Origin of the sequence: Mycobacterium sp. SMC-13, from assembly GCF_045311035.1 — a bacterium.
Lineage (GTDB): Bacteria > Actinomycetota > Actinomycetes > Mycobacteriales > Mycobacteriaceae > Mycobacterium.
Window position 1 is genome coordinate 112743 of the sequence record NZ_JBJIAI010000013.1, and the last position, 55314, is coordinate 168056.

At 67.5% G+C, this 55314-nt stretch carries 59 protein-coding genes and 1 riboswitch (2 of these 60 running past the window's edge); of the genes, 27 read left to right on the forward strand and 32 right to left on the reverse strand.

Annotation, left to right across the window (positions count from 1 at the left end):
• Positions 1-34: the start of a MadS family sensor histidine kinase gene (locus ACJH6I_RS19695; RefSeq protein WP_318986825.1), read on the reverse strand. 1349 nt of this gene lie to the left of the window's left edge; only the first 34 of its 1383 coding nucleotides appear in the window; its start codon is at positions 32-34; the stop codon falls past the left edge of the window.
• Complete coding sequence (locus ACJH6I_RS19700) at positions 31-1227, reverse strand: iron-containing alcohol dehydrogenase (protein WP_212814678.1); 1197 nt, start codon at positions 1225-1227, stop codon at positions 31-33. Before ACJH6I_RS19700 ends, ACJH6I_RS19695 begins: the two co-directional genes overlap by 4 nt.
• A gap of 135 nt (positions 1228-1362) precedes the next feature.
• Here ACJH6I_RS19700 and ACJH6I_RS19705 point away from each other — a divergent pair, with 135 nt between their 5' ends.
• Positions 1363-1803: a DUF2784 domain-containing protein gene (locus tag ACJH6I_RS19705; RefSeq protein WP_406784413.1), complete on the forward strand. Its 441-nt coding sequence runs from the start codon at positions 1363-1365 to the stop codon at positions 1801-1803.
• A 128-nt stretch (positions 1804-1931) separates the two neighbouring features.
• Here ACJH6I_RS19705 and ACJH6I_RS19710 read toward each other — a convergent pair whose 3' ends face one another.
• From ACJH6I_RS19710 to ACJH6I_RS19735, 6 genes are read right to left on the reverse strand one after another with little or no spacing between them, the layout of a single operon-like run.
• On the reverse strand, positions 1932-2804 hold the full coding sequence (locus ACJH6I_RS19710) for a sulfurtransferase (protein WP_212806739.1): 873 nt from the start codon (positions 2802-2804) through the stop codon (positions 1932-1934).
• Entirely contained in the window at positions 2798-3724 is a 927-nt protein-coding gene (locus ACJH6I_RS19715) for an ABC transporter substrate-binding protein (RefSeq protein ID WP_318986826.1), read from the reverse strand. Before ACJH6I_RS19715 ends, ACJH6I_RS19710 begins: the two co-directional genes overlap by 7 nt.
• Positions 3721-4278, reverse strand: coding sequence for a hypothetical protein (locus ACJH6I_RS19720; protein WP_212806737.1), 558 nt, complete (start codon positions 4276-4278; stop codon positions 3721-3723). The genes ACJH6I_RS19715 and ACJH6I_RS19720 overlap by 4 nt, the downstream gene beginning before the upstream one ends.
• The gene (locus tag ACJH6I_RS19725) at positions 4265-5038 is read right to left on the reverse strand and encodes an energy-coupling factor transporter transmembrane protein EcfT (RefSeq protein ID WP_212806736.1); all 774 of its coding nucleotides are present in this window, start codon (positions 5036-5038) and stop codon (positions 4265-4267) included. The genes ACJH6I_RS19720 and ACJH6I_RS19725 overlap by 14 nt, the downstream gene beginning before the upstream one ends.
• The gene (locus tag ACJH6I_RS19730; protein ID WP_244872799.1) at positions 5035-6552 is read right to left on the reverse strand and encodes an ABC transporter ATP-binding protein; all 1518 of its coding nucleotides are present in this window, start codon (positions 6550-6552) and stop codon (positions 5035-5037) included. Before ACJH6I_RS19730 ends, ACJH6I_RS19725 begins: the two co-directional genes overlap by 4 nt.
• On the reverse strand, positions 6549-7160 hold the full coding sequence (locus tag ACJH6I_RS19735; protein WP_212806735.1) for an ECF transporter S component: 612 nt from the start codon (positions 7158-7160) through the stop codon (positions 6549-6551). Before ACJH6I_RS19735 ends, ACJH6I_RS19730 begins: the two co-directional genes overlap by 4 nt.
• A 194-nt stretch (positions 7161-7354) precedes the next feature.
• Here ACJH6I_RS19735 and ACJH6I_RS19740 point away from each other — a divergent pair, with 194 nt between their 5' ends.
• Positions 7355-7957 (forward strand): GntR family transcriptional regulator, encoded by a 603-nt coding sequence (locus ACJH6I_RS19740; RefSeq protein ID WP_212806734.1) that lies wholly within the window; start codon positions 7355-7357, stop codon positions 7955-7957.
• Positions 7958-8111: 154 nt separating this feature from the next.
• Entirely contained in the window at positions 8112-9353 is a 1242-nt protein-coding gene (locus ACJH6I_RS19745; protein ID WP_318986827.1) for a GNAT family N-acetyltransferase, read from the forward strand.
• 3 nt (positions 9354-9356) lie between these two features.
• On the opposite strand, the gene ACJH6I_RS19750 is transcribed toward ACJH6I_RS19745, so the two are convergent.
• Entirely contained in the window at positions 9357-9761 is a 405-nt protein-coding gene (locus ACJH6I_RS19750; protein ID WP_318986828.1) for a BlaI/MecI/CopY family transcriptional regulator, read from the reverse strand.
• A gap of 110 nt (positions 9762-9871) precedes the next feature.
• Between ACJH6I_RS19750 and ACJH6I_RS19755 the strand changes: the two genes are divergently transcribed.
• From ACJH6I_RS19755 to ACJH6I_RS19765, 3 genes are all read left to right on the forward strand, one after another.
• On the forward strand, positions 9872-13171 hold the full coding sequence (locus ACJH6I_RS19755; RefSeq protein ID WP_318986829.1) for an error-prone DNA polymerase: 3300 nt from the start codon (positions 9872-9874) through the stop codon (positions 13169-13171).
• A 193-nt stretch (positions 13172-13364) separates the two neighbouring features.
• The gene (locus ACJH6I_RS19760) at positions 13365-14918 is read left to right on the forward strand and encodes a succinic semialdehyde dehydrogenase (protein ID WP_318986830.1); all 1554 of its coding nucleotides are present in this window, start codon (positions 13365-13367) and stop codon (positions 14916-14918) included.
• Positions 14919-14972: 54 nt separating this feature from the next.
• Positions 14973-15614, forward strand: coding sequence for a nitroreductase family protein (locus ACJH6I_RS19765; RefSeq protein ID WP_212806729.1), 642 nt, complete (start codon positions 14973-14975; stop codon positions 15612-15614).
• Positions 15615-15632: 18 nt separating this feature from the next.
• Here ACJH6I_RS19765 and ACJH6I_RS19770 read toward each other — a convergent pair whose 3' ends face one another.
• Complete coding sequence (locus tag ACJH6I_RS19770) at positions 15633-16094, reverse strand: tRNA (cytidine(34)-2'-O)-methyltransferase (RefSeq protein WP_406784415.1); 462 nt, start codon at positions 16092-16094, stop codon at positions 15633-15635.
• A 48-nt stretch (positions 16095-16142) separates the two neighbouring features.
• Positions 16143-16766 (reverse strand): TetR/AcrR family transcriptional regulator, encoded by a 624-nt coding sequence (locus tag ACJH6I_RS19775; protein WP_318986832.1) that lies wholly within the window; start codon positions 16764-16766, stop codon positions 16143-16145.
• An 82-nt stretch (positions 16767-16848) separates the two neighbouring features.
• Between ACJH6I_RS19775 and ACJH6I_RS19780 the strand changes: the two genes are divergently transcribed.
• The 5 genes from ACJH6I_RS19780 (at position 16849) to ACJH6I_RS19800 (ending at position 21501) form a co-directional block, all read left to right on the forward strand.
• Positions 16849-17214: a DUF4345 domain-containing protein gene (locus tag ACJH6I_RS19780; RefSeq protein ID WP_318986833.1), complete on the forward strand. Its 366-nt coding sequence runs from the start codon at positions 16849-16851 to the stop codon at positions 17212-17214.
• Positions 17215-17448: 234 nt separating this feature from the next.
• Complete coding sequence (locus ACJH6I_RS19785) at positions 17449-20148, forward strand: ATP-binding protein (RefSeq protein ID WP_318986834.1); 2700 nt, start codon at positions 17449-17451, stop codon at positions 20146-20148.
• The gene (locus ACJH6I_RS19790; protein ID WP_061001428.1) at positions 20148-20546 is read left to right on the forward strand and encodes a roadblock/LC7 domain-containing protein; all 399 of its coding nucleotides are present in this window, start codon (positions 20148-20150) and stop codon (positions 20544-20546) included. The genes ACJH6I_RS19785 and ACJH6I_RS19790 overlap by 1 nt, the downstream gene beginning before the upstream one ends.
• A 9-nt stretch (positions 20547-20555) precedes the next feature.
• Complete coding sequence (locus tag ACJH6I_RS19795) at positions 20556-20942, forward strand: DUF742 domain-containing protein (RefSeq protein ID WP_318986835.1); 387 nt, start codon at positions 20556-20558, stop codon at positions 20940-20942.
• Positions 20923-21501, forward strand: a complete 579-nt coding sequence (locus tag ACJH6I_RS19800; protein ID WP_318986836.1) for an ATP/GTP-binding protein — start codon at positions 20923-20925, stop codon at positions 21499-21501. The genes ACJH6I_RS19795 and ACJH6I_RS19800 overlap by 20 nt, the downstream gene beginning before the upstream one ends.
• Here ACJH6I_RS19800 and ACJH6I_RS19805 read toward each other — a convergent pair.
• Positions 21498-22298: a DUF1906 domain-containing protein gene (locus tag ACJH6I_RS19805; RefSeq protein ID WP_318986837.1), complete on the reverse strand. Its 801-nt coding sequence runs from the start codon at positions 22296-22298 to the stop codon at positions 21498-21500. The genes ACJH6I_RS19800 and ACJH6I_RS19805 overlap by 4 nt on opposite strands.
• A 20-nt stretch (positions 22299-22318) precedes the next feature.
• On the opposite strand from ACJH6I_RS19805, the gene ACJH6I_RS19810 reads away from it, so the two are divergent.
• On the forward strand, positions 22319-22888 hold the full coding sequence (locus tag ACJH6I_RS19810) for a pentapeptide repeat-containing protein (protein WP_318986838.1): 570 nt from the start codon (positions 22319-22321) through the stop codon (positions 22886-22888).
• A 3-nt stretch (positions 22889-22891) separates the two neighbouring features.
• On the opposite strand, the gene ACJH6I_RS19815 is transcribed toward ACJH6I_RS19810, so the two are convergent.
• Together ACJH6I_RS19815 and ACJH6I_RS19820 are read right to left on the reverse strand one after the other, a co-directional pair.
• Complete coding sequence (locus tag ACJH6I_RS19815; protein ID WP_318986839.1) at positions 22892-25609, reverse strand: FHA domain-containing protein; 2718 nt, start codon at positions 25607-25609, stop codon at positions 22892-22894.
• 49 nt (positions 25610-25658) lie between these two features.
• Positions 25659-26858, reverse strand: a complete 1200-nt coding sequence (locus tag ACJH6I_RS19820) for an NADH:flavin oxidoreductase (RefSeq protein ID WP_318986840.1) — start codon at positions 26856-26858, stop codon at positions 25659-25661.
• Positions 26859-26929: 71 nt separating this feature from the next.
• Here ACJH6I_RS19820 and ACJH6I_RS19825 point away from each other — a divergent pair, with 71 nt between their 5' ends.
• From ACJH6I_RS19825 to ACJH6I_RS19835, 3 genes are all read left to right on the forward strand, one after another.
• Complete coding sequence (locus ACJH6I_RS19825) at positions 26930-27781, forward strand: bifunctional methylenetetrahydrofolate dehydrogenase/methenyltetrahydrofolate cyclohydrolase (RefSeq protein WP_029105851.1); 852 nt, start codon at positions 26930-26932, stop codon at positions 27779-27781.
• On the forward strand, positions 27778-28071 hold the full coding sequence (locus ACJH6I_RS19830) for a DUF3017 domain-containing protein (RefSeq protein ID WP_020104182.1): 294 nt from the start codon (positions 27778-27780) through the stop codon (positions 28069-28071). The genes ACJH6I_RS19825 and ACJH6I_RS19830 overlap by 4 nt, the downstream gene beginning before the upstream one ends.
• 103 nt (positions 28072-28174) lie before the next feature.
• Complete coding sequence (locus tag ACJH6I_RS19835; RefSeq protein WP_318986841.1) at positions 28175-28549, forward strand: DoxX family protein; 375 nt, start codon at positions 28175-28177, stop codon at positions 28547-28549.
• 61 nt (positions 28550-28610) lie between these two features.
• Here ACJH6I_RS19835 and ACJH6I_RS19840 read toward each other — a convergent pair whose 3' ends face one another.
• The 6 genes from ACJH6I_RS19840 to ACJH6I_RS19865 form a co-directional block, all read right to left on the reverse strand.
• Entirely contained in the window at positions 28611-29021 is a 411-nt protein-coding gene (locus ACJH6I_RS19840; RefSeq protein WP_318986842.1) for a hypothetical protein, read from the reverse strand.
• A gap of 9 nt (positions 29022-29030) precedes the next feature.
• Positions 29031-29720 (reverse strand): hypothetical protein, encoded by a 690-nt coding sequence (locus ACJH6I_RS19845; protein WP_318986843.1) that lies wholly within the window; start codon positions 29718-29720, stop codon positions 29031-29033.
• Positions 29717-29845 (reverse strand): hypothetical protein, encoded by a 129-nt coding sequence (locus tag ACJH6I_RS19850; protein WP_256370088.1) that lies wholly within the window; start codon positions 29843-29845, stop codon positions 29717-29719. Before ACJH6I_RS19850 ends, ACJH6I_RS19845 begins: the two co-directional genes overlap by 4 nt.
• Positions 29846-29882: 37 nt before the next feature.
• Complete coding sequence (locus ACJH6I_RS19855) at positions 29883-30674, reverse strand: CbbQ/NirQ/NorQ/GpvN family protein (protein ID WP_318986844.1); 792 nt, start codon at positions 30672-30674, stop codon at positions 29883-29885.
• Positions 30671-32194, reverse strand: a complete 1524-nt coding sequence (locus ACJH6I_RS19860) for a MorD protein (RefSeq protein WP_318986845.1) — start codon at positions 32192-32194, stop codon at positions 30671-30673. The genes ACJH6I_RS19855 and ACJH6I_RS19860 overlap by 4 nt, the downstream gene beginning before the upstream one ends.
• 129 nt (positions 32195-32323) lie before the next feature.
• On the reverse strand, positions 32324-32932 hold the full coding sequence (locus ACJH6I_RS19865; protein ID WP_318986846.1) for a TetR/AcrR family transcriptional regulator: 609 nt from the start codon (positions 32930-32932) through the stop codon (positions 32324-32326).
• A gap of 121 nt (positions 32933-33053) precedes the next feature.
• Here ACJH6I_RS19865 and ACJH6I_RS19870 point away from each other — a divergent pair, with 121 nt between their 5' ends.
• Entirely contained in the window at positions 33054-33689 is a 636-nt protein-coding gene (locus tag ACJH6I_RS19870; protein ID WP_318986847.1) for a TetR family transcriptional regulator, read from the forward strand.
• A 2-nt stretch (positions 33690-33691) separates the two neighbouring features.
• Positions 33692-35221, forward strand: a complete 1530-nt coding sequence (locus ACJH6I_RS19875; protein ID WP_318986848.1) for an FAD-dependent monooxygenase — start codon at positions 33692-33694, stop codon at positions 35219-35221.
• On the opposite strand, the gene ACJH6I_RS19880 is transcribed toward ACJH6I_RS19875, so the two are convergent.
• On the reverse strand, positions 35211-35630 hold the full coding sequence (locus tag ACJH6I_RS19880; protein WP_318986849.1) for a nuclear transport factor 2 family protein: 420 nt from the start codon (positions 35628-35630) through the stop codon (positions 35211-35213). The genes ACJH6I_RS19875 and ACJH6I_RS19880 overlap by 11 nt on opposite strands.
• Positions 35631-35712: 82 nt before the next feature.
• On the opposite strand from ACJH6I_RS19880, the gene ACJH6I_RS19885 reads away from it, so the two are divergent.
• Positions 35713-36222 (forward strand): helix-turn-helix domain-containing protein, encoded by a 510-nt coding sequence (locus tag ACJH6I_RS19885; protein WP_318986850.1) that lies wholly within the window; start codon positions 35713-35715, stop codon positions 36220-36222.
• Here ACJH6I_RS19885 and ACJH6I_RS19890 read toward each other — a convergent pair.
• From ACJH6I_RS19890 to ACJH6I_RS19900, 3 genes are read right to left on the reverse strand one after another with little or no spacing between them, the layout of a single operon-like run.
• Positions 36219-36935: a class I SAM-dependent methyltransferase gene (locus tag ACJH6I_RS19890; RefSeq protein WP_318986851.1), complete on the reverse strand. Its 717-nt coding sequence runs from the start codon at positions 36933-36935 to the stop codon at positions 36219-36221. The genes ACJH6I_RS19885 and ACJH6I_RS19890 overlap by 4 nt on opposite strands.
• Entirely contained in the window at positions 36932-38071 is a 1140-nt protein-coding gene (locus ACJH6I_RS19895; RefSeq protein WP_318986852.1) for a homoserine O-acetyltransferase, read from the reverse strand. The genes ACJH6I_RS19890 and ACJH6I_RS19895 overlap by 4 nt, the downstream gene beginning before the upstream one ends.
• Positions 38068-39405: a bifunctional o-acetylhomoserine/o-acetylserine sulfhydrylase gene (locus tag ACJH6I_RS19900; protein ID WP_318986853.1), complete on the reverse strand. Its 1338-nt coding sequence runs from the start codon at positions 39403-39405 to the stop codon at positions 38068-38070. The genes ACJH6I_RS19895 and ACJH6I_RS19900 overlap by 4 nt, the downstream gene beginning before the upstream one ends.
• 120 nt (positions 39406-39525) lie before the next feature.
• Positions 39526-39646: riboswitch (SAM riboswitch) on the reverse strand.
• Between the two features lie 260 nt (positions 39647-39906).
• Between ACJH6I_RS19900 and ACJH6I_RS19905 the strand changes: the two genes are divergently transcribed.
• Positions 39907-42144 carry an NADP-dependent isocitrate dehydrogenase gene (locus tag ACJH6I_RS19905; protein ID WP_318986854.1) on the forward strand — a complete coding sequence of 746 codons (2238 nt, stop codon included), beginning with the start codon at positions 39907-39909 and terminating at the stop codon, positions 42142-42144.
• A gap of 66 nt (positions 42145-42210) precedes the next feature.
• Here the strand turns inward: ACJH6I_RS19905 and ACJH6I_RS19910 are convergent, their stop codons facing one another.
• Positions 42211-43407 (reverse strand): IS30 family transposase, encoded by a 1197-nt coding sequence (locus ACJH6I_RS19910; protein WP_212806682.1) that lies wholly within the window; start codon positions 43405-43407, stop codon positions 42211-42213.
• Between the two features lie 120 nt (positions 43408-43527).
• Here ACJH6I_RS19910 and ACJH6I_RS19915 point away from each other — a divergent pair, with 120 nt between their 5' ends.
• The gene (locus ACJH6I_RS19915) at positions 43528-44331 is read left to right on the forward strand and encodes an exodeoxyribonuclease III (RefSeq protein WP_318987308.1); all 804 of its coding nucleotides are present in this window, start codon (positions 43528-43530) and stop codon (positions 44329-44331) included.
• Positions 44332-44554: 223 nt separating this feature from the next.
• Here the strand turns inward: ACJH6I_RS19915 and fdxA are convergent, their stop codons facing one another.
• The gene (gene fdxA, locus ACJH6I_RS19920) at positions 44555-44896 is read right to left on the reverse strand and encodes a ferredoxin (protein ID WP_318987309.1); all 342 of its coding nucleotides are present in this window, start codon (positions 44894-44896) and stop codon (positions 44555-44557) included.
• Positions 44897-44977: 81 nt separating this feature from the next.
• Positions 44978-45610, reverse strand: coding sequence for a TIGR03086 family metal-binding protein (locus tag ACJH6I_RS19925; protein WP_318987310.1), 633 nt, complete (start codon positions 45608-45610; stop codon positions 44978-44980).
• 51 nt (positions 45611-45661) lie between these two features.
• Here ACJH6I_RS19925 and ACJH6I_RS19930 point away from each other — a divergent pair, with 51 nt between their 5' ends.
• A complete protein-coding gene (locus tag ACJH6I_RS19930) occupies positions 45662-46084 on the forward strand; it encodes a MarR family transcriptional regulator (protein WP_318987311.1) in 423 nt (140 codons plus the stop codon).
• Positions 46085-46105: 21 nt separating this feature from the next.
• Here ACJH6I_RS19930 and ACJH6I_RS19935 read toward each other — a convergent pair whose 3' ends face one another.
• The gene (locus ACJH6I_RS19935; RefSeq protein ID WP_318987334.1) at positions 46106-47113 is read right to left on the reverse strand and encodes an SIS domain-containing protein; all 1008 of its coding nucleotides are present in this window, start codon (positions 47111-47113) and stop codon (positions 46106-46108) included.
• A gap of 155 nt (positions 47114-47268) precedes the next feature.
• On the opposite strand from ACJH6I_RS19935, the gene trpS reads away from it, so the two are divergent.
• The 4 genes from trpS to ACJH6I_RS19955 all read left to right on the forward strand — a co-directional run bounded on the left by trpS (position 47269) and on the right by ACJH6I_RS19955 (position 51052).
• Positions 47269-48297: a tryptophan--tRNA ligase gene (gene trpS, locus ACJH6I_RS19940; protein WP_212806704.1), complete on the forward strand. Its 1029-nt coding sequence runs from the start codon at positions 47269-47271 to the stop codon at positions 48295-48297.
• Positions 48298-48372: 75 nt separating this feature from the next.
• Positions 48373-49401 (forward strand): inner membrane protein YhjD, encoded by a 1029-nt coding sequence (yhjD, locus tag ACJH6I_RS19945; protein ID WP_318987312.1) that lies wholly within the window; start codon positions 48373-48375, stop codon positions 49399-49401.
• A 51-nt stretch (positions 49402-49452) separates the two neighbouring features.
• A complete protein-coding gene (locus tag ACJH6I_RS19950) occupies positions 49453-49893 on the forward strand; it encodes a MarR family winged helix-turn-helix transcriptional regulator (protein WP_212806702.1) in 441 nt (146 codons plus the stop codon).
• A gap of 67 nt (positions 49894-49960) precedes the next feature.
• Positions 49961-51052: an NmrA family NAD(P)-binding protein gene (locus ACJH6I_RS19955; RefSeq protein WP_318987313.1), complete on the forward strand. Its 1092-nt coding sequence runs from the start codon at positions 49961-49963 to the stop codon at positions 51050-51052.
• Between the two features lie 20 nt (positions 51053-51072).
• Here the strand turns inward: ACJH6I_RS19955 and ACJH6I_RS19960 are convergent, their stop codons facing one another.
• The 3 genes from ACJH6I_RS19960 to ACJH6I_RS19970 are packed head-to-tail and all read right to left on the reverse strand — an operon-like array spanning position 51073 to position 52275.
• Positions 51073-51318 carry a hypothetical protein gene (locus tag ACJH6I_RS19960; protein ID WP_318987314.1) on the reverse strand — a complete coding sequence of 82 codons (246 nt, stop codon included), beginning with the start codon at positions 51316-51318 and terminating at the stop codon, positions 51073-51075.
• Position 51319: 1 nt separating this feature from the next.
• Positions 51320-51817: a DoxX family membrane protein gene (locus tag ACJH6I_RS19965; protein ID WP_318987315.1), complete on the reverse strand. Its 498-nt coding sequence runs from the start codon at positions 51815-51817 to the stop codon at positions 51320-51322.
• Entirely contained in the window at positions 51817-52275 is a 459-nt protein-coding gene (locus ACJH6I_RS19970; protein WP_318987316.1) for a DM13 domain-containing protein, read from the reverse strand. Before ACJH6I_RS19970 ends, ACJH6I_RS19965 begins: the two co-directional genes overlap by 1 nt.
• Positions 52276-52428: 153 nt before the next feature.
• On the opposite strand from ACJH6I_RS19970, the gene ACJH6I_RS19975 reads away from it, so the two are divergent.
• Positions 52429-53151, forward strand: coding sequence for a response regulator transcription factor (locus ACJH6I_RS19975; protein ID WP_318987317.1), 723 nt, complete (start codon positions 52429-52431; stop codon positions 53149-53151).
• The gene (locus tag ACJH6I_RS19980) at positions 53148-54275 is read left to right on the forward strand and encodes a HAMP domain-containing sensor histidine kinase (protein ID WP_318987318.1); all 1128 of its coding nucleotides are present in this window, start codon (positions 53148-53150) and stop codon (positions 54273-54275) included. The genes ACJH6I_RS19975 and ACJH6I_RS19980 overlap by 4 nt, the downstream gene beginning before the upstream one ends.
• A 3-nt stretch (positions 54276-54278) precedes the next feature.
• Here ACJH6I_RS19980 and ACJH6I_RS19985 read toward each other — a convergent pair whose 3' ends face one another.
• Positions 54279-55314, reverse strand: partial view of a helix-turn-helix domain-containing protein gene (locus ACJH6I_RS19985; protein ID WP_318987319.1) — the 3' portion only. It continues 224 nt past the right edge of the window; the window shows 1036 of its 1260 coding nt (coding positions 225-1260); its start codon lies off the right edge, out of view; it ends in the stop codon at positions 54279-54281.

A 55314-nucleotide genomic window follows, 5' to 3' on the forward strand; every position in this document is an offset into this window, starting at 1 on the left:
GCGGCACCACCGGGTTGCCGGGCAAGGTCGTCATAGTGCGGCCCGGAACAGCGCGCGCAGCTGTGCATCGTCGATGGGGCGGGGGTTGGTGCTCAGGCACGCGTCTTGAAGGGCGTTGTGGGCCAACACCGGTACGTCGGAGTCGCGTACCCCCAACTCGGCGAGCCCGCGCGGCACGCCGACCTGTCTGGCCAGCTCTTGGAGCCGATCGGCGAGTGCCAGTGCGGATTCCAGTTCTGGCGCACGCCTGTCGGCGATGCCGAGGCAGGTGGCGATGGTGGCGAAGGGAGCCGGGTCGGCCTCGGCGTTGAACCGCACCACGTGGGGGAGCAGTACGCCGTTGATGACGCCGTGCGGCAAGTCGAGGAGCCCGCCGACCTGATGGCTCATGGCATGCGCGGCCCCCAGGATGGCATTGGTGAACGCGAGACCCGCTTCCAATGCGGCTTGGGCCATCAGCACCCGCGCCGGCATGTCGTGTGGCCGCTCGATGGTGGTGACCAGGTTCTCGGTGACCATCACGACCGACCGCAGCGCGTGGTGGTCGGTCAGCTGGTTGTGCCCGAGCGACACGAACGCCTCGATGCCGTGCGTCAGCGCATCCAGACCTGTTGCCGCATTGAGCCATTCGGGCATGGTGGTGAGGAGCCGGGGGTCGATGACGGTGATGTCGGGGACCAGGGCGCGGCCCAGGATGGTGATCTTGGTGTTGTGGGTCGTGTCGGTGACGATGCAGAACTGAGAGACGTCGGCGCCGGTACCCGACGTGGACGGCAGCACCACGAGGGGCGGGATCGGCGCCGTCGCCTTGTCGACTCCGGCGTAGTCGAGGATGTGGCCGCCGTTGGCCGCCAGGATCGCGATGCCTTTGGCCGCGTCGATCACCGAGCCGCCGCCCAACGCGATGAGCACATCGCAGCCGTGCGATCGGTAGAACTCGTGGCCGGCCGTCACCTCGTGGTCCTTGGGGTTCGGGGTCAGCGCGCTCCACACGTGCGCCTCGACGCACTGGGCGCGCAGGTGCCCCACCAGCTCGGCCACCCAGCCGGCCTCGATCAGCCCGGGGTCGGTGACCAGCATGGGCCGCAGCCCGCCCAGGCGGACGGCGGCGTGCGCAGCCTCCGCCATCGAGTCGATACCGAACACGATCTCAGGGGCATGAAACTTCAACAGCCGCGTCGGCACGGCCGTCGCTGCCGTCGTCGCCGCGAGCTGCGCGGGCGCCATCACATCGAGTCTCACCAGACCCATTCCTCATCCTGTGATCCAGGTAACACGCCCAGCCTACGGTGTGCCGCCGCTCAGACCAATGTGCACGTGGGTAGGTCGGCACCTACCCGATCGGGTAGGTGCGCCGACGGTTTGCCGGTTTCCGCGGCGGGTATCCACGTCCCAGCAGCTACGCCAGTCGAAGAGGCCACGAAGATGCCGTACTCCGCGATCGCAGTAGCGGCGGTTGCCGCACACTTCGCCTTCCTCGGCTATCTCATCGGAGGCGGGTTCCTGGCGTGGCGGTGGCCGGCGACGATCTGGTTGCACGCCCTCATCGTCGGCTGGACCGTCATCATCCTCACCGGTGTCGTCGAATGTCCGCTGACCACGATCGAGCGGTGGGCCCGCGACGGCGCCGGCATGTCACCGTTGCCCCGCGCGGGTTTCATCGACCACCACGTCGCCGGGGTGCTGTATCCACACGGCTGGGGAGCCGCGGCTGAAATCGTGGTGTTCGCAGCTATTTTGGCGTCGTGGCTCGGGCTGTGGCGCCGGCACGATCGAACGCCGAGGCGTTCCCATGGTGGTTGATGGCCGGTGGTCGTTGTGGTGTTCGCCAGGCGGGCACAGGTGGGGAAGCGCCCGCTCGCCGGTCCACTCCAGCCCAAACCAGTTCCGCGGGAACGCATTCGTATCGGAAACCGGTACGCGCAGCGGTGCTAGTGGGCGGTGTCGTCGACCTGCAGGGGCAACGTCGGATCAGCACTCCATTCCTCCAGGGAACCGTCGTAGACGCGGACCGATTCGACACCGCAGGACGCGAGCGCCAGCGCGTTGGCCGTCGCCGAGATACCACCGCCGCAGTACAGCAGCACCTCGCGGTCGAGATCCGTTCCGGCGTCCCGGTAGCGTTCTCTGATGTCCGCGGGTGGACGCACCAGGCCACGGTCGTCGAAGAGTTCGCGGGCCGGCACGTTGACGCTGCCGGGTATGTGTCCGCGGCGGGTGTAGCGCGTCGGTTCGATGCCCGAGAATGCCGGCGGCGACAATGCGCATACCAGATTGCCTGCATGGCATTGGATTTCACGTAGCTCGTCGAGATCGATCCACGCCTCACGTATCGGTCGTGCCGACCACGACGCGACGGGCCGGGCGGGCACGGACCCGGATTCCACGGGAAGTCCCGCGGCCCGCCACGCGTCGAGTCCGCCGTCGAGCACCCGCACCGGAATTCCGATCCAGCGCAACAGATACCAGGTTCTCGCCGCCCAGAAACCACCCGTGCTGTCGTACACGACGGTCGGAGTGTCGGCGCCGATGCCGAACCGGGCGAGGCGGTCGGCGAGATCTTGTGGTGGCGGGTGGTGATTGTGGGTCGCGGCGGCGATCGAGAGATCGGTGTCGACCTGCACGTGGAGGGCGCCGGGAAGGTGCGCGGCTTCCCAGGCGCTGCGGCCGCTGTCCGCGCGGAAGTCGCCGTCGACCTGTGGGCGGTGTAGCACCAGGCTGGCGTCGAGAATCACCGGCGTGGCGTCGCTCGCCAGCGCGGTGGAAAGCTCCTGAGCGCTGATGAAGGGTCCGGAGTTCACCATGCCGGATCCGTCGTGACAGCAGGGATATTCGCGAACGCCGCAGGCCACCGTTCGGGCGCAGTGAGAATTCCGTGCCCGGCGAGCCAGTGTGCGTACGGCTCGACGAGCTCGGGACGTACTGTGCCCCAGGAATTCTCGTGGAACCAGGTGCTGGAGATGGCGTCGAGTGAGCGGTCGATGACGTCTGCTGGGAAGTACGGCATGACATCGCTCAGCAGGTCGGCCGCCTCGTCGGGGTGCTGGGCGGCGTAGCGGAAACCTCGTTCGCTGATCGCCCGGAAGTCGGAGACCAGCAACGGATTTCGGTCGATGAGGTCATCGTGCACGCCGAGCAGGTAGCTGTGGTACCCGAACGGCAGCTCTTCATCGACGCGCCAGATGCGCTCCGGGCGGTCCGGATGCTCGCTCAGCAGGATGTCCCAAGCCCAGTAGGAACCGAAGGTGGCGTCGGCGACGCCGGCGGCCAATTCGGCACTGGTGAGCTCACGCGCGCCGACGTCGACAAGGGTGACGGCATCGGGGTCGCCGCCTGCTTGCGCGACCAGATCGCGCACGACGGCCACCCCGCGGGGTGTCGGATTGAGTGCCACCCGCTTGTTGGCCAACTCGGCCAAACTGCTGATCCCACTGCTGACGAGAGTGCGAATCGTCTCCAAGCCGCGCTGGTTCACCGCGGCGATCGCCTTCAGCGGCTCGCCGCGCTCGGTACGCACCAGCAGCCGGTTGGTCGGGAATACCGCGAGATCCACCAGGCGCCGGCCGAGGTGTTCGAGGCTGTCACCGATGCCGGGGTCCACCGTGCGGATCTGCAGTTCGATCCCTGCGTCGGCGTACCAGCCCCGGTGCCTGGCCAGATAGAAGCCGGCCGAGTTCGGCCACGGATGAAAGTACTCCAGGGCCAAAGAGATCGAGGTGGTCATGACGTCCTTTGCGAAGCGGTGAATTCGAATCCGGTCGGCGTCGCGAGTGCGATCAGGTCGGCACACCGCCGCGGCCGATAGCGGGTGACGAATTCCTCTTCCTGGGCCGCCCAGCGGTCCCAGTGCGGCCGGTACAGATCGCCGTCGCGGCGTAGTGCCCGGCGCTTGCGCACCTCGTCGTCGGCGTCGACCCAGATGCCCAGATCGGCGAGCCGCCGCCCGGCGGGCGTGAGGGCCCCGGTGCCTTCGACGATCAAGCGCTGTCCGCACTCGACACGGTGCCAATCTCCCGGGACCTCACGGGCCCAGTCCCAGCTCCGCCAACGTCCCGCCTCGCCGGCGGCGCGAGGTGCCAACAGTGATTGGTGCACGTGGTCTACGGCCCAGAACAATCCGTCCCAACCCGGATAGATGTCGTCGAGGCGGACCACCACACTGGCAGACCAGGCATCGTGCAGTTGCGTTGCCAGCGTGGACTTTCCTGATCCTGAACGGCCGTCGACCAACACCGTCGCTGCGTCGTCGAGGCGCCCCAGAATCTCATCGAGTACCAATGAAGTTCCACGCTCCGGTGGCGACCGACGTGGCGATCGCCACCGCGATGATCGTGAATCCAGCTGTGACAAGGGCGAACTCACGTCCAGCGAAGGGCGAGGGGCGAGCCCAGGTCCGGTGGCGGTGCGCGCCGAACCCGCGCGCCTCCATCGCGGTGGCGAGTTTGGTCCCGCGTCGGACCGCGAAGACCAACAGCGCGAAGGACTGTCCGGCGATGCGGCGCAGCCGCGCGTGGTCGGCGACGCCCCGGGCCCGGCGCGCGTATCCGAGGTACTGCCAGTCCTGGCCCAGCAATCCGACCAGACGCAGGCCGGCCAGCGCGCCGAGCACAAACCGGGCCGGTAGTTTCAGTACCTGCCCGAGCCCGTCGGCGAGCTCGGTGGGATCGACGTCGGCGAACAGGATCACTGACGGCAGTGCGATCGCGAGGACGCGCAGAAAAGTGGTCAGCGCCAAGGTGATCGAGCCGTCGCTGATGGTGACGAGCAGGAAGTGCCAGTGCACGGCGCCGCTCGGCTGGCCGTAGAGGAGGATGGTGACGGCGGTCAGTGCCGCCGCGACGGCGATCACCGCACCCCGCGTCAGGACCGGGCGCAGCCGGGCGCCGACCACGAAGAACAGGACGAGCTCGAGCACCAGCGCCGTCAGGGCCGACACCCAGTCGACGGACAGCACCAGCCCACCCGCGATGACGAGGGCGGTGAGCAGCCGGGCGACGGGGTTGACCGGGCGGGTGGCGACTGCCTCCACGGTGGTCATTCTGTTGTCTCCGTTGCGGTTCGCCACGCAGGTAGCTCGATGCGGGTGTCGGCGAGCAGGGCGGTGAAATCGAGGTCGTGCGTGGCAGCCACCACGGCCGTCCCCGCGTCGGCGACGTCGGCCAGCAGCCGGACCAGTTCCTCCCACGTCCGGCGGTCCTGCCCGAACGTCGGCTCGTCCAGGACGATCACCGCGGGCCCCGTGGCCAGGACGGTGGCGACGGACAGTCGACGTTTCTCTCCACCGGAGAGGGTGTACGGATTCGCGTCGGCGACGTGCTGCAAGCGCAGTCGCTGAAGCAATTCGTCTGTGCGGGACTCGATTTCGGGGCCGGTTCGCTTCAGCGCCCGTGGTCCCAAGGACAGTTCGTCGCGGACGGTACCGGTGAGAAACTGATGCTCCGGGTCTTGGAAGACACTGCCGATCCGGGTGAGCAATTCCTTCGATCGCCACCGGACCGGCTCGAGCCGGGAGCGCGGGGGAGCGAGCGCGGCGTCGGCCGTGAGCCGCCCGGCCGCCGGTCGCAGCAACCCGCCGAGCGTCAGCGCCAGGGTGGACTTGCCCGCACCGTTGGGACCGGTGACGACGGTGGTACGTCCGCGCCGGATCTCGAAATCGAGCCCGGTGTTCAGTGGGGCGTCGCCGTGCTGCCCCACCAAGAGGTCGGTGGCGCGAAGCAGGACGCTGTCGTCCCCACCCCGGCGCCTGGCGATCTCAGGCAGAGGGTCGCCCGGCACCCAGACGCCGGACCGGACCAGGTAGTCGTGTTCGCGTCGGATCGTGTCGTCAGGCGTACCGTCGGCGGTCACCGTGCCGTCGGCACCCAGGACGATCACGCGGTCGATGACCGGCAGCCATACGTCGGTGCGGTGCTCGATGACGATGAGCGTCGCGCCCGTCCGGCGCGCGGACTCGACGATCGCGTCGCGGACCTCGATGACGCCGGCGGGGTCGAGATTGGCCGTCGGTTCGTCGAGCAGGATCAGGCCGGGGCGCATGGCCACCACACCGGCCAGCGCGAGGCGCTGCTTCTGCCCGCCGGAAAGCTTCGAGGTGGGATGGGAGAGCGACGCATTCAGTCCGACCGCGTCGAGCGCCTGGCGCACCCGAGGCCAAATCTGATCGCGCGGAACGCCGAGGTTCTCCATCCCGAAGGCCACGTCGTCTCCGACCCGGGACAGGATCACCTGCGAATCGGGATCCTGCAGCACCATGCCGATGCGGGACCGGCGTTCGGCCGGCGGTGCACCATCGACGTGCAGCTGTCCCGCCTGACGGCCTTCCTCGGCGCCGCCGAGCAGTCCGGCGACGCCGTGCAGGAGTGTGGACTTCCCGGCGCCCGACGGCCCGAGGAGCAGCACCCGCTCTCCGGGCGCTATCGACAAATCGAGATCGCGCACAGCCCAATTCGCGCGCGTCGCATGCTGCCAACCCCAGCCGCGCGCGGTGACCGCAGCGCCGACGGAACGCGCCGCGTCCGTCGAGGTCCGCGCCCGGCCGCCCAGGGCGTTCACGACGCCGGGCTCGGTTCCAGACGTCCCGACGCGAAACGGCTGAGAACTCCGGTCCGGGCCAGGTTTCTCACCACGACCCATGACAGCAGTCCGGCAACGAGGGCGCCGGAGAGGATCGCCGAGGCCACATAGACCGCGGCGAAGCCGGCGGCAGAACCGGGGTACCACAGGATCAGGTCGTTGATGGCCAGGGCGATCCCGGCGACCGCTCCGGAGAGCACTGCGGTGGGCAGGCCCCACCGCCGGTACAGGAACACCGCGAAGACCAGTTCCGCACCGAGACCCTGGACCAGGCCGGATTCGAGGGTGAGCACACCCCACTGATTGCCGACCAGCGCCGAAATGGAAGCGGCGACGAGCTCGCCGTAGACGGCCGCACCGGGCTTGCGGATGACCAGAGCAATGAGCACACCGGCGAACAGCCACCCACCACCGAGCAGTGCCTGCAGACCGGGGAGCACTGCGCCGAGAGGCGCGCTGACCGGATTGGATGCGATGTTCCACAGCACGAAGATCAGTCCGGCAGCCGTCGCGAGCACACTCGCAACGACGATGTCGACGACGCGCCAGCGCAGTACCGGGCGATCAATGGTGGACGGGGTGCTCATACGTCTCCTTCATGCCGTCGCGCGGGACCGCGACGGCAACAAGTATGGACGGCCGGCACAACCGCTGTATGCCTTCGCGTCATCATGAGTATTTTCTGTATACAAAACAGCTTCAAATGTATTCTCGATGGAACGCAACACTTGGAGGACGGGTGCAACGGACCGCTTTTCACAGTGCATTTCGCGCTGACCTGTTGGCCGGCCGGTTCTCCGCAGCCGAACCCCTGACCGAGAGCGCGCTGACCGCCGCATACGGCGTGTCCCGAACTCCGGTACGCGAGGCGCTGAGCCGCTTGGAACAGGAGGGGCTGATCAGCCGCTCGGTCCGCGGCTATCGCATCCGATCGGGCTCGCCGGACGATGTCATCGAGATCTACGACGTCCGCATTGCACTGGAGAAAGCGGCTGCCGAGGCAGCATCGGCACGACGAACCGAATTGCAGGTCGCTCAGCTGGCGCAGCTGCACCAGCGCGCGGCCGCGGCTGAGGACGCGGCCGTGGCTCGGCAGCTGAATTCGCAATGGCACGAGGTGCTTTGGGCCGCATCGCACAATGCGACGCTCCAGGAAACGCTGACCAACCTCGTGGCCAGACTTCGCCTGTGTGACAGGGAGGCGATGCACAGGGACGATCTGGCCGACGTGGCGACCGAACACGAGGCGATCATGGATGCCATCCGGCGGCACGACTCGGCAGCCGCCAGTGCGGCCATCGCCACGCACCTCCAGCGGACCAAGCAGGAACGTCTCGATACGTTTGCGCGGCTCTACAGCCCGCCGCCACTGGCCCAGCGGTGAACCTCGGCAGCAGCGCTGTGAAAGGATCAGTGTCCGAGCTGTTTTGGTGATCTGTCCGATTCGTTCTCGAGCCGCGATGCGCGGTGTTCAGTCTTTGTTTGCTGCAGGGAAATTCAGATGACTCCTGTGAAGGCGCTGTGATATCCCTTGGGGCATGAGTGATTTGACGCTGCGCTCGGTCAGCGACAGCGATGATTTCGATGCGTTCATGGCTACGTCGTACGGGGTGTTCCTGCAGGATCCGCAGCAGGACGAGATCGACCTGATGCGCGCCTTTACCGAGTACGACCGCATGTTCGGTTTTCACGACGGCACCCGTTGGGTGTCCACTGCCGGTGCCTTCGGGAAGCAGGTGGTGCTGCCCGGTGGGGCGACGACGGCCGTGGCTGCGGTCACCGCCGTCACGGTGTCGCCCAGTCATCGACGCCGCGGCCTGCTCACGGCGATGATGCGCCACCAACTCGAGGACATTCGGGCACGCGGCACCGAGGCGCTGGCCATGTTGTACGCATCGGAGGCCACCATCTACGGGCGCTTCGGCTACGGCATGGCAGTGCCGGTGGCGGAGCTCTCGGGCAAGGTCCGTGAACTGGGATTCCGCCCGGACGTCCAGCTCGGCGATGGCTCGGTGACGCACGTCGACGCCGAGACGTTGCTGGCCAACGGACCCGAGATTCATCAGCGCGCCATGGTGCAGCGGGCCGGACTGATGGAGCGGCCGGGTCCGTGGTGGGACAACTGGATTCACGACAACGAGCCGAGGCGCAAGGAGTTCGGCAAGCTTCGCTTCCTCCTGCATCGCGAGGCCGACGGCACCGCCAGTGGATTCGCCATTTACCGGCCCAAGGTCAGCTGGACCGACGGCGGCCAGCCCGACAGCGAACTCCAGATTCAAGAGGTGCTGGCCACCAATCATCGTGCGTACGCGCAGATTTGGCGCTATCTCCTGGATATGGATTTGATCAGGACCGTCGGATACGACGGTGCGGCAGTCGATGAGCCGCTCCTCAGCCTGGTGGCCGACCGGCGCGCGCTGGCATGCCAGGTCAGGGACGGCGTCTACGTACGACTGGTCGATCTGCCTCGCGCGCTGAGTCTGCGGAGCTACTCGGCTCCGGTCGACGTGGTGCTGGAGATCTCCGACGAGTTCTGTCCGTGGAACACCGGCCGGTGGCAGCTTCGCGGCGGACCTGATGGGGCTGAATGCGAAAGCACCACGGCATCAGCGGATATCGCCATGTCGGTGCGTGACCTCGGCGCCGTCTACCTCGGCGGGGTGAGTCTGCAGGCGCTGGCGAGCGCAGGGCTCGTTCGCGAGCTCACGCCGGGTTCGGTGCACCGCGCCGCCGTTGCCTTCGGCTGGCCGACCGCCCCGGGTGTGCCCGACGACTTCTGACGACTACGCGGTGCGCCTGGATATCAGGCGCACCGCGGGGTCGACGGCGGCCAGTGCCTGCCGCAGGACATCGATCTCGTCGGCCGCGACCTGCGTGACGAAGTGGACCAGGGCGGCGTGCCGGTCGCTTCGTTCGGCAGCCTGCCCGAGTGCATCGACCATGAGACCGGCCACCAGCTCGTCGCGGCTGCGCGACGCGACGTAACGGTGCGCCCGGTCATCACGCAGTTGGTGGACGACGCCCTTCCCGGCGAGTCTGCGCAGGACCGTCATGACGGTTGTGTACGCGAGTTTGCGTTCGGCGCAGATGGCGTGATGGACCTCGCGAACGGTCTGTGGCCCGTCCGCGTCCCAGAGGTGATCCATCACCTCGCGTTCCAGGTTGCCCAAGTGCCTCAGCATGGCCATCGTCCGTCCCTCTCTGGCGCCCTTTGGGATCTAGTCGCATGGGAGTCGGCCGAGTTCCCGCGGACCCAGCGCCTCTGGCATTCGAACAAAGTTTCGAATATTCTGATGGGGTGGGTTGGCACAACGGGCCGCCGAGCTGGGCGGAGATGCAGCGGGTGCTCGAGGGTAAACCTCGGGTGGCCGGTGCTGCTCCGGAGTCGCCGGCCGACGGCGGTGACAGCCCGGCCTGGTCGCGCAAGCGGGGTGACTATCGACCGGTGGACCGCCCGGCCCGGCCGGGAACGTCGGTGCCGTACGCCGAGTTGCACGCCCATTCCGCATACAGCTTCCTCGACGGCGCCAGCACTCCGGAAGAACTGGTGGAGGAGGCCGTCCGGCTGGATCTGCGGGCCATCGCACTGACCGACCACGACGGGCTCTACGGCGTCGTGCGTTTCGCCGAGGCCGCCAAAGAACTCGACATGGCGACGGTGTTCGGCGCCGAACTTTCGCTCAGCAACACTCCGCGCACCGAGTTGCCCGACCCGCCCGGCCCGCATCTGCTGGTGCTGGCCCGCGGACCCGAGGGGTATCGGCGGCTGTCCCGGGAACTGGCTCGGGCGCATCTGGCCGGCGGCGAGAAGGGCGTGCTGAGTTATGACCTGGACACCCTCACCGAAGCCGCCGGCGGACACTGGCAGATCTTGACTGGATGCCGTAAAGGCCATGTGCGCCAAGCCTTGTCGTCAGGTGGTGTGGAAGCGGCGGACAAGGCGCTGGCCGGCCTGGTGGACAGGTTCGGCGCCGACCGGGTGACCATCGAACTGACCCACCACGGACATCCGCTCGACGATGAACGCAATGCGACGCTGGCGGCTCTGGCCCCGCGGTTCGGCCTCGGTGTCGTCGCCACCACCGCCGCGCATTTCGCCGCGCCGTCGCGGGGAAAGCTGGCGATGGCGATGGGCGCCATTCGCGCGCGCAACTCGATGGATGAGGCCGAAGGCTGGCTGGCTCCGCTGGGCGGGTCGCACCTGCGGTCCGGGGCGGAGATGGCCCGGCTGTTCGCCCACCACCCGGGTGCGGTGACGAACGCTGCCGAACTGGGGGAGCAGTGTGCGTTCGAATTGCGTTTGATCGCACCGAAATTGCCGCCGTTCGACGTGCCGGAAGGGCATACCGAGATCAGTTGGCTGCGTGAGCTGGTGGCGGAGGGGGCGGCCCGTCGCTATGGCTGGAAACCGGACGCGGACCGGGAGAAGGCATACCGGCAGATCGAACACGAGCTCAAAATCATTGAGCAGCTGGAGTTTCCGGGCTACTTCCTGGTGGTACACAGCATCACCGAGTTCTGCCGAAGCAGTGACATCCTGTGTCAGGGCCGGGGATCGGCCGCCAACTCGGCGGTCTGTTACGCACTGGGCATCACGAACGTCGACCCGGTGGCCAACGAGCTGCTGTTCGAACGGTTCCTGTCCCCGGCGCGCGACGGCCCGCCGGACATCGACATCGACATCGAATCGGACCTGCGCGAGAAGGTCATCCAGTTCGTCTACGAGAAGTACGGCAGGGACTACGCCGCGCAGGTGGCCAACGTCATCACCTACCGCGGTCGGAGCGCGGTGCGGGACATGGCTCGGGCCCTGGGGTTCTCGCAGGGACAGCAGGATGCCTGGAGCAAGCAGATCAGCCGGTGGAACGGGCTCGCGGACTCCCCGGATGTCGAGGACATCCCCGCGGCGGTGATCGACCTGGCGCTACAGATCAGGAATCTGCCGCGGCACATGGGAATTCACTCCGGCGGCATGGTGATCTGCGACCGGCCGATCGCCGACGTCTGCCCGGTGGAGTGGGCGCGGATGGAGAACCGCAGCGTGCTGCAGTGGGACAAGGACGACTGTGCCGCAATCGGTTTGGTGAAATTCGACCTGCTCGGGCTGGGCATGCTCTCGGCCCTGCACTACATGATCGACCTGGCCAGGGACCACATGGGCATCGAAGTGGATCTGGCCAAGCTGGATCTGACCGAGCCGGCGGTGTACGAGATGCTGCAGCGCGCCGACTCGGTCGGGGTGTTCCAGGTCGAGTCCCGGGCCCAGATGGCCACGCTGCCGCGACTGAAACCCAAGAAGTTCTACGACCTGGTGGTCGAGGTGGCCCTGATCCGGCCCGGTCCGATCCAGGGCGGCTCGGTGCACCCGTACATCCGGCGGCACAACGGGCTGGAGGCCGCGGTCTGCGAACACGAGTCGATGAAGCCCGCGCTGGACCGGACCCTGGGCGTGCCGCTGTTCCAGGAACAGCTCATGCAGCTGGCCGTCGACTGCGCCGGGTTCACCCCGGCCGAGGCTGATCAACTGCGGCGGGCCATGGGGTCCAAACGCTCCACCGAACGGATGCGGCAGTTGCGCGGACGGTTCTACGACGGCATGCGGGAACTGCACGGCATCACCGGCCAGACGGCCGAGCGGATCTACGAAAAGCTCGAAGCCTTCGCCAATTTCGGCTTTCCGGAGAGTCATGCGCTGAGCTTCGCGTCGCTGGTGTTCTCCTCGTCGTGGTTCAAGCTGCACCACCCCGCGGTGTTCTGTGCGGCGTTGCTGCGGGCTCAGCCCATGGGCTTCTACTCGCCGCAGTCGCTGGTGGCCGACGCCCGCCGGCACGGGGTGCTGGTGCACGGGCCGGATGTGAACGCCAGCCTGGCGTATGCGACGTGCGAGAACCGCGGCACCGAGGTGCGGCTGGGGCTGGGGACCGTCCGGCACATCGGGGACGAGTTGGCCCAGCGCATCGTCGACGAACGAAATACCAACGGGCCGTTTGCTTCTCTGCTCGACCTGACCGGGCGGGTGCAGCTGTCGGTACCCCAGGCCGAGGCGCTGGCGACCGCAGGCGCGCTGGGGTGCTTCGGCATCACCAGGCGCGAGGGATTGTGGGCGGCCGGGGCGGCGGCCGCGGAACGCCCCGACCGGTTGCCCGGCGTCGCGTCGGCCGGCGGCATACCGGCGCTGCCCGGGATGACGGAACTGGAGCTGGCGGCCGCCGACGTGTGGGCCACGGGTGTCTCGCCGGACAGCTACCCGACCCAGTTCCTGCGAGAAGGCCTCGACGCGCTGGACGTGGTGCCGGCGAACAGGCTGCTGGAGGTGCCCGACGGCACCCGCATCGTGGTGGCCGGCGCGGTGACGCACCGGCAACGTCCGGCCACCGCGCAGGGGGTGACGTTCATCAACCTGGAAGACGAGACCGGCATGGTCAACGTGCTGTGCGCACCGGGGGTGTGGTCCCGGCACCGGAAACTGGCGCAGACCGCGCCGGCGCTGTTGGTGCGCGGCATCGTGCAGAACGCCAGCGGGGCCGTCACCGTGATCGCGGACCGGATGGGCCGGCTCGATCTACGGGTGATGACCAAATCCCGGGACTTCCAGTGAGAGAGCTTCGGCCCGAATCACCCCAACGGACTCCCAGACCAGACGAAGTGGGTAATTTTGCCCAGTTCATTGACATAATGGCCGATTTGTAAAAAGCTGGATCTATGGCAGCCGCACGCTGTCGAGTAGTGTTACCGAGACCGCCGGTACCGCAAAATTACCGCGCATCCGTGATCGACTCAGGAGAGCCAGCATGCCCGCACCGTCAGCGCAGGTTTTCGATCGTCTGCGTCAACTGGCCGCCATTGAGAACATCGACGACCGGCCGACCCGCACCATCGACGAGGTCTTCACCGGTAAGCCGCTGACCACCATCCCGGTCGCGACCGCCGAGGACGCCGAGAAGGCGTTCGCCAAAGCGCGTGCCGCCCAGCGTGATTGGGTCAAGCGGCCGGTCGCCGAGCGGGCCGCGGTGATCGCCCGCTACCGCGACCTGGTCCTGGAGAACCGTGAGTTCCTGATGGACCTGCTGCAGGCCGAGGCCGGCAAGGCGCGGTGGGCGGCCCAGGAAGAGATCATCGACCTGTTCGCCAACGCGGACTACTACGCCAAGGTTGCGGCCAAGCTGCTCAAGCCCCGCCGCGTCGCGCCGCTGCTGCCGGGCCTGAACCGGACCACCGTCGCCTACCAGCCGAAGGGCGTCGTCGGCGTCATCTCGCCGTGGAACTACCCCATGACCCTGACGGCCTCGGACGCCGTGCCCGCCCTGCTCGCCGGTAACGCGGTGGTGCTCAAGCCGGACAGCCAGACGCCGTACTGCGCGCTGGCCTGCGCCGAGCTGCTCTATCGTGCCGGTCTGCCGCGCGCGCTCTACGCCGTGGTTCCCGGGCCGGGCTCGGTGGTCGGCACCGCGATCGCCGACAACTGCGACTACCTGATGTTCACCGGTTCCTCGGCCACCGGTAGCCACCTCGCCGAGCACGCGGGCCGTCGTCTCATCGGGTTCTCCGCCGAACTCGGCGGCAAGAACGCCATGATCGTCGCCAAGGGCGCCAACCTCGACAAGGTCGCCAAGGCCGCCACCCGCGCCTGCTTCTCCAATGCCGGTCAGCTCTGCATCTCGATCGAGCGCATCTACGTCGAGCGGGACATCGCCGACGAGTTCACCCGCAAGTTCGGTGACCAGGTGCGCAAGATGCAGCTCGGTACCGCCTACGACTTCAGCGTGGACATGGGCAGCCTGATCTCCGAGGGCCAGCTCAAGACCGTCTCCGGCCACGTCGACGACGCAAAGGTCAAGGGCGCCAAGGTGATTGCCGGTGGCAACGCCCGCCCCGACATCGGCCCGCTGTTCTACGAGCCGACCGTGCTCACCGACGTCACGCCCGACATGGAGTGCGCCAACAACGAGACCTTCGGTCCGCTGGTGTCGATCTACCCGGTCGCCGACGTCGACGAGGCCGTCGCCAAGGCCAACGACACCGAGTACGGCCTCAACGCCAGCGTGTGGGCCGCCTCGATCGAGGAGGGCGAGCAGATCGCCTCCCGCCTGCGGTCCGGCACGGTCAACGTCGACGAGGGCTACGCGCTGGCCTGGGGCAGCCTCGGTGCGCCCATGGGCGGCATGGGCATCTCCGGGGTGGGTCGCCGGCACGGCGCTGAAGGCCTGCTGAAATACACCGAGTCCCAGACCATTTCGACGTCGAAGGTGCTCAACCTCGACCCGCCGTTCGGCCTGTCGAAGTCGCTGTGGCAGAAGTCGCTGGTGCCGATCGTGCGCGCAGTGACGAAGCTGCCCCGGCACTGACGGCGACGAGCCCGCCGCCACGGGGTGACGGCGGGCCGGCGGTAATGTGCGGCTATGACGCTGAACCTCACCGCTGACGAAGTGCTGACCTCCACCCGATCGGTGCGCAAGCGACTCGACTTCGAGAAGCCCGTGCCGCGCGAGGTGATCATGGAGTGTCTGGATCTGGCGCTGCAGGCGCCGACCGGTTCCAACGCCCAGGGTTGGCAGTTCGTCTTCGTCGAGGACGCGGCCAAGAAGAAGGCGCTGGCCGACATCTACCGCGCCAACGCCACGCCGTACCTGGACCTGCCCAAGCCCGAACGCGGCGATATCCGCGACCAGCAGATGGACGCCGTGATGGGCTCGGCCAAGTACCTCAACGAGAACTTCGAGAAGGCGCCGGTCCTGATGATCCCGTGCCTCGAGGGGCGGCCCGACGGGATGGACGCCGGCATGCAGGCGTCGTACTGGGGCTCGCTGCTGCCGGCGGTGTGGAGCTTCATGCTCGCGTTGCGCTCCCGCGGTCTCGGCTCGGCCTGGACGACGCTGCACCTGATCGGCGAAGGGGAGAAGCAGGCTGCAGAACTGCTGGGGATCCCGTTCGACAAGGTCACGCAGGGCGGACTGTTCCCGATCGCCTACACCAAGGGCACCGATTTCAAGAAGGCCCAGCGGCTGCCGGCCGAGCAGCTCGCGCACTGGGACAGCTGGTGAGCTGAGGCGTCAGCTCGGTCAGATGCCCTCGGCGAAACCGAGCTGACGCCACGCCTCGTACACCGCGACAGCCGCGGCGTTGGACAGGTTCAAGGACCGCCGCCCCGGGATCATCGGGATCCGGACCTGCTGGGTGATGTGCGGGTCGGCGAGGGTCTCGGCGTCCAGCCCGGTGGGCTCGGGCCCGAACATCAACACGTCATCCGCCTGGTAGGCCACGTCGGCGAACGACGAATTCGCGTGCGCGGTAAAGGCGAACACTCGCGCCGGCAGGAGTGCCTGCCACGCGGTCTCTAGATCGGCGTGCACCGTCACCGACGCCAGATCGTGGTAGTCCAACCCGGCGCGACGCAGCTTCGGCTCGGACAGGTCGAAGCCGAGCGGCTCGACCAGATGCAGCTCGGCGCCGGTGGCGGCGACCATCCGGATCGCATTGCCGGTGTTCGGCGCGATGCGGGGTGAGTAGAACAGCACCTTCAGTGCCACCCTGCCGCCTCTCTGTCTGGGTCTAGGTGGGGCCGAAGTAGGTTACTGTGCCGCGGCGGAATCGCCGATGCCGTGGGGCAGCTGGTTCAGATCAGCGTGCGGTGACACCAGTGCGTCCAGCGCGGTCATGCACAGGTCGACGGCGGCGTCACGAGAAAAGCTCTGCAGCTCAAGCCATTCCAGTGCGACTTCGCGAACCAGGGCCAGCCATCCGGACAACGCCACCGACACCAGGTCGCGACCGGACCCCGCAAGGTCCAGGGCGTCCAGGGCGTTGTCGCGCAGTCGGGTGAGTTCGAAGGTGATCGGGCTGCGCACCGCCGGGTCGGCAGCGATGGCGCTGCGATTGGCGATCATCATCAGCGTCAGGTTCTGTTCGTAGAACGTGTAGTGCGCGACGAGCGCACCGCGGATCTGTGCGCGCACGGTGTCGGTGGCGGTGAAGTGCGAATCGTGCGCGAGTTTCTCGTGGGCGCGTGCCCACAGCGCCGCGAACAATTCCTTCTTGCTGGGGAAGTAGTGGTAGATCAGCGCCCGCGAAATTCCGGCCTGTGCCGCGATGTCCTCCATCGCCACCTGCTCGAAAGGCAGGACAGAGAATGCCGCCATGCCGAGATCGAGAATCTGATCCCGACGTTGGTCGGGTGTTAACCGACTCCGTGCCATTCAGGCACTGTAATTCAACCGTTGACCGTATCCGTGCAGGGTCGATAGCCTCGTATTGGATTACGTCCAATAGGGGTGTGAAATGGTGGTGAAATGGTGGCTGACCATCTTCGGTGCGGTGTGCGTCCTGATCGGACTGGCACATCTGCTGATCGGTGCGCCGTCGATCATCGGTGGTGGACCCGTCAACGCCACGATCGATAGCGATCTGCGGTTCTATGCCGTGTTGTTCATCGGTTTCGGTGGCGGATTCGTCTGGGCGGCCGCCGACCTGCCCCGTCGCGCCGCGACAGTGCATGTGCTGGGGGCATTGTTCCTGGCCGGGGGACTGGCGCGGTTGCTCGCGATCTGGCAGACCGGCGTCCCGCACATCTTCTATGTCGCGATGATTCCGGTTGAGTTGGTGGTCCCGGTCGTCAACTGGGCGCTGCTCAAACGCATCGCCTGACCATTCGATCGAATCTGCGGCCTCTTACCACACAACTGTGCAACACATAGGTCACGAACGCTGTTCGTTGGATGTGAAGCATGGAAACGGCTGCTCATCGCTGTCATACTGCGACAGATTGCCAGGCGGATTTCCCGTGCCCGAGTGGGCTGATAATCCGGCGGGGAACACCAATATGAACCAAGCGCCTGTAACCGATCGCGGACCCATGGCCGGCGGGAAAGCCGAGCCGCGATGACTGCTGCGCAACAGTTTTCGGCAGCTGATCAGATCACCCGCGCGCCCGCCAAACGCCCGTCCCGCTTCGCGCCGTCGAATTGGCCCGTCGCCTGGAAAGTTTTCGCCATCGCCTTTGTGCCTCTGATGCTGGCCGGCACGTTCGGCGGAATGCGCATCTATTCGGGCTGGACGGACGCCGCGGATTTGCGGCGCGCGGCGGACCGCGCCGAAATGGTGCCCGCCATCGAGAACTACATGGCGACGTTCGACGCCGCGCTGCTGGCCACGTCCACCGGCGGCGATGCGCAACAGGCGCTGAGCGCCTACGACGAGAGCAAACGACGTCTGCAGCACCGGCTGTCGGACACCGACGTCGCGACCGACGTCGGTACCGGCATCAAGACCCTGCTCGACGGTGGTCAGGGCCTGCTCAACAAAGTCGCGACCAACAGCATCGGGCTGCGCGAGCGAGTGACGTTGTACGCGCCGATCCTGCTGACCGCCGAGGACACCATCACCGGTTCGGTGCGCATCGACGACGAGAAGATCCGCGCCCAGACGCAGGGCCTGAGCCGGGCCGTCGGCGCTCGCGGCCAGATGATGATGCAGCAGTTGCTCGTCACCCTCGGCGGCGAGCTGCCGGACAACGAACTGCGCAGCTCGATGACCACCCTGGCGGGCACGGAGCCGTCGACGTTGTTCGGCATGAGTGAAGTGCTGGGTGTCGGCTCGCCCGACGCGCAGAAGCTGGCCCAGGAGATGGTCAAGCGGATGTCGATGATGTCCGACCCGAACGTGCAGCTGGTCAACAATCCCGACCTGAGCCAGTCGATCCAGACCACCAGCGGCATCGCCGGGAAGCTGCTCGACAGTGTGTCCAAGACCGTCGTCTCGGCGGTCGACGACCAGGCCACCGCCAAGCGCACCGAAGCCATCCGCGATTCGGCCATCGTCGGTGCCGTCATGGTGCTGGCCCTGCTCATCGTGTTGTACATGGCGCGGACACTGATCCGGCCGCTGCGGCGCCTGCGCACCAGCGCTCTCAAGGTCGCCCACGAGGACCTGGTCCGCGAACTCGACGAGGTCCGGTCTGGCGCCGACGTGACGGTCCGCCCGCTGCCGGTGCAGAGCACCGAGGAGATCGGGCAGGTGGCCCATGCGGTCGACGAGCTGCACGAGCAGGCCGTGCTTCTGGCCGGCGAACAGGCCCGGCTGCAGCTTCAGGTCAGCGACATGTTCGAGACGCTGTCGCGGCGCAGCCGGTCGTTGATCGACCAGCAGCTGACCGTCATCGACCAGCTGGAGCGCGACGAACAGGATCCGCAGCGGCTGTCCAAGCTGTTCCGGCTGGACCACCTGGCCGCGCGGATGCGGCGCAACGGGGCCAACCTGCTGGTGCTGGCCGGCACCAACGTGCCGCACGAACAGGGCGAGCCGGTGCCGGTGACCGCGGTGATCAACGCCGCGGCGTCCGAGGTCGAGGACTACACCCGCGTGGCCATCGTTGCGGCGCCCGACACCGAGATCCACGGTTCGGTCGCCGGCGACCTGGTGCACATGATGGCCGAGCTGCTGGACAACGCGTTGCGGTATTCACCGCCGAGTTCGGAGGTCCAGGTCTCGGCGGTGCATGCGCCCAACGGCGCCCTGGTGATCGAGGTCAGCGACAGCGGTCTCGGCATGACCGAAGCCGATCTCCGCATGGCCAACAGCCGTCTGCGTTCCGGCGGCGAGGTCAACACGTACACCGCGCGGCATATGGGCCTGTTCGTCGTCGGCCGGCTGGCCACCCAGCACGGCCTGGTCGTCCGGCTGCGCGACACCGTCGAAGGCGATCCCGATTCGGGCACCACCGCCGGCATCTACGTCCCGGTCGAGTTGCAGGCCGGGCTGCCCGCCATTCCGGACTTCGGCACCTACTGGGACGGCTCGTCGACCGCCGAGACCGGCGTGACCGACCTCCCGGGCCTGGGTCCCGACACCGGCGGGTTCGCGACGTTCGGCGCCGTGGCGCAGCCGCTCGCTCAGCCCCCGGCGTCGCCCGCGCCGTCGGTGGAACCGGCTTTCGTGGAACCCCAGACCCGCAACGGCTTCGGTGCCGGACCCGCCGACGCGGGCGACCTCAGCGGCGTCAACCTGCCGCAGCGCAATCCGGGAGCCAGCGGCATCGCCGGCCGTACCGAGTCGCCTGCCGAGCGGCCCGCTCAGGCGCCGACCGACACGTCGTCGTTCTTTGCCGCCCGGGCGCAGACGCCGCCCGCGGCGCCCGAACCCGCGCGTCCGGCGCCGGCGCCGGTCCGCCCGACGCCCCAGCCTGCGCCGCCGGTCCGTCCCGCCCCGACGCCCCAGCCGAGCCCCACCGCCGGAAGTGAGGACGCCATCTACCAGAAGATGCTCTCGGAATGGCTGATCGACGATCCCACCCAGTTGGCGAACAGCACCGACCTCGACTGGCAGACCGTGTGGGACCAGGGCTGGTCGGCGGCGGCCGCCGCGCAGGACGCGCCGGTCGTCGAGCACACCGAGGCGGGCCTGCCGGTCCGCCAGCCCGGTGCCCGGCTGGTCCCCGGCGCGCCTGACGAGGGCGGACACCCCGAAGGCTCCGACGAGGGCGCACTACGGCGGGATCCCGCCGCAGTGCGGGCCAGCATCAGCGGACATTTCGGCGGCGTGCACGCGGGCCGGTCGCAGTCCCGGGACACGGGAGGCCGGTGATGACACGTACGACGCAGCGCGAGTCGCTGGATTGGCTGGTGACGAAGTTCGCCGACGAGGTGTCGGGGGTCGCGCACGCCATCCTGGTGTCGGCCGACGGTCTGCTGATGGCCGCGAGTTCGCGGATGCCCACCGAGCGAGCCGACCAACTCGCGGCCGTTGCCTCCGGGCTGGCCAGTCTGGCCACCGGCGCCTCCCAGCTGTTCGACGGCGGGCACGTACTGCAGTCCGTGGTCGAGATGGAGCACGGATACCTGTTGCTGATGCGCGTCGGCGACGGTTCGAACCTCGCGACGCTGGCGACCCGGTCGTGCGACATCGGCCAGATCGGCTACGAGATGGCGATCCTCGTCGAACGCGTCGGGACCGTCGTGCAGTCTGCCCGCAGGACCCGATAAGGACACCTCATGGAGCCGACATCTGACGCCTGGGAGTCCGCATTCACCGCGGAGCAGCCCAGTCTGGTGCGGCCCTACACGCTGACCGCGGGCCGGACCACCACCGAGATCGAGCTGCCCATGGAGGCGCCGATCTATCCGCTGGCGGGCGCCCCGGCGTCGCACTGGCCCGGCAACGACGTGCGCGGCGAAATTCTCAAACTCGGTTCCACCCGGCCCTCGGTGGCCGAGGTCGCGGCAAAGTTAGCAATACCACTCGGTGTTGCGCGTGTGCTGATCGGCGACCTCGTCACGCAGGGTTATCTTCAAGTACACGCCACGCTCGGCACCACGGCGAGCATCGACGACCGGCGTGACTTGATCGGGAGGACACTGCGTGGCCTACGGGCACTCTGATCGGCACGCCCCCGCGTCGACGAAGATCGTCATCTCGGGTGGGTTCGGCGCCGGTAAGACGACGTTCGTCGGTGCGGTCTCCGAGATCATGCCGCTGCGCACTGAGGCCATCGTCACCAACGCCTCGGTAGGCGTCGACGCGCTCGCCGGCACCCCCGACAAGAACACCACCACGGTCGCCATGGACTTCGGCCGCATCACCCTCGCCGACGACCTGGTGCTCTACCTGTTCGGCACACCGGGGCAGCGCCGGTTCTGGTTCATGTGGGACGACCTGGTGCGCGGCGCCATCGGCGCGATCATCCTGGTCGACGTCCGCCGGTTGCAGGACAGCTTCGCCGCCGTCGACTTCTTCGAGGCGCGGGGTCTGCCGTTCATCATCGCCGTCAATGAATTCGACGGTGCGCCAAGGCATCCCGGCCACGCGGTCCGCAAGGCGCTGGCGCTACCAGACCACATCCCGGTCGTGACCGTCGACGCGCGGCAGCGGCAGTCGGCGCGCGACGCGCTGATCACCGTCACCGAATACGCGCTGACGAGGTTGGGCGCCCCGGCCTAACGAGCCAGGTCCCACTGGCCGTAGTCGGCCGCCAGGATGTCGTCCTCGTCGACGTGGAAATCACCGATCATGGTGCCCGGGTCGGAAGCTGTCACCACCGTCGCCTGATACAGCACTGCCATCGGCGCGCGGGCGCCACCGGACCAGGCCCGCGTCTGCCACGCCCAGCGATGTCCCGGCGTGGTGGAGCGACCGATGACGCCGTCGTCGGCCGCCCAGGTGACCTGGCGCGCACCGCCGTAGATGCCGGTGCGCTGCACCCCGAGGACCGAATTGATGCCCTTGAACCATTGCAGCGCAACGTTTTTCCATGTGTCGGCGGAGATGTCCTCGTCGACGCTGAAGAAGATCGGCGCGGTGTCCGGCCCGCCGGCCGCGCCATGCAGTCTCAGTGCGGTGCGGGCGTCGGCCACGCCGCCGTCGAAGCCGCGGGTGAAGTCCGACGGGCTGTTCACCCAGCCCGGCTTGCCGTACTGGTAGACGCTCACCACGTGCAGACCCGCTGCCCGCAGCGCGTCGGTGTAGTCGCGGCTGACGGGCTTGAAGTCGAACGTGGCACCCGGCCGTAGCTCCGACACGTAGACGATGACGCCGGTGTAGCCGGCGGCGACGACCTGGTCGACGGGTACCTGGAGATGCGTGAAGTCGATCAGTTTGCCATTGTCGGCGGAGCCGACGGGTTTGCCGTTGTCGGCCAAGGCAATCGGGGTGCCGACTGACGCGGCCAGTCCGGCGGTGGTCAGAGTGAGGAAACCACGTCTCGACAGGCGGTCAGCGGGGCGTGCCAGGTCTGCCATGGGGGCTATCGTACGAACTCGTGACGGTTCCCGACGAGCACTGGCAAGACACGGAATTCACCGGAGTCGTCTTTCGTGACGAGTACGACGGGGACCTCAGTCGGCTGCGCACCGAGCGGGTCGTCTTCACCGACTGCGACTTCAGCGGCGTCGACCTCACCGAGTCCGAGCATTCCGGCTCGGCGTTCCGTAACTGCACCTTCCGCCGGACCTCGCTGGCGCACAGCACGTTCCGGCATTGCACCTTGCTGGGGTCGACGTTCACCGAGTGCGCGATGCGGCCCATCACCATGGTCGAGGTGGACCTGCGGCTCGCGGTGCTGGCCGGTTGCGATCTGCGGGCGGTTGACCTGACCGACTGCCGGCTGTCCGAGGCCTCGCTCGTCGGCACGGACCTGCGCAAGGCCGTGCTGCGCGCGGCCGACCTACGCGGCGCGCGGGTGCAGGACGCGAAGTTCGAGCAGGCGGACCTGCGCGCGGCCCGCACGGATGCGACGTTCTGGACCACTGCCGGGTTGCGGGGCGCCCGCATCGACGTCGACCAGGCCATCGCCTACGCCGTCGCCCACGGCCTGGACCTGTCCAGCTAGCCCCTAGTCGGCCTTCAGACGGATCCGCCAGCGCACGAAGCCGAGATAGCACGCCGAGAGCAGCAGCAGGGCACCGATGTCGGTCCACCACGCGCCGGTGGTGTGGTGCCAGAACTTGTCATTGGGCAGCACCGGCTCGGGGACCAATCTGGTCAGATCGATGGTCGAGGCCGACGACGCGAAACCCCACCGTGCCGGCGTGAGCCAGGACAACTGGTCGAGCACCACGCGGCCGGTGACCGGAATCAAGCCGCCGGAGAACACCAACTGGCTCATGACGGCCACCACGAGCAGCGGCATGATCTGCTCGGCGGATTTGGCCAGACCGGACAACGCCAGACCCGTCATGGCCGCGGCCACACACGTCATCGAGATGTCGACGAACATCTCGAGGCTGCGGCTCGGTATCACCGAACCGTTCGTGACCGCTCCGGCGCCCCAGCCTTTGCCCATGATCGTGATCGCCACGACGATCGACGACTGGACGACGGCGAACGCAGTGAACACCGCGACCTTCGCCGCTAGGTACGCGGTAGTGGAGAGGCCGACGGCCTGTTCCCGCCGGAAGATTGCCCGCTCACCGATCAGCGCGCGAATGGTCAGCGCGGTGCCCATGAAGATGGCGCCGACGTTCATCATGACCAGGATCTGGCCCGGTTCGCTCGGTGCGGCGCCGAAATCAGGTGGGCCGGCCGCGAGTGGTTTGCCGAAGCCCACACCGGATTTGTTGGGGCCGCCACCGGGCACCGAAAGGGACAGCACGCCCATGATGAACGGCAAGAACAGCAGGAACGCCGTGTAGGCACGGTCGGCCAGGATCAGCTTCACCTGGCGTCGGGCGATGGTGGAGAACTGGCGCAGCAGCGACGTCTTCGCCGGCGCACCCAGGTCGGCCGGTGTCGCCGCGGGTGGCTGTGGTGGCGGCGGGCCGGAGCGCTGCAGGAACTGCTGGTGGGCCGCCTCCGGATCGCCGGCCACCGACGAGAAGATGTCGGCCCAGTTGGTGGTACCCAGTTCGGGACCGATCTGGCTGGGCGGGCCGCAGAAGGCCGTCATGCCGCCCGGTGCCAGCAGCAGCACCTGATCGCAGACGTCGAGGTAGGTCAGTGAGTGGGTGACCACCAGCACCACACGACCGGCATCGGCCAGCTGGCGCAGCATCGTCATCACCTGACGGTCGAGCGCCGGGTCCAGGCCGGACGTCGGCTCATCCAGGATCAGCAACGACGGACCGGTCAGCAGCTCGAGCGCCACCGACGCACGCTTGCGCTGACCACCGGAGAGCTTCGCGACCCGGGTGTCCAGGTGCTTCGTCATCTCGAGCTCTTCGAGCACCTGCATGACGACCTGCTCGCGGTCTTCCTTCGTGGTGTCCGGCGGCAGCCGCAGCTCGGCGGCGTACATCAGGGCTTGCCGGACGGTCAGGTCGCCGTGCACCACGTCGTCCTGCGGCACCATGCCGATTCGGGAGCGCAGCGAGGCGTACTCGGCGTGGATGTCGTGGCCCTCGAAAGTCACGGTGCCGCTGGTCGGATGGGTCAGGCCGGCGACCTGCTTGGAGAACGTCGACTTGCCGGCGCCGGACGGGCCGATCACCGCGGTCAGCGTGCCGGGGCGGGCGTCCAGCGAGATGTTGTTCAGCAGGGTCTTGTTGCCCTCGATGGTCCACGTCAGGCCGTGAACCTCGAGACCGCCGGTGCGGGTGTCGGCGGTGGTGACGGTGCGGCGGGCCAGGGTGCCGCCGCTGTAGACGAGGTCGACGTTACCGATGGTGACGGTGTCGCCATCCCGGAGCATCGCCTCCTCGACCCGCTGGCCGTTGACGAAGGTGCCGTTGATGCTGCGGTTGTCGATGATCTGGGCACCGCCGCCCGCCGACGGGATCAACGTGGCGTGGTGCCGCGAGGCCAGGACGTCGGGGATGACGATGTCGTTGTCGGTGCCGCGACCGATCTTGATGGCTCCGGCCGGCACCTCGGCGTTGCGGCCGGGCCGCAGGATCTTGAGCATCGTCGTGCCGAGGTTGTTCTCGCTCGGCCGCGCGACCGCGGTCGGCCCGAACTGCGTGGCGGGCGAGCTCGACTCGTCAGGCGCGATTCGGGTCGGCGCCGGCCGGGACATCGGAGCGGACGGCGGCGCGTACTGCTGGGGTGCGGTCGGGTAGCGCGGCGGCTGCTGGCCGTACTGCGGCTGCGGCCCGCTCGGGTATTGCGGCTGCGGACCCGACGGGTACTGCGGCTGCGGACCTGACGGGCTGAACGTCTGGGGGCCGCTCGGGTATCGCTGCTGCGCCGCTGACGGCGGGGTGTACGGCTGCTGGCTCGGCCAGGTCGCGCTGGGCCGGTTGTTGGTCGACGGCGTCGGCGTGACGGGCATGGACGTCGTCGGCGGCGTGCCGGCCGGGCCCAGGTGCTGGCCGACCTCGAAGGTCAGCAGCGGGCCGTCGGGGTTACCGATGTTCACCGCCGAGCCGTCGTGTAGATCGGCGGCCGGGACACGCTGCCCGTTGACGTACATGCCGTTGAGGCTGCCGTTGTCGACGGCGACCCAGCGGCCGTGATCGAAGCGCAGCATCAGGTGCGCACGCGAGATCAACGGGTGGGCGACGCGGAAGTCGGCGCGCAGATCGCGGCCGACTACGACATCGTTTCCCGGGGCGAACGTGCGCGTGGTGGCGTCATGGCGAACGGTGAGCGCTGGCAATGCGGCTGGTCCAGTCATCGAAGGCAACTCTATCCGTTGCCGGGGACTTTCCTGGGGACCAGCCGGGTCAGTAGGGCTTGCCGGTCACGACGCAGTGGGTGCGGCTGTAGATGGTGGGCATGCACAGATTGCAGTGTGTGCACACGGATTTGACGGGGTTTTCACTGTCTTCTGCTCGAATGCGGTTGAGTAGGTCGGGTTCGGCGAGCAGGGCGCGGCCCATCGCGACGAACTCGAACCCCTCGGCCATGGCCAGATCCATGGTTTCCCGGTTGGTGATGCCACCCAACAGGATCAGCGGCATCGACAGTTCGGCCCGGAACTGCCGGGCCTGCTCGAGCAGGTAGGCCTCCTGGTACGGGTACTCGCGGAAAAACTTGTGCCCGCTCATCCGGATGCCCCAGCTGATCGGCGGCCTGAAGTTCGCGGCGAATTCCTTGACCGGTGCATCGCCGCGGAACAGGTACATCGGATTGACCAACGAACTGCCCGCAGTCAGCTCCAGCGCGTCCAGGGCGCCGTCCTCTTGCAGCCAGGTGGCGGTCTGCAGCGACTCTTCCATGGGGATGCCGCCGCGGACGCCGTCGCTCATGTTGAGTTTGGCGATCACCGCGATCCGATCACCCACGGCCTCCCGTACGGCCTGCACGGTGCCGCGGGCGACCTTGGCCCGGTTGTACAACGAGCCACCGAACTCATCGCGGCGCTTGTTGATCAACGGCGACAGGAACGAGGACGCGAAGTAGTTGTGGCCCAGGTGCACCTCGACGGCGTCGAACCCGGCCTCGATCGCCAGCCGGGCGGCGTTCGCGTGCGCGGCCATCACATCGTCGATGTCGGCGCGGGTGGCCTTGCGGGCAAAGCGCATCGACAGCGGGTTGAACAACCGCACCGGCGCCAACGCGGTGGCCTTGTTGGTGCGGGCATTGGCGACCGGGCCGGCATGCCCGATCTGCGCGCTGATCGCCGCCCCCTCGGCATGCACCGCCGCGGTCAACTTCTGCAGCCCCGGGATGGCCTCCGGGCGCATCCACAACTGCCACCCATCGGTACGCCCACCCGGGGCCACCGCGCAATAGGCCACCGTCGTCATCCCCACCCCGCCCGCGGCGGGCAGCCGGTGATAGCGGATCAGATCATCGGTGACCAGCGCATCTGGCGTCGCCGCCTCGAACGTCGCGGCCTTGATGACCCGATTACGCAACGTGATCGGACCGAGCTTGGCTGCACTGAAAACGTCAGTGGACACATTGGGCTGGGTGTTCACATTCGGCAGCTGACCACGCGGTATTGGGTGGTGTCAACGGGTGTTCCCGCGGGCCTGACACAATGTTCGCCGTGGGTGCAATCACGCTGGACGGCAAGGCCACACGCGACGAGATCTTCACGGACCTGACCAAGCGGGTGGCGGCGCTGACCGCCGCCGGCCGGACGCCGGGTCTCGGTACGGTCCTGGTCGGTGACGACCCGGGCTCGCACGCCTACGTGCGTGGCAAGCACGCCGACTGCGCGAAGGTCGGCATCAACTCGATCCGCCGGGACCTGCCGGCCGACATCAGTCAGGCGGAGCTGAACGCCGTCATCGACGAGCTGAACGCCAACCCGGAGTGCACGGGCTACATCGTGCAGTTGCCGCTGCCCAAGCACCTCGACGAGAACGCCGCGCTGGAGCGCATCGACCCCGACAAGGATGCGGACGGACTGCACCCGACCAACCTGGGCCGGCTGGTGCTGAACGAGCCCGCACCGCTGCCGTGCACGCCGCGCGGCATCGTGCACCTGCTGCGCCGCTTCGAGGTACCGATTGCCGGCGCGCATGTCGTGGTGATCGGCCGCGGCGTCACCGTGGGCCGGCCGATGGGCCTGCTGCTCACCCGGCGTTCGGAGAACGCGACAGTGACGTTGTGCCACACCGGAACTCGTGATCTGCCGGCCCTGACCCGGCAGGCGGACATCATCATCGCCGCGGTCGGCGTGCCGCACATGCTGACCGCCGACATGGTCAAGCCGGGCGCGGCCGTCGTCGACGTGGGTGTCAGCCGTGTCGACGGCAAGCTCGCCGGTGACGTGCACCCCGATGTGTGGGAGGTGGCCGGTCACGTGTCGCCCAATCCGGGCGGCGTCGGCCCCCTGACCCGCGCTTTCCTGCTGGCCAACGTGGTCGAGGCGGAAGAGGCGAAACTGTCTTGACCGCAAAGGAATTCGCCCGCAAGGTGTTCGCCGGCCAATGGCCGATCCTGTCGGTGGGCGTGTTCTTCGTGGTGGCGTTCGCATTGGTGGTCGGCGGCTACTGGCGCCGCGGCGCGCTGGTGATGGCGATCGGCGTCGGTATCGCGGCGGTCATGCGCCTGCTGCTGACCGATGACCGCGCCGGCCTGCTCGTCGTGCGCAGCCGGATCATCGACGTCGCGACAACAGCATCGGTCAGCGCCGTCATGTTGTACGTGGCGTGGACCATCAACCCGTTGGGTACTGCTTAGTTCCTCGGTGCCGAGTGGCTGCTCGGCGTTTGATGTGGAATAAATCGGACTATAGTCCGCTTATTGGTTCAGGCTTGCCATCACATCATCCGAGGAGCTCAACATGAACACTGCACTGTGGATCGTCGCCGGCGTACTGGCATTCGTCTTCGCCGGAAGCGGCACCATGAAGCTGGTCCTGCCCAAGGAGAAGCTGGTTGCGCAGGGCCTGGGCGCACTCGCCGACGTGGACCCGAACGCCATCCGCGGGATCGGCGCGGCCGAAGTAGCCGGCGCGATCGGCCTGATCGTGCCGCCGCTCGTGCACATCCTCCCGGTACTCACCCCGCTGGCCGCCGTCGGCCTGGCGGCGGTCATGGTCGGCGCCATCGTCACGCACGGCCGGCGCAAGGAGTACCCCAACGTGGCGGTCAACGTGGTGCTGCTGGGCCTGGCGTTGTTCGTCGCCTGGGGCCGGTTCGGCGCCTACGCCTTCTGATCCACAGGGATTTGTGCACGATTTTCCGCGGTCACCGCGGAAAATCGTGCACAAATCCCTGTCAGTGACCACCGGTGCGGGCGAGGCGGTCCTCGTGGATCTGCACCAGCTCGCGGAAGCCGAGGCGGTGATAGTGGGGCACCGGTTGGACGCCCCAGGTGTCCTTCGCGGTCTGCTGGCCCGCGGCCTCCGGTGGCCCGCCGAAGGGCGCACCCGAGAAGTCGTACGGGAACTTGCATTCCAGCGTGTCATCCGAGTAGCGCACCTTCATCAACTCGCTGCAGATTTCCCGGAATGACAACGTCGGCCAGCCGTACCAGACGGCCAGCGCCGGCATGGTGAACGATCCCTCGATGACGAGTCCGAACAGGCACACGAAAAGACCGCGCTTGAGCCACTTGTGCATGTTGGCGTAGACGGGCGTGGTGCCCAGGGGGAGGGCGGCTGTCGATTCGGCTTCGGTGGTGGTCATGGAATTCCTTTAGTCGCTGAAGATTTCGCGATTGACGGTGTGCAGATATGGGATGGCCAGGAACGGCGTGATGTAGAAGATGTCGTACAGCCACCATCCGAGCACCGGGAAAACCACACCGGCATAACGGATGTCGGCGAACATCGTCATGTTGAACGTGTAGCCGATCCAGATGACGATGCCGAACCAGCAGGTGATGATGAGCCACTGGTGGCCCCACCTCTTCATCTGCAGGAACGCGATACCGGCGGCGATGCGCATGGTGAACACCGTCAGGATCAATGCGACTTCCCAGGCCTTCTCGCCCGGTGCGCCGGCCCCACCGATCCACAGTTCGTTGTAGTGCCAGAAGTATCCGGCGTCGAACATGTTGCCCCACGCCGTGATGATGGTGCGGTTCAGCAGTGTGTGGTTGGCGAGCAGATCCAGTGACCACCCGATGCTGTTGAGGGCGGCATCGAGGATCACCAGATAGCCGATGAGCGTCACGATGATCGGCCGTACCGACAGGCCGGCCTTCTGTGCGCGCCGTTGCAGCCACACGCCGCGCAGGAAGAACGGCAGCCCGACGAAGCCGATGAACATCGACCCCATCAACAGGGTGCCGGTGATGAGCCAGCGGTCGGCTTGTCGTTGCGCCAGCCGGGATTCGTCGTGGTGCTGGTCGTAGCTGACGGTCGGGACTGCTGTCGTACTCACAGTGACCACCAGCCCCGGACGATCGACATGTGCAGTTGGATCAGGAACATCGCCAATAGCCAGCCGTAGGCGAACAGCTGGAAGACGATCAGTGCCCGTTTGCGTTTGCGGTCCTGCTCATTCATGGCCGTGAAACTCCTTTTCTGACTGTGACATTCGTGGTCAGCGGATACCCGCCGGTTGCAGGCACGCGGCGGCGATCTCGCGCAGGCCTTCATTGATGGCGCCGTCGCTGCTCAGCGGGGCCAGCACCGCGGCTTCGGCGGCCGACATCTCGTCGGCACCCGCGGCGACCAGGTGCGCCGCCGAGACCAGCACGCGCGTCGACGGCGGCTCGAAATGGAAGGCGTCGTCGGCCTGGCGAATGCTGTTGGCGCACTGCACGAGCCGCATGGCGGCGCCGATGTCGATGCCCGTTTCGCCGACGAGGACTTCGGCCTCGCGGTCGGGTGGCAGATAGGTCATCGCGATGGTGACGAAGCGCTGGCGGAACGACGGCTTGAGGTCCTTGAGCGAATGCCGGTACGCCGGGTTGTACGAGCAGACCAGCAGGAAGGAATCGGGTGCCGGCACCACTTCGCCGGCGCGGTCCAGATAGAGGGTGCGGCGGTGGTCGGTCAGCGAATGCAGGATCGCCAGCGAGTCGTGGCGCGCCTCCACCACCTCGTCGAGATAACAGATGGCGCCGTCTTTGACGGCGCGGGTCAGTGGGCCGTCGGTCCAGAGCACGTCACCGCCGGCGACGACGAACCGGCCGACCAGGTCCGAACTGGTGAGGTCGTCATGACAGCTGATGGTGACCACGGGGCGCCCCAACAGGTTTCCCATGTGCTCGACGAAGCGCGTCTTGCCGCAGCCCGTGGGCCCGGTGAGCATGACCGGCAGCCGACGCTGATACGCCTGGCAGAAAGTGGTCATCTCGTCGCCGGCCGGCAGGTATGGCGAATCAGTCATGCGGAAACCAACTCTCGGTGTACGTGCGCCAGGGCGCGGGGGAGTTCTTCGACGCGACGGATGCGCTGGGATCGCCGGGAGCCGAAGACCTCGGGCAGTGGATCCACCCGGACCGGTCCCAGTCCCAGGTAGTAGACGCCGACGCCGGCCTCGTCGGCTTCACCGACGGCGTGCGCGACGTCCGCCCAGGCGTACCGGCCCTCGTAGCCTTCGTCGGAGATCAGGCCGTCGCCGATCACGATGAGGAGGCGACGTGCCGCGGGCTGGGTCAGGAGGCGGCTGGTCAGGTGCCGGATGGGTGCGCCGAGTCGGGTGTAGCCGCCTGTCACGAGGCCGGACCGGCTGGGTAGCGCAAAGTGGTTGTCGCTGAAGTCTTTCAGGCATCGAACCTCGACGCGATGGCGGGTGTTGCCGCTGAAGACGAAGATCCCGTGGCGCTCGCGGGCGACAGTCATGGCTCGGGAAAGTGCGTCGGCACAGGCCAATTCGAGGTCGAACACCCGGCCCTGATGAATGCCCAGCGACGAGCTGCCGTCCAGGAGTACGGCGGTGACGGTGTCGCGTGCACTCGGCAGCAAGCTGCGGAACACCTTCGCCTCCTGCTGCGACCCGGATCGCTCGTCCGTATAGGCCGCCACATAGGCGTCGACATCGAGGTCGCTGCCGTCCTCCAGTCGGTTGACCATCGTGCGATGCGTCGGCTCGTCGAACCAGCGCCGGATGTCCGGCGGTGCGCCACCGCGGCGGTCGTGCCGGGTCTGCCGCCGTTCCAGGACCGCGACGTGATCAGGTAGAAACTGGCCACGCCACGAATTCCATTCGGGGTAGGGGATTCCCGCGCGACGGTCGGGCCGGACGTCGAGGTCGTCGTCTTCGGGCCGGCTGGCCGGTGGCAGGTTGGCGTTGCGCACCCCGCCCTCGCCGCCGACGGGGATCGACATCAGCCGTTGCGTATCCGAGCGCGACGACGACCACGGCATGCGCCCGAGCGTGCGCCGGATCGCGCTCGCCAGCGTCCGGTTGGTCGGCGCGCTCAGCGGCGGTGTGCCGAGCAGCGGGTAATCCGGCAGACGTTCGCGGGAGCGTGCCAAGGTATCTGTGCGGCAGAGAATTTCGTCCGCGGAGAGATCCGGGTCAGCCGGTTCCAGTCCGGGCAGCGCCCGACGCGCCTCGGACAGCAACCCGGGCCAGCGCCGCGCCACCCAGCCCAGCGCCGTTGCGCCCTCGACCTGGCGGAGCGCACCGAGTTCGCGCTCCGCCAACCGGTGCAGCGGGTACTGCGCGATGCGGTCTTTCGACGGCGCGCACTGCAGGGCGACACCACACGTGTAGGTCCGCAACGACCAGTCGGGGACGGGCGCGGGATACGGAACGTGGATGACGGACCGGCCGGCGCTGAGGCCGAAGCGGCGCTGCTCGCCGGAGATCAGATGCACCCCCGCCCGCCGTCGTTCGGACAGTGCCACCGCGGTCAGCGCACAGGCCCGTTCGAGCTCTGTGGCCGTAATCGGTTGCGACACTTGCAGACCGGCCGGATCAGAAGGTTCCGATGTTCGAGAACATCCAATACCAGAACGCGATGAGGGCGGCCATGGCGCCCCATGCGATGGCGAGGCGGGCGATCTCCTGCCACATGGTGTCTCCTCCGGTTATCGGGCCGCGATACCTCGCAGCGCGGTGTGGACGAAGTTGTCCAGCAGCGCGGTGCGGATCTGATCCGCGCCGCGACTCGTGGTCAGCAGGGCGTAGAGGCTGAGCAGGAAGTAGACGGCGCTGTGGAACGCGTCGACATCCGCGTCGGCCTCACCGGCCTGGCGCGCCCGCTCGATCTCCTGGACCACCAGCACGATCACCCGGTGGTCGGTCCATTCGTCGTCGAGTGGGCGGTTGGAGGAAAAGTGCAGGGCCAGAACATCTTTGAAGAGCAGTCGGCCGAGCCGCTGTTCCACGGCCACGATGACCCGGACCACCTCGTTCAGCGCCTCTTCGAGGGTGTGGGGGGTCTGCAGGAATGTGGCGAGCTCGCGTCCGGCGGATTCCTCGGCTTGGCGTTCGAGCTCGAACAGCACGTGCTCTTTCGTGGGGAAGTGGAAGTAGAAGGTGCCGTGTGCGACGCCGGCCGATCTGATGATGGCGCCGACATCGGCATCGGCCATTCCCGCGCGCTTGAACTCGGTGATCGCGGCATCGAGAACCCGCTGGCGGGTTTCCAGCCGTTTGGCTTCTCGCAGCGATGGTTTGGCGGTGGCGCGGGTCATGGTGGCTCAAGTTGTACTCGCTTCACTGACCAGAGTCAATGACTCAAGTCAGTTATATTCACAGGAAATTGCCCGTTAGGCAAACTTGCCCGGTGTGCAAAATCATCGGTACCGTGGCGGCATGCCCGAATCCGCCGCAACCGGTCTGCGCGAACAGAAGAAGCTCGACACCCGTCGGGCGCTCAGCGACGCGGCGCTGCAGCTGGCGTTCGACCGCGGCGGGCTGGATGCCGTCACTCGCGAGGAGATCGCGGCGCTGGCGGGAGTGTCCCTACGGACGTTCAACAACTACTTCAGCGGCAAGTACGAGGCGCTGGCTTATCGCATTGCCGAGCGGATGCAGCGCAGTGTCGCGACGTTCCGGTCGCGGCCGGCCGACGAACCGCTGTGGACGTCGATCATCGTGGCCGTGACGGGCACGCTGGAAGAAGAGATGGTCGACATCACGGGTGCCGACCTCATCCCGGACCGCCGCGAACTCGTCGAAGTCCGAAAACTGCTGATGCGCACCGAGGTTCGCAATGCGGTGCCACAGATCCTCTATCAGGACTGGGTGGCGGCCATCGCCGAGCGAACGGGCCTCGGCCCTGACGACATGTACCCGCGTCTGGTGGTGGCCGTGGTCCGCGCGATCGGGGACACCGCGATGGAGGCGTACGCCAACGCTGATCCGCCGGTGTCCATCACGCAGCTGATGCGTGAGGGTTTCGCTGCCGTCATGGCGGGGCTGCCCGAACCGAACAGAACGAAGGAGTGAGTATGCCCGCTGACGTCGTGATCTCCGGCGCCGGACCCAACGGCCTGATGATGGCCTGTGAACTCGCCCTCGCCGGCGTCAAACCGGTCGTGCTCGACGCGCTGCCCGGGCCCGGTGACGAGCCCAAGGCCAACGGCCTTGTCGGACAAGTGATCCGGCAGCTCGACATGCGTGGCCTCTACCAGGCATTCACCGGCGATCCCCACGCGCCGCAGCCCGCCTACGGCTGGATCTTCTCCGGTTTGCCGCTGGATTTTGTTGGCGTCGAGGACAATCCGATGCGCGCCGTGTTGATGAAGCAGGCCCGGCTTGTGCAGCTGCTGTACGAACGGGCGCAGACTCTCGGGGTCGAGGTGCGGTGGGGGCATGCCGTGACCGCGCTGTCGGCCGGGCCCGACGGCGTCACCGTCGAGGTGGCCGGGCCCGACGGCGCCTACGTGCTGCAAGCCGATTGGCTGGTGGGTGCCGACGGCGGCCGCAGCACCGTCCGCAAGCAGTCGGGTATCGGCTTTCCCGGAACTACGTCGCCGACGGTGGCCCGGCTGGCGCACGTGCAGATCGCCGACGAGTTCCGCGGCCCCGGCGGCGAGCTCGATGTGCCCGGATTCGGGCGGATTCCGTTCGGGCACAACCGCTATGACAACGGCATGGCGATCTTCTTCGAGGCGCACGGAGACCCACCGCTGCTGGGCACCCTCGAGTTCGGTGCACTATCCGACGACGCGCCGGGGGAGTTGACGTTCGACGAACTCCGGCAGAGCCTGCGTCGCGTGCTCGGGGTCGACGTGCCGTTCGAACCGCCGACCGGACCCGGTCCGTTCGCGATGCGCCGCATCGACGGCCAGAACACGCGGCAGGCCGATGCCTATCGGTCCGGCCGCATTCTGTTGATCGGTGATGCGGCACATGTACATTCGGCCATGGGTGGCCCTGGGCTGAACCTCGGTCTGCAGGACACGTTGAATCTGGGCTGGAAGCTGGCTGCCGTCATCAATGGCTGGGCGCCTGAGGTATTGCTCGACACGTATGAGTCCGAGCGCTATCCGGTCGGCGAGCGCGTCATGATGCACTCACTGGCCCAGATCGCCCTCACTGCACCGGGACCCGAGGTGCGCGCCTTGCGCACGCTTCTCGGTGAACTCTTCCAGCTGCCCGATGTCACCGCGCACATGGCGGGACTACTGGCTGGGGCCGATGTTCGCTACGACATGGGCGGCGGCACCCCGCACCGGCTGACCGGGTTCATGGTGCCGGACGAGACGCTGGACGACGGGCGCCGGCTCACCGAGTTTCTGCACGGTGGCCGGGGCGTGGTGCTCGACCTGTCCGGCGGTGCGGCGGCCCCGGTCGCCGCACCGTGGGACCGCCGCGTCGACACGGTGGTCGCCGCCATGGCCGACGGGCCCGCTGCGATGCTGATCCGGCCCGACGGCTACGTCGCCTGGGCCGCAGACACTTTCGGCGCGGCCGATGCCGAGGACCTGCGCGCGGCCCTGGAGCGCTGGTTCGGTCCGGCCGAGATCAGCGACTGAGCGCGCGTCGCGCGACGCCCGGGTGGGCGGCGAGCCGTGGCCCGAGCAGCAGGGCGAAGATCGTCACCGCGAGCCACGGCCGCAGGTGCGGGCACAGCCGCTGGATCAACCCCGCATCGTCGAGTTCGAACACCAGGGCATCGGTGATGGTGAGTCCCGCGATGCGCCCGCGGCTCACCGCGACGCGCGTGCGTCCGTCGCCGATGACGTTGTCCCACTCGAGGTTTCGCATCCTGGCGTAGACCGCGGTCAGCAGGACCCGGAGGTCGTCGCGGCCCCGGAACACCAGGCGCCCGGACAGCGGGGAGATCAGCTCCGCGTCGGGTGCGAGGGCGGCGATGAACCGGTCGACGTCGCCGCTGCGGGTGGCCGCGCAGAACGTCGCGACAGAGTCGGTGCTGGTCGTCATCAGAACCCCCTGAGCGTCACTTGTTATTTGCAACCCACCTAATCAGAGTCCATTGCAGAAAGCAATGGACTAGGCTGATGTGGTGTCCAAACAGTCCTTCGGTGACATCTCCTGCTCGATAGCGCGGACGCTCGACGTGGTGGGCCAACGGTGGACGGCCTTGGTGCTGCGGGACCTGTTCGCGGGGATGGCCCGGTTCGAGGACATCCGCCGTGATCTGGGCATCGCGTCGAACGTCCTGGCTGCGCGTCTGGACGATCTGGAGCGCCACGCGATCGTGGCCCGGCGCCAATATCAGAGCGCGCCTCCGCGTTTCGAGTACGTCCTCACCGACAAGGGGCGCGAGCTCTACCCGGTGATCGTGACCCTGCTCGCGTGGGGTGACAAATGGACCGCCGGGGAAGACGGCCCCCCGGCGCTACTCGTGCATGGCGAATGTGGCTGTGTCACAACGGCGAAGACCGTCTGCGCCGAATGCGGCGGGGAACTCGGGGCGCTGACGACAACCGCGGTGCCCGGGCCTGGGGCGCGGGTCGGCCCGGGCACGGCAGTCATCGGAACATTTCTGGCTCCCGGCGAGCCGAGTGCCTAGGCCAGCGTCGCCCGCACGCAGTGCGTGACGTACGGCAGCGCCAACCCGGTGCTGCTGGCCAGCGCCGGGTGCGTGTTCAGCAGCTCGCGTACCTCGCCCAGCACTTTGCGGCGCACGTCGGCGGGTGAGGTGATGCAGTAGCTCCGTGACGCCACGAGGTCCAGAAGCGCTTGCGGCGTAAGGTAACTCGTCCACTCGAAGCGGTGCGTCTCGATGTCGGTGAAGCCGCCGCACAGTGAGTCGGCGGACGGATCGTGCTCGCAGCCGATGATGCGGTTCAGTTCCTTGACCCAGCCCAGCCGCTCGTCGCGGATGTTCCAGAGCAGCCCCAGCCGGCCGCCCGGCCGCAGCACCCGGGCCACTTCGGCGGCGGCCCGCTCCGGGTCGAACCAGTGCCAGGCCTGGGCCACCAGGACCGCGTCGACACTGTTGTCGGGCAACGGGATTTCCTCGGCCGTGCCCAGCAGGGCCGGCACCGACGGCAGTGACCCGCTGAGCACCTCGAGCATCTCGGGGATGGGGTCGACGGCCGTGACCGACAGGCCGCGCTCGGCCAGCCGGACGGTCAGCTTGCCGGTACCGGCGCCGAGGTCGAGGACGTCGACGTCGACGGCGGGCAGCAGCCAGTTGATGGACTCCGGCGGATACGACGGGCGCCCCCGCTCGTAGGCAGCGGCCTGCTCTCCGAAGGACAGCGAGCGTTCGCCGGTCACCGCGAGGCCAAATCCAGTGTCTGGCGGATCAGCAGGCCCACCTTGTCGGTCTCGACCAGGAATCCGTCGTGGCCGTAGTCGGATTCGATGACCTCGAGACCCGGACAGCCCGGCAGCAACGCGGCCAGCTCTTCCTGCAGCCGAATGGGATACAGCCGGTCGGAGGTGATGCCCCCGACGATCACCGGCACCGGACAGCTGGACAACGCCGCCGCGACCCCGCCCCGTCCGCGCCCGACGTCGTGACTGCTCAGCGCGTCCGTCAGCGCCACATAGGTGCCCGCGTCGAACCGCGCGGCCAGCTTGCGGCCCTGGTACTCCAGGTAGCTCTCGACCGCGTACAGGCCGTCGCCAGAACTCTTTTCATGGTTCTGCGCGGTGTTGCGGAACCGGTCGTCGAGTTCCTTCTCGCCGCGGTAGGTCAGGTGCGCGAACCGGCGGGCGATCTGGATGCCGTCGTCCGGGGTGCGTCCCGTCAGGTAGTAGTCGCCGCCGTTCCAGTTCGGGTCGGCCTTGATGGCCGCGACCTGTGCGCACTGCGTGCCGATCTGGTCGGCGGTGGCGCGCGCGCCGACCGCCAGCACCAGCCCGGCCCGCACCGTGTCGGGATGTCCCACAAGCCATTCCAGCGCCCGCGCGCCGCCCATGGAGCCGCCGACGACCGCGGCCACCTGGGTGATGCCGAGGGCGGCCAGGGCCGCCAGGTCGGCGTTCACCTGGTCGCGCACGGTGATGGCGGGAAACCGTGAGCCCCAAGGCTTTCCGTCGGGAGCCAGCGAGCTCGGGCCGGTCGACCCGCGGCAGCCGCCGAGCACGTTGGTGGCGATGGCGCACCAGCGGTCGGTGTCGATCGGCGCCGCCGGGCCGGCGACGCCGTCCCACCAGCCGCCGGTCGGATGGTCGGGCCCGGCCGGGCCGGTGACGTGGGAGTCACCGGTCAGCGCGTGCAGCACCATCACGACGTTGTCGGCGGTGGGGGACAGCTCGCCCCAGCGCTGCACCGCGATGGACACGTCGGGCAGCACGATGCCGCTCTCCAGCGTCAGCGAGCCGATGTTCACCACACCGGTCTCGCCTTCGGCAGGCAGCCGTGGCGCTGCGGATATGTCAGACACGGGCACGTCGATAATCGTCACACCAAGGCCGCCTCTCGGTCGGCACCCCCCACCGATCCGGCGGCAGCGAAGCCCTGCTCCAGGTCGGCGAGGATGTCTTCGATGCCCTCGATGCCGACGGCCAGGCGCACCAGACCCGGGGTGACGCCGGAGGCCAGCTGCTCCTCGGCGGTCAGCTGCTGATGCGTGGTCGACGCGGGGTGGATCACCAGCGACCGCACGTCACCGATGTTGGCGACGTGGCTGTGCAGCGTCAGCGCGTTGACGAACGCCTTGCCCGCCTCGACGCCACCGGTCAGTTCGAACGACAGCACCGCACCGGTGCCCTTGGGGGCCAGCTTGCGGCCCAGCTCGTACCACGGGGACGACGGCAGGCCGGCGTAGTTCACCGAGAGCACGTCCGCGCGGCCCTCGAGGTACTCGGCGACCTTCTGCGCGTTGGACACATGGCGTTCAACGCGCAGAGACAGCGTTTCCAATCCCTGCGCGATGAGGAAGGAATTGAACGGGGCGGCAGCGCTGCCCAGATCGCGCAGCAGCTGCACGCGCGCCTTGAGCGCGTAGGCCGGTGCGCCCAGGTCGGCGAACACCACACCGTGGTAGCTCGGGTCCGGTTCGGTGAAGCCGGGGAACTTGCCGTTGGTCCAGTCGAACGTGCCGCCGTCGACGATGACGCCCGCGATGGCCGAGCCGTGCCCGCCCAGGTACTTGGTGGCCGAGTGCACGACGATGTCGGCGCCGTGGGCCAGCGGCTGGATCAGGTACGGCGTGGCGACGGTGTTGTCGACGATCAGCGGCACGCCGTTGTCGTGCGCGACGCCCGAGACGCCGGGGATGTCCAGGATGTCGATCTTCGGGTTGGAGATGGTCTCGGCGAAGAACGCCTTGGTGTTCGGCCGGACGGCGGCGCGCCAGGAGTCCAGATCGTCGGGGTCCGCCACGAAGCTGACCTCGACGCCGAGCTTCGGCAGCGTGTAGTGGAGCAGGTTGTAGGTGCCGCCGTACAGCCGCGGCGAGGCCACGACGTGGTCGCCGGTGCCGGCGATGTTCAGGATGGCGAAGGTGGCGGCAGCCTGACCCGACGACAGGAACAGTGCGGCCACGCCGCCCTCGAGAGCGGCGACGCGCTGCTCGACCACGTCGGTGGTCGGGTTCATGATGCGGGTGTAGATGTTGCCCGGCTCGGCCAGCCCGAACAGCGCGGCGGCGTGGTCGGTGTCGCGGAACGTGTACGACGTCGTCTGGTAGATCGGCAGCGCCCGGGCATTGGTGGCGCTATCGGGGCTCTGACCTGCGTGGATCTGCTTCGTCTCGAAGCTCCAGCGCGCGGTGGGGTCGATGGCCTCAGTGGTCATGTTAGGGGTGTCTCCTGTGAGTTTTTGGGTACGACGAATGGGTGCGCGAACTCGCACGAATCACAGACAGCGACGCATAGGAAGCCTCCACTCACCCAGTCATCCGGGTCCGTGGTGGCGGACCCGCGCTTGCCTCGCAGCCGATGTACGACTGCTCAACCTGGTCGTCTCCCGGGGCACCCCACCGCGGATGGAGGGTTGCCGGCCAGCAAGCCGGGGCTTGACGCTGGCACTCATGACCGGACTCGAGGGTATCTCAAGAGCCTGGGCAACTGCTAGCTGGTGCCGTCCGGTGGGCGGGAGACGGCGTGTCGGTGTCGGTCTGGTTCGCGCAGCCTGTCGGTATCGATCCAGATCTGTGCATGACAGACCGGACCACCGGAAACCTGCCCCGCCGGTCACGGTAGTTTCGTAACCGTCGTGCGACGGGGTAGTCATGTGCAGACGCCGGACTCGACATAGATTTTCGTACGTACCGTCCGTGACGCCGGGAGAGTGACCATGAGTGGCGAGAAACCATCCATCATCTACACGTTGACCGACGAGGCGCCGCTGCTCGCGACGTACGCCTTCCTGCCGGTCGTCCGCACCTTCGCCGGCGCCGCCGGTATCGACGTCCAGACCAGTGACATCTCGGTGGCGGCCCGCATCCTCGCCGAGTTCAGCGACTACCTGACCGATGAGCAGAAGGTCCCCGACAACCTGGGTGAGCTGGGCCGGCTGACGCAGGAACCCGACACCAACATCATCAAGCTGCCCAACATCAGTGCCTCGGTGCCGCAGCTCGTCGCCGCGATCAAGGAACTCAAGGAGAAGGGCTACAACCTGCCCGACTACCCGGGTGACCCGAAGACCGACGAAGAAAAGGCGATCAAGGATCGCTACGGCAAGTGTCTCGGCAGCGCGGTGAACCCCGTTCTGCGCGAAGGCAACTCGGACCGTCGTGCCCCGAAGGCGGTCAAGGAGTACGCCCGCAAGCACCCGCACAGCATGGGCGAGTGGTCGCAGGCCTCCCGCACGCACGTCGCCACCATGAAGACCGGCGACTTCTACCACGGCGAGCAGTCCATGACGCTCGACAAGGACCGCCGCGTGAAGATGGTCCTGAAGACCAAGTCCGGCAAGACAATTGAGCTCAAGCCCGAGGTCAAGCTCGACGCCGGCGACATCATCGACTCGATGTACATGAGCAAGAAGGCGCTCATCCAGTTCTACGAGGAGCAGATGGAGGACGCCTACAAGACGGGCGTGATGTTCTCCCTGCACGTCAAGGCGACCATGATGAAGGTCAGCCACCCGATCGTGTTCGGCCACGCCGTACGCATCTTCTACAAGGACGCATTCGCCAAGCACCAGAAGCTCTTCGACGAGCTGGGCGTCAACGTCAACAACGGTCTCTCGGACCTGTACGACAAGATTTCGACACTGCCCAAGTCGCTGCACGACGAGATCGTCGACGACCTGCACAAGTGCCACGAGCACCGTCCCGAGCTGGCCATGGTCGACTCGGCCCGCGGTATCACGAACTTCCACTCGCCGTCGGACGTCATCGTCGACGCCTCGATGCCGGCCATGATCCGGCTCGGCGGCAAGATGTACGGCGCCGACGGAAAGCTCAAGGACACCAAGGCCGTCAACCCCGAGTCGACGTTCTCCCGGATGTACCAGGAGATCATCAACTTCTGTAAGACGCACGGCCAGTTCGACCCGCGGACCATGGGCACTGTGCCGAACGTCGGTCTCATGGCGCAGAAGGCCGAGGAGTACGGCAGCCACGACAAGACCTTCGAAATTCCGGAGGACGGCGCCGCCAACATCGTCGACATCGACACCGGTGAGGTGCTGTTCACCACGAACGTCGAAGAAGGCGACATCTGGCGCATGCCCGTCGTGAAGGACGCGCCGATCCGCGACTGGGTCAAGCTGGCCGTCACGCGGGCCCGGCTCTCCGGTATGCCGGTGGTGTTCTGGCTGGACCAGGAGCGTCCGCACGAGGCCGAGCTGCGCAAGAAGGTCGCGACCTACCTCAAGGATCACGACACCGAGGGCCTCGACATCCAGGTGATGTCGCAGGAACGCGCCATGCGGCACACCATCGAGCGGGCCATGCGCGGTCAGGACACCATTGCCGCGACCGGCAACATCCTGCGCGACTACCTCACCGACCTGTTCCCGATCCTGGAGCTGGGCACCAGCGCCAAGATGCTGTCGATCGTGCCGCTGATGGCCGGCGGCGGCCTGTACGAGACCGGCGCCGGCGGTTCGGCGCCCAAGCACGTGCAGCAGCTGGTCGAGGAGAACCACCTGCGCTGGGATTCGCTGGGTGAGTTCCTGGCCCTGGGCGCGAGCCTCGAGGACCTGGGCAACAAGACCGACGACGCCAAGGCTCTGTTGCTGGCCAAGACGCTGGACGCCGCCACCGGAAAGCTGCTGGACGAGAACAAGAGTCCGTCGCGGCGCACCGGTGAGCTGGACAACCGCGGCAGCCAGTTCTACCTCGCCATGTACTGGGCGCAGGCCCTTGCCGAGCAGACCGAGGACGCCGAGCTGGCCGCCAAGTTCGCTCCGCTGGCCAAGACGCTGGCCGAGAACGAGGAGAAGATCGTCGCGGAACTGGCTGCGGCACAGGGCAGCCCGGCCGACATCGGCGGCTACTACTACCCGGACCCGGAGAAGACCTCGGCGGTGATGCGGCCGAGCGCCACCTTCAACGCCGCGCTGGCTTCCGCCCAGGAGTAATTCACCTCGAACGTGAGCTTGTGTGCGAGATTTCGTCCTCAAAGTCAATCGATTAGTGCAACGTGGCTAGGCGGCTTGGTTCAAGAGCGCGGCTAGGCGTTGGGCTGGGGTGTCCAGATCGAGGGTGGGTCGGGGACGCTTGTTGAGGGTGTCCTGGATACGGGTGAGGTCGGCTTTGGTGTGCACGCTCAGGTCGGTGCCTTTTTCGAACCAGAACCGCAGCAGCCGGTTGGTGTTCTCGTTGCTCCCGCGCTGCCAGGGTGAGTGCGGATCGCAGAAGTAGACCGGCGCCTTGAGCGCCAGTTTGATGTCACGCCAGTTCGCCATCTCGCTGCCGCGGTCCCAGGTGATGCTGCGGCGCAGGTGTTCGGGCAGCTCACTCATCGCCGCGATCATCGCCGCGGCCACCGAGTCGGCGGTGTGATTGTCGGGTAGGTGCAACAAGATGGTGAACCGGGTGCTGCGTTCGACCAGGGTGCCGATCGCGCTGCCGCCGCGAGTACCCAGGATCAGGTCGCCTTCCCAATGTCCCGGCACGGCACGGTCATTGGCCTCGGCTGGCCGGTCACTGATGGTGAACACATCGGTGAACTTGCCGCGGCGTTCGGTGTGGTCGCGGGGCTTGCGGGTGGCCCGTTTGGTGGACAGGCACTTGTTCAGATCAGCGCGCAGTTGGCCACGGCCCTGCACGTAAAGGCACTGGTAGATGGTTTCGTGGCTCACGCGTTTGAGCCTGTCATGCGGGTGATCGCGGGCCAACATCTCGGCGATCAGTTTCGGGCTCCACCCGTCATCCATCCACGTTTCGATGGCGGCGCACAGCGCGGTGTCGTTGAGTTTGAACGCTTTTGGTCGGTGTGACCTCTGCGCCGCCCGCCCGTGTGCCATCCGGGCGTGGTAGTCGCCGTCGGCATTGCTGTTGCGCCGCACCTCACGCCAGATGACGCTGCGGTGGCGGCCGATCTGCGTACCGATCTGCTCATAAGTCAGGCCAGCATCGCGGCCCCGCATGATCGCGATGCGCTCATCGAGACTGAGCCGATGCCCCCGTCCACCGGGCCGATCGGGAACGCCGGCCTCGGCCAGCCCGTGCATGCCGCTGCCCATGATCAGTTTCATCGCACCAGCGTTGCGCCACCACACCCACGCCGAGGTCGTCGACACACCCATCGCCTTGGCCGTCTCGATTAATGGAGCGCCCTGACACACCCGGTCAAACAACTCCCGCCGGGTCTGCTTCGAATGCGGATACCCACTGGGCACGACAACCTCCCAAATCAATGGATGTTGTCTTGACCGTATGAATCTGCCGTCGATTTCTCGCACACAAGCTCACGTTCGTCGTTTCCGGCCTGTCGTACCCCGACGTTAAGGTTCTGCTTCGTGATCGTCACCACCATCAACGTCAATGGCATCCGCGCCGCGGTCAAAGAGCGCTCGGCGGAGAACCTCGGGCTGCTGCCGTGGCTGAAGGACACCAAGTCCGACGTCATCTGCCTGCAGGAGACCCGGGCCGACGACACGCAGCTGACGCAGGCTCTGGCGCCGGCTCTCGAAGCGGGATGGCAGCTGGCGTCGGCCGAACCGTCGGCGAAGGGCCGCAACGGGGTGGCGGTGTTGTCGCGGGCGCCGATCACCGCGGTGCGCGTGGGGCTCAGTCCGGACTGCGAATTCGTCGCGCACGGGCGGTATGTGGAGGTCGACACCGACGGTGTCACGGTCGCCAGTGTGTATGTGCCCACCGGTGAGGCCGAGACCGACAAGCAGGTGGAGAAGGAGCGCTTCATGGTGGCGCTCGCCGGCCGCATGGCCGAGCTGACCCGCAAGCGCCGCGACGTGGTGATCTGCGGCGACTGGAACATCTGCGCGACGGAGCTGGACCTGAAGGCGTGGAAGGCCAACGTCAAGAAGTCGGGATTCCTGCCGAGTGAGCGGCAGTGGCTGGCCGAGCTGATGGCCTCCGGCTGGACGGACGTGGTGCGTGAGCTGCACCCGGACGTCGCCGGGCCGTACAGCTGGTGGTCGTGGCGTGGCAAGGCGTTCGACAACGACGCCGGGTGGCGCATCGACTACCACCTGGCCAATGCCAAGTTGGCGCCCAAAGCCGTTGCGGCGCGGGTGGAACGGGCCGCGGCGTACGCGCTGCGCTGGTCGGACCACGCGCCGGTGACGGTCGAGTACAGCTGATCTGGCGGCCGGTTCGGTGACCGGCCTCCTGCAACAATCCGCGCCCGGAGTCGTCAGCTTCGGCTGACATTGTCACCATGTGCTGACTGTGTCAGCCGATGCTGACAGGTTCAGATCGCACACGTCCCAGGAAGCGGCGACACGCCGATCGGGGTGCAACCGCGACACGCCGCCGAGGCCCGCCGCTGCGGGTCGCGGCCGGGATATCGACGATGGTCTGGGATCAGCTCCGAAGGGGTAGAGCCGACACCAGCGGGGTGTCCACTCCGACACGACCGATCGCACTGGCGCCGCCGGGCGAGCCCAGGGGCGCGTCGCGTCCGGGGAGTACCTCATCGAAGAATGCGGCATTGTCGGCGAGGTACGCGAGCTGGTCTTCTGGCAGATCGGCGTCGTAGTAGATCGCATCGACTCGGCAAGCCAGCTTGCAGGCACCGCAATCCACACATTCTCGCGGGTTGATGTAGAGCGCCCGATCGCCTTGGTAGATGCAGTCGGCCGGGCACTCCTGCACGCACGACATGTCCGTGACATCAACGCATTCTCGTCCGATTACGTAAGTCATACAACGGACGGTATCGATGACGGAACGCTTGACCTCAGTGGCCGAAAGTTACTGATAACAGGGCCGGAAGTCCCCAATCTGTTACTGGATGGGACGGAGTGGCCCGTGGCCGACCGCATCGCCCCACTGCGGGTCGCGCCCGAGATGACGCAGCAGCCCGTCGAAATCCGTTGCGCTGTCACCTGCTTGGGCCGGACCGAACGGCGCATCGGGCATGCTGCGGAAGTCCCCGTCGGGCACGGCCAGGGCCAGGGGCAGCGCAGTGGCCACGACGTCGTCGGGCAGCGCGAAGGGGACGCCCAGACTGGCGGCGACGTCCCAGCCATGCACGACGTAGTCGATCAGGTGGAAGCCGATCCCCATCTCCGCCGGTACCGACGTGCCGAGTTCCGGCAGGGCGAACTGACTGTCGGGGTCCGCGGCGCCGAACGCATCCACCACATCATGGGCGGCTGCGGCGTAGTCGCCTACCGGGTCGTGCGTGTCGCGACAGGACGCCGGATTCCATAGCGCGAGGTCCTGGCCGCCCCCATGCGCGGCGGCTGCGAACCCGCGGTGCTGGACCGTCATGTGAGCAAGAAGGTCAGCCAAATCCCAAGCGGCACAAGGGGTCGGGCGCCGAAGGTCGGCAAGCCCGACGGTGTTGACGACGTCGACGGAGGCAAGGATGGCGCGGCGATGGGCACTGAGGAGATCGGTGGATAACGTAGGCATGAGCGTATCGTAAGCAGGCGCATACGATATGGCAATGCCTACGATGATCGGATGCCGGCCAAGCGCCCTGACCTTGCTGCGATGCTCGCGCCGCTGCTGCGCGAGTTGATGGCTGCCGAACAGCCCATCCTCGACAAGCACGGCGTGAGCATGTGGGGATACGTCGTGTTGGTGGCGCTCGATGAGACGCCGATGCGGTCGCAGGCCGTGCTGGCGCAGGCGATCGGCGCCGACAAGACCCGCATCATCCGCACGCTCGACGACCTGCAGGACCGCGGCTACATCGAGCGCACACCCGACCCCGACGACCGCCGGGTCCGGCTCCTGTCGATCACGACCGCCGGGCGCCGCCTCAAAGACGCGGTGCAGGCCGACATTCAGCGCGGTGAGGAGCGCTGGCTCGGTGAGCTGAGTGCCGAGGAGCGACGCGTCTTCCTCAAAGTGCTGCAACGCCTGACGCCGACGCCGGACTGACCACGCCGTCGGCGACCAGTGTCACAGCGTCTCCGTGACCTTCCGCAAGCCGCGTGGCTGATCGGGGTCACCACCGCGGGCGAGCGCCAGATGCAGCGCAAGCTGTTGCAGCGGAAGGATTTCCAAGAGCGGGGACAGCTCGTCGCTGACGCCGCTGGGTAGCGCGATGCCGCCGGCCAGCCCGGCCAGCGCCGCGGGGTCTCCGACACCGAAGACGTCGGCGTGACGCTCGGCGAGCCGTTCCAGTACCGGCGCCATGGCCTGCCCGCCGGCTCCTTCCGGTACGACCGCGAGCACCGGCACCTGAGGGTCGACGGTGGCGAGCGGGCCGTGCAGCAGATCGGCCCCCGAAAACGCCTGTGCGGAAAGGTAAGACGTCTCCATCAGCTTGAGTGCGGCCTCGCGGGCGGTGGGGTAGGAGTAGCCGCGGCCGGTCGCGATGAGTCGCTGCGCGAACCGGTAGCGCTGCGCCACCTCGCGGACCAGCGCGTCGAAGGCCAGGACTTGCTCGCCGAGATCGGGCAGTGCGTCAACTTCGTCGCGGTCGTCGCCCAGCAGCAGTTGCAGCGCGAGCAGCTCCGCGGTGTAGGACTTGGTCGCTGCCACCGACTTCTCGGCACCGGCAAGCACGTCGATGTGGATCGCCGCTGCCTCAGCCAGGTCAGATGCCGCGTTGTTGGTGACCGCGACGGTCAGCGCACCCTGAGAGCGCGCGACCTCTACAGAACGCACCAGGTCCGGAGAACCGCCGGACTGGCTCACCGCGATGTAGAGCACATCGCGCAGGTCGGGCCGAGCTCCGTAAACCGTCATGGTCGACGGTGACACCAGGCCCGCGGGCAGCCCGTGGTTGATCTCCACGAGGTACTTGGCGTACAGCGCGGCATGGTCGCTGGTGCCCCGCGCCACGAACAGCACGAATCGGGGCGAGGTCGCGGCGATCTGGGCGGCCGCGGCGCGGATGGGTTCGCGGCCTTCGTCGAGCAGCCGGCGCCAGACCTGCGGCTGTTCGACGATTTCGGAGGCCATCAGGTGGCCGGGGATCGTCTGATCGGCACTCATCGTCTTCTCCTTGTTGGCGGCACAATTCAGTAGTAGTCGCTGAGTCGGCTCGACGGCACGGCACGCGGCATGGCCAGCCCCGGACAAAACCGGATGACGGCAGTGCGAAAATCGAACACATCATGAGCAACAGCGGTGCAGGCGCGGACAAGCGCGTCGTCTTTTCCGGGGCACAGCCCACTTCCGACTCGCTTCACCTGGGCAATGCCCTGGGCGCGGTGCAGAACTGGGCCCACCTGCAGGACGGCTATGACGCGTTCTTCTGCGTCGTCGACCTGCACGCCATCACCGTCCCGCAGGACCCGGACACGCTGCGTCGTCGCACGCTGGTGACTGCCGCGCAGTACCTCGCGCTCGGTATCGACCCGGCCCGCAGCACGGTGTTCGTGCAGAGCCACGTCGCCGAGCACACCCAGCTGGCGTGGTTGCTGGGCTGCTTCACCGGCTTCGGTCAGGCGTCGCGGATGACGCAGTTCAAGGACAAGTCGCAGAAGCAGGGCGCCGACGCCACGACAGTCGGCCTGTTCACCTATCCGGTGCTGATGGCCGCCGACATCCTGCTGTACGACACCGACCTGGTGCCCGTCGGTGAGGACCAGCGTCAGCACCTGGAACTGGCCCGTGACCTTGCGCAGCGGTTCAACGCGCGCTTCCCTGACACCTTCGTGGTGCCCGAGGCCATGATCCCCAAGGCCACCGCCAAGATCTACGACCTGCAGGATCCGACCGCCAAGATGAGCAAGTCGGCCGCGACCGACGCCGGGCTGATCAATCTGCTCGACGATCCGGCCAAGAGCGCCAAGAAGATTCGCTCAGCGGTCACCGACAGCGAGCGCGAAATCCGGTTCGACACCGAGGCCAAGCCCGGCATCTCCAACCTGCTGACCATCCAGTCGGCGGTCACCGGAACCGCCGTCGACGCCCTGGTGGCCGGGTACGAAGGACGCGGTTACGGCGACCTCAAGAAGGAAACGGCCGAGGCCGTCGTCGAGTACGTCACCCCGATCAAGAACCGGGTCGACGAGCTGCTCGCCGACCCGGCCGAGCTCGAATCGGTGCTGGCCGCGGGTGCCGAGCGCGCCGAGCAGGTGGCGTTCAAGACGCTGCAGCGCGTCAACGACCGGCTGGGCCTGCTGCCGCGTCTGCGCTGAGATTGCCGGCGCCGCGCCGGGACACCGCCGGCGTCGCCTACTAGGCTTTTCGGCAGACAAGGGGGTTTGCCGAAAATGACCGACTCGGACCAGCCGGGCCTACTCGACCGACTGCGTCAGCGGCATCCGTGGCTGGATCGGATCATGCGGGCCCAGGACCGCTACGAGTCCTGCAACGGCGACTTCTACGCCGCCGGCATCACGTACTTCACGGTGTTCGCGCTGTTCCCACTGCTCATGGTCGGTTTCGCGGTGGGTGGCTTCGTGCTGGCATCCCGCCCCGACCTGTTGGCCGAACTCGAGGTGCACATCCGCTCCGCGGTCGCGGGCGACTTCGGTAACCAGCTGGTCGGGCTGATGGACTCGGCCGTGAAATCGCGCACCTCGGTCGGCGTCATCGGCCTGGCGACCGCGGCGTGGGCCGGCCTGGGCTGGATGGCGAACCTGCGCAAGGCCCTCACCGAGATGTGGGAGCAGCAGAGCGAACCCGATGGCTGGCTGGGCACCAAGCTGTCCGACCTGCTGGCGTTGATCTCGGCGTTCATCGCCATCGTCATCACCATCGGCCTGACCGCCCTGGGCGACACCGGATTGATGACGACGGTCCTGCACTGGTTCGGCGTCGGGCACGTGCCCGGCCTCGGCGTGCTGCTGCGGGTGGCGTCGTTGGCGGTGTCGTTCCTCGTGGCGTGGCTGATGTTCACCTGGATCATCGCCCGGCTGCCCCGCGAGAAGGTCAGCCTGCGCAGCTCGGCTCGGGCTGCCCTGATCGCCGCGGTGGGCTTCGAGCTGTTCAAGCAGGTCGCGTCGATCTATCTGCGGACCGTCATGCACGGGCCGGCCGGCGCGACGTTCGGTCCCGTGCTGGGCCTGATGGTGTTCGCGTACATCACCGCGCGGCTGATCCTGTTCTCGACCGCGTGGGCGGCCACCGCCGCGGACACGATGGCGCTGGCCCCGGTGGCGCCGCCCGGACCAGCTGCGATCGTCACCCGCTACCGCGAGCGCGAGGGCGTCGACGCGAACAGCGCGGTGGTCGGCGCGGCTGTGGGCCTGCTTGGTGGGCTGGGTCTTTCGCGCCTGGTGCGACTCCGCAGGGGATAGTTGCGCCGGCGGCTCGTTGCCGACCGATGGTGTATATGCAACACTGGTGGCATGGTCCACGCCGCTGTCGATGAGATCGTCAGTAATTGCCTGGCGGTTCGCGTCCGGCTGCTCGGCCGGGCGGTGACGAGTCTGTACGACCATGCCCTCGAGGAGCACGGCGTCAGCATCGCCCAGATCAATCTCATGGCGGCGCTGGGGAAGGTGGGGCCCTGCTCGCCGGCCCGGATCGGTGAGGTGCTGCAGCTGGAGCGGTCGACCGTCAGCCGCAACCTGAGTCTGTTGATGAAGCACGGCTGGGTGGAGGCGGTCTCTGCGAACGCCAAAGGGGTGCGTGAGGTCGCGCTGACCGGATCGGGCCGCAAGAAGATCGAGACCGTGCTGCCGGCATGGCGGCAGGCGCAACAGGAGGCCGCCGAGCTGATGGGCGCCGGCGGCGTCAAGGCGGTCCGGACCCTGGCGACCAGTATCGGTCTGCCGCCCGGCGACTAGAGATCTGTTGGGCTCGGCTCATTCCCGCGATCCCAACGTTGTATATACATCAAATAGAGGAGCTGTCATGTCACATCCCACGTCGAAGATCTTCATGATCGGCGCGACCGGGGCCCAGGGCATCCCGATCGTCCGCGACCTCGTCGCGGACGGAAAGTACTCCGTCCGCTTCCTCACTCGCGACGCCACGAGTGCGCGGGCCAAATCGTTGCTCGAGCTGGGAAACGTCTCGCCGCTCGAAGGCACCTTCACCGACGAGGCCGTGCTGCGCGAAGGCTTCCGCGGATGCGACGGTGCGTTCATCAACATCGACGGATTCAACGCCGGTGAGAAGACCGAGATGTACTGGGCCATCCGCGCCTACGAGATCGCCATCGAAGAAGGCATCCGATTCTTCGTCTACGGGAACCTCGACTACGCACTCAAGAAGGCCGGGTACGACTCCAGGTACCGCGCCGGCCACTACGACGGCAAGGGCCGCATCGCCGAATGGATCCTGCTGCAAAATCAGGCGAATTCGGCTCGCATGGGCGCCGCCATCTTCACCTCGGGGCCGTACATCGAGATGACGATCTCACCGCTGACGCCCATGGCACCCAGCGTGGAAGACGGCGTCGTCACCTGGCGGGTACCACTCGGCGACGGTGCGGTGCCCCATGTCTCACTCGAGGATTGCGGTTACTACGTCCGCTGGCTCTTCGACAACACCGACCGCTCCAACGGCATGGACCTCGAGGTGGCCATCGACCACATCCCGTATCACGAACTTGCCCGGGCATTCGAGACGGTCACCGGGCACCCCGCCCGATACGTCGACACCGACATGGACGCGTACTGGCGCGGGCCGCTCGGGGGCGTCGCCGACAGCCCTGCCGGATACAACGCCGACCCGAATGACCCGAGCACCATGACATTTCGCGACAACTTCACCGGCTTCTGGAATCTGTGGAAAGACGGCATCATCACGCGCGATTACGCGCTGCTGGACGACATCCACCCGAACCGGATTGGCACCGCTGAGCAGTGGTTCAGACGCGAAGACGAACTCGGCAGGGCGACCGGGAAAGGCAGCCTCTGGGAACGCGTCCAGCCGGAGAACTGGACTCTGGACTCGGCTGTGCTGAAGAGCAGCCAGGACCTGCGCACCGGAAAGCTCTGAACCCGGTCGGCACGCCGCCGTCAGCAGCCGTCGGGGCACACGATGTCGACGAGAGCCGACGGGGTGCCGCCCTCCAGCGTGCGCACGCCACCGACCGTGCAGGCCGTCAGCGGTGCCGTGGGTGTCTGATTGAGTTGCACCAGATATCCCGCGGCCCGCAGGTCGTTGACGGCCCCTTCGGCCGACGCTGCCGATGCCGCCGGCGCGTGCAGCATCACGACAGCAGCCAGCGCCGTCATGCCCGACCCGATGAGTACTGCTTTCATGTCATTCCACTTCCTGGTGGGCCGGTCGCCGGCGCACCAGCGCCATGATCGACCAGCGGTTCGAATAACCCTGTCCGACAAGGACGCCCACGCTCAGCAGCGCCATGATCGGATATTGGGCGATGAGTTGGTCCGAGCTCCAGTAGACGGCCAGCAAGCCCGCCGAGGTGACGGCGGACAGCGTGCTGAACACCCCGAGGATCAGAACCAGACCCAGTGTCACTTCGGTCAGCGCGGTCATGACGCCGGCGAGGTCGGCCGTCGGCCGCAACAGGTGCTCGGCGACGAAGCGAAAGTACTCCGGCACACGCGAATTCGCCGACGCGCCGTCGACGACGAGCAGGATGTCCGCACGCCCGAAGTGAGCCCGGAACTTCACATAGCCCTCATGGAGCCACAGCAGTCCCAGCCCGACCCGGACCGCGCCGAAGAGTATCGACGCGGCCAGGTCGGCCCGGTCGCGCGTGTTCAGTGCGCGGGTGGTCATCAGATCGGACATCACATGAGGGAGGCAGCGCCGAAGACTGCCTTCGCCTTGTCGCAGTGGATGACGACGGTGGTGTAACCCATGGTGTCGATGCCGGACAGCGGGAACGACTGCGTCGCCTGGTCGAACTTGATGGCGGCGATCTCCTTACCCGCCGCGACATCGGACTCGGTGGACCCCTTCGTGAGGTACACGTGCAGGTCCGGGCCCTCGTCGGACGAGAATTCCGCGAACTCCAGATTCATGCCGGTCACGGTCGCCGTGCCGGCGACGTGCTTGCCATTGAGGCCGGTGAAATGACCCGTCCGCGCGGCGGAGCTCGCGGTGGCCATCGCGGAGGTCATGGTGGACGACATCGCGGAACTGGCGGGGCTCGACGAACCGGCCGACTTCATCTCGTTCGCACCGCACGCGGTGAGCGTCAGCGCGAACACCGCAGCTGCTGTCGCTGCGATCGGCTTGATGACCATGTGGAACTCCTTCGAGCGTCGTGGGGTGCCGATCACCCCGTCGCCGACGAAGTTAGGGAGCGCCCGGCGGGCGTTCGCCAAAGATTTCAGAACCGTAAGAAACAGCCCGATACCCGGCCCGCTGTCTAGGCTCAGCACCATGAGAGGTGCGACATGGATGCGCCCGTGAGCTCCGACGACGGCGGCGGAGCGCACGTCGTGCTGGTCGAAGACGACCAGCGGGTGCGGACCGCGGTGGCGGCGTACCTGCGCGCCAAAGGTTTTCGGATCGACGAGTTCTCCGACGGGGAAACCGCGCGCGACGCCGTGCAGCGCTCGACACCCGACGTGCTCGTACTCGACCGCATGCTGCCCGGGCTGTCCGGCGACGACCTGCTGCGCGACATCCGCAGCCGCTCCGACGTTCCGGTGATCATGCTGACCGCCCTCGGGGCGAGCGGTCACCGGATCGACGGCCTCGAACTCGGTGCCGACGACTACCTCGCCAAGCCCTTCGCGCTGCGTGAGCTGCAACTACGCATCTCGAAACTGTTGCGGCACAGGGTCTCCCATCAGTCGCCGCTCGCTCCGTTCGTCGTCGGCCGGTTCCGCATCGACCCGACGATGCGCCGGATCACCTGCGGCAGTGCCGATGTCGAGCTGACCGGACGCGAATACGAACTATTGCTCTTCCTCCTCAAGAACCCCGACCGCGTGGTTTCCCGCGACGAGATGTTGCGCGAGGTGTGGGGCTGGAGTGCCGGCGACGCGTCGACCGTCACCGTGCACATCCGGCGGCTCCGCGAGAAGATCGAAGCCGACCCACGTGACCCCGTCTACCTGCGCACCGAGTGGGGCACGGGGTACCGGTTCACGCCATCGGGGCGGTCGGCATGATCCTCGGCGCGGCGGACCTCGTCATCATCGCGGTGACGGCCCTGATCTGTACGTCGGTGGCCACGGGCGCAGCGGTTCTCGTCATGCAGCTGAATCGGCGGGGCTCCATCGGGACGCACGTGGCGGCGCTGATCGGCGCGACGATCGTCGCCATCGTCGCCTCCACGGTGGCGATCTCGATCGAGATGTACCTGTCGGCGCACGACCTGCAGGTGCTGCTGGCGGTGCTCGCCATCTCGGCGCTCATGGCCGGCCTCGCCGCCGGGTTCATGCTGCGACGGCTGCGGCGGTCGCTGGCCCGGCTGCAACGCGCGGCCCGGCAGATCGGCAGCGGCGAGGTCGTCACGGCGGACGTCGACAGTTCGCGCGAATTCGCCGAACTGTCCGGCCAACTCGCGCAGTCGTCCGCGCAGCTGGCGGCGGCCCGCGCCGAGGTCGAGCAACTCGACGCGTCGCGCCGTCAGCTGGTCGCCTGGGTCTCGCACGATCTGCGGACACCGCTGGCCGGTATGCGCGCGATGGCCGAGGCACTCGAGGAGGGCGTCGTCGACGAGCCGGCCGACTACATCCGGCAGATCCGCGATCAGGTGGATGCGGTCAACGGCATGGTCGACGGGCTGTTCGAGCTGTCCAAGATCCAGAGCGGCATGCTCAAGCTCAGCAAGGAGCCGGTGGTGCTCCTCGATCTCGTCTCCGATGTCGTGTCCGACGTGCAGGCCCTCGCGGCCACCCGCGGCATCACCATCACGCATGCGGAAATGACCGACCAAGTCCTCTATGCCGATCCGGGAGAGCTGTCCCGCGTGGTGGCGAACCTGCTGGTCAACGGCATTCGGCACGCGCCGGAGGATTCCGAGATCCAGGTCTCGGCCCATCACCTCGACGGCGACCGGATCGTGCTGACGGTGCTGGATCAGGGTCCCGGCGTGCAGTCGCACGATCTCGGGCGCATGTTCGACATGGGATGGCGCGGTACGCAGGCCCGTACCCCGGAGGCCGACGGCTCGGGCGCCGGCATCGGCCTGGCCATCGTGCGCGGCATCGTCGAAGCCCACGGCGGTCAGGTGTCGGCCGCGCATGTGCCCGGTGGCTTCCGGCTGGACGTGACGCTGCCGACGACGTGATCGCTATGCGCCCGGTGGCGCCGAGGTGAGCACGCGGGGACCGAGTTGGTGCGCCAGCTCCAGCGCGAGTTCCATCGCGAGCCGGCGTTCACCCGGCTGGTAACCGAGCAATTCGGTGGCCCGGGCCACCCGCTGCAGGACGGTGTTGCGGTGGGTGTGCAGGCGGGTGGCGGCGCGGGGTGCGTTGTCCGCCTCGTCGAGGAACACCCGCAGGGTGTCGCGCAGGCGGGCCGCCGCCGGGGTGTCCTCCGCGAGCGGGCCCAGGGTCGCGGCGACGAATTCGGCTGCGCGGTCGGTGTTCTGGGCCGCCAGCGCCGTGACCTCGAGGTCGCGGAACAGCGCAACCCGGGCGCCGCCGGGGTGCCCGGCCAGCAGACTCTGGATCGACAGCGCCGCCTCGTGGGAGCGGCGGAAGCCGGTGATGCCGGGCCGCGTCGGTCCCACCGCGACGCGAATGTGGTTCTGCGCCTGCTCGATTGCGTCGGACAGCGCGTCGACCGCGGGCTCGGTGCTGCTGCCCAGCCACGCCCACAACGTCGAGGGACCGACGGACAACGTCAGCGGTGGTCGGGTACCCGCGGCCCGCGCCAGCACCGCCGCGGCGGATTCGAGCGCACCCTGGACGTCCCCGTGCGGCGGCGTCCACAGCACCAGTGCGGTGTGGCGCTGGCGCAGGTCGTACCCCAGGCGCTCGCCGGCCCGCCCGGCGTCGATGGCGGCGCCGTCCAGGATGAGCCGGATGGTCTCGGCGCGGCGGGCGATGGCGCCGCCGAGCACTTCCTCGCGTTCGCGCTGCGCCGCGGTGACGACGCACCCGAGCACGGTGTCGACGTACTCGAACAGGCGTTGTGAGGACGCCTCCAGCAGTTCGAGCAGCAGCGGACCGGAGGGGACGAGTCGGGTGGCGTGCTTCATATAGCGACTCCACGCCACGTTCTGTCCGCGCCGGTAGGACTGGAACAGCACATCGAGCTCCAACCCGCGGCGGGCAATCGTGCGGGCGACATCGAGGGCCTCGGGTGGGATGTCGATGGGCGCG

Coding starts and splice junctions, on each gene's coding strand:
- ACJH6I_RS19700 (WP_212814678.1), bottom strand. CDS start 1,227: ATGGCGCCCGCGCAGCTCGCGGCGACGACGGCAGCGACGGCCGTGCCG.
- ACJH6I_RS19710 (WP_212806739.1), bottom strand. CDS start 2,804: ATGGTGAACTCCGGACCCTTCATCAGCGCTCAGGAGCTTTCCACCGCG.
- ACJH6I_RS19715 (WP_318986826.1), bottom strand. CDS start 3,724: ATGACCACCTCGATCTCTTTGGCCCTGGAGTACTTTCATCCGTGGCCG.
- ACJH6I_RS19725 (WP_212806736.1), bottom strand. CDS start 5,038: ATGACCACCGTGGAGGCAGTCGCCACCCGCCCGGTCAACCCCGTCGCC.
- ACJH6I_RS19735 (WP_212806735.1), bottom strand. CDS start 7,160: ATGAGCACCCCGTCCACCATTGATCGCCCGGTACTGCGCTGGCGCGTC.
- ACJH6I_RS19745 (WP_318986827.1), top strand. CDS start 8,112: ATGAGTGATTTGACGCTGCGCTCGGTCAGCGACAGCGATGATTTCGAT.
- ACJH6I_RS19750 (WP_318986828.1), bottom strand. CDS start 9,761: ATGGCCATGCTGAGGCACTTGGGCAACCTGGAACGCGAGGTGATGGAT.
- ACJH6I_RS19760 (WP_318986830.1), top strand. CDS start 13,365: ATGCCCGCACCGTCAGCGCAGGTTTTCGATCGTCTGCGTCAACTGGCC.
- ACJH6I_RS19765 (WP_212806729.1), top strand. CDS start 14,973: ATGACGCTGAACCTCACCGCTGACGAAGTGCTGACCTCCACCCGATCG.
- ACJH6I_RS19775 (WP_318986832.1), bottom strand. CDS start 16,766: ATGGCACGGAGTCGGTTAACACCCGACCAACGTCGGGATCAGATTCTC.
- ACJH6I_RS19780 (WP_318986833.1), top strand. CDS start 16,849: ATGGTGGTGAAATGGTGGCTGACCATCTTCGGTGCGGTGTGCGTCCTG.
- ACJH6I_RS19785 (WP_318986834.1), top strand. CDS start 17,449: ATGACTGCTGCGCAACAGTTTTCGGCAGCTGATCAGATCACCCGCGCG.
- ACJH6I_RS19790 (WP_061001428.1), top strand. CDS start 20,148: ATGACACGTACGACGCAGCGCGAGTCGCTGGATTGGCTGGTGACGAAG.
- ACJH6I_RS19795 (WP_318986835.1), top strand. CDS start 20,556: ATGGAGCCGACATCTGACGCCTGGGAGTCCGCATTCACCGCGGAGCAG.
- ACJH6I_RS19805 (WP_318986837.1), bottom strand. CDS start 22,298: ATGGCAGACCTGGCACGCCCCGCTGACCGCCTGTCGAGACGTGGTTTC.
- ACJH6I_RS19815 (WP_318986839.1), bottom strand. CDS start 25,609: ATGACTGGACCAGCCGCATTGCCAGCGCTCACCGTTCGCCATGACGCC.
- ACJH6I_RS19835 (WP_318986841.1), top strand. CDS start 28,175: ATGAACACTGCACTGTGGATCGTCGCCGGCGTACTGGCATTCGTCTTC.
- ACJH6I_RS19840 (WP_318986842.1), bottom strand. CDS start 29,021: ATGACCACCACCGAAGCCGAATCGACAGCCGCCCTCCCCCTGGGCACC.
- ACJH6I_RS19850 (WP_256370088.1), bottom strand. CDS start 29,845: ATGAATGAGCAGGACCGCAAACGCAAACGGGCACTGATCGTCTTCCAG.
- ACJH6I_RS19855 (WP_318986844.1), bottom strand. CDS start 30,674: ATGACTGATTCGCCATACCTGCCGGCCGGCGACGAGATGACCACTTTC.
- ACJH6I_RS19865 (WP_318986846.1), bottom strand. CDS start 32,932: ATGACCCGCGCCACCGCCAAACCATCGCTGCGAGAAGCCAAACGGCTG.
- ACJH6I_RS19870 (WP_318986847.1), top strand. CDS start 33,054: ATGCCCGAATCCGCCGCAACCGGTCTGCGCGAACAGAAGAAGCTCGAC.
- ACJH6I_RS19875 (WP_318986848.1), top strand. CDS start 33,692: ATGCCCGCTGACGTCGTGATCTCCGGCGCCGGACCCAACGGCCTGATG.
- ACJH6I_RS19880 (WP_318986849.1), bottom strand. CDS start 35,630: ATGACGACCAGCACCGACTCTGTCGCGACGTTCTGCGCGGCCACCCGC.
- ACJH6I_RS19900 (WP_318986853.1), bottom strand. CDS start 39,405: ATGACCACTGAGGCCATCGACCCCACCGCGCGCTGGAGCTTCGAGACG.
- ACJH6I_RS19905 (WP_318986854.1), top strand. CDS start 39,907: ATGAGTGGCGAGAAACCATCCATCATCTACACGTTGACCGACGAGGCG.
- fdxA (WP_318987309.1), bottom strand. CDS start 44,896: ATGACTTACGTAATCGGACGAGAATGCGTTGATGTCACGGACATGTCG.
- ACJH6I_RS19925 (WP_318987310.1), bottom strand. CDS start 45,610: ATGCCTACGTTATCCACCGATCTCCTCAGTGCCCATCGCCGCGCCATC.
- ACJH6I_RS19930 (WP_318987311.1), top strand. CDS start 45,662: ATGCCGGCCAAGCGCCCTGACCTTGCTGCGATGCTCGCGCCGCTGCTG.
- ACJH6I_RS19935 (WP_318987334.1), bottom strand. CDS start 47,113: ATGGCCTCCGAAATCGTCGAACAGCCGCAGGTCTGGCGCCGGCTGCTC.
- trpS (WP_212806704.1), top strand. CDS start 47,269: ATGAGCAACAGCGGTGCAGGCGCGGACAAGCGCGTCGTCTTTTCCGGG.
- yhjD (WP_318987312.1), top strand. CDS start 48,373: ATGACCGACTCGGACCAGCCGGGCCTACTCGACCGACTGCGTCAGCGG.
- ACJH6I_RS19950 (WP_212806702.1), top strand. CDS start 49,453: ATGGTCCACGCCGCTGTCGATGAGATCGTCAGTAATTGCCTGGCGGTT.
- ACJH6I_RS19955 (WP_318987313.1), top strand. CDS start 49,961: ATGTCACATCCCACGTCGAAGATCTTCATGATCGGCGCGACCGGGGCC.
- ACJH6I_RS19960 (WP_318987314.1), bottom strand. CDS start 51,318: ATGAAAGCAGTACTCATCGGGTCGGGCATGACGGCGCTGGCTGCTGTC.
- ACJH6I_RS19965 (WP_318987315.1), bottom strand. CDS start 51,817: ATGTCCGATCTGATGACCACCCGCGCACTGAACACGCGCGACCGGGCC.
- ACJH6I_RS19970 (WP_318987316.1), bottom strand. CDS start 52,275: ATGGTCATCAAGCCGATCGCAGCGACAGCAGCTGCGGTGTTCGCGCTG.
- ACJH6I_RS19975 (WP_318987317.1), top strand. CDS start 52,429: ATGGATGCGCCCGTGAGCTCCGACGACGGCGGCGGAGCGCACGTCGTG.
- ACJH6I_RS19980 (WP_318987318.1), top strand. CDS start 53,148: ATGATCCTCGGCGCGGCGGACCTCGTCATCATCGCGGTGACGGCCCTG.